Here is a 57,671-nt window from a genome sequence, read left to right on the forward strand (position 1 = left end):
GTACAGCAGGTAACCGGTGCGGCTTCCTGTACTTACATCCCGGTAACTGCCTCCGGTGAAAAGATTGGCATACCGGTTGGATTCCACAGGTGCAGCACCCTGAATGCACTTCACCCCATCGTACACGAAATCATTATAAAAGCGCGGATCGCGGTTGCGCCAGGGATATTGCGGATCATAGCCCGATTCTGCATCGGCTTTGGTAATATCCTTGATCGGCAAACCATTTGCCATTCCATAATAATCAACATAATTGGCTGTAGGTGAAAAGGTGATCGATTCGTCGACGAGAATACCGGCCGGGCCGTATTGCGCAGCCGTATTGTACGTAGAGCCATGCGCTCCGTAATAAGGGCCGCGGAAGATGGCTTCCGTGCCACCCGGCATTGCGAAATTTTGTCCTGTCGTGTAGAAATTATTGTAGTATTTCGAAAACTCGAGCAGCTTATAAGGCGCCTCTCCCACCTCGCACAATTGCAGTACCTCGCCGAATGCTTCCGCAGCTTTCTTGCAATAATCAGTATTGTAGCTCTTATTCCCTTTCGACACGTAGTTCATGAGCGGACTTCCTGCCCACAGGTAATTCTTGCCCAGGTAGCTCAACGCCATGATCTTGTTGATGCGCAGTTGATTCTTACCCAATGTGCGCTTGCCTGCATTGGTATTATCCCAGTTCAGGGGGAGCAGTTTTGCTGCCTCCGCGAAATCAGCCCCGGCTTTATCGGCACACTCCTGGTACTTCAGGCGGGGAAGGGTCAGCTTCTCATCACCCGGTAATACTTTATCGATATAGGGAAGGCCGCCGAAGTACTGGATGAACATAAAATGAAACCAACCGCGGAAAAACAGGAGTTGCCCTTTGATGAGATCCTTCTCTTCCTGGGTAGCCTCCGTCAGCTTATCCATATTGGCCAGTCCCATGTTGCACTTGCGGATGCCATACCAGCCCAGCTTCCAAAGCGACTTCGCAAAACGGTCATCGTTGGTACTGGTATTGTTACGGTCCATCCACCCGGCTTGCCAGCCGTCATACTGCGCTTGCCAGCCCCAGAAATCACCATTGTCGATCTTAAAGACGAAATGAAAATCACGTACCGTGCCCTGTATCTCGTCTTCGCCCCAGTTCCAGCAATTGGTCCAGTAAGCGTTGCTGAAATCAGGGATACAATGATAGAGTTCTTCGGTAAAGCCCTGGAAATTCGTAAAGTTTTTAAAAGCATTCTCTTCCGATACGATCGATTGCGGCTCACGGTCCAGGAAACGCTTGCACGAAGCCAGGCCCGATACAGCGCCTAAAAACGCCAGCAGCAATAACGACTTGATATGTTTTTTCATGATGGTCACGTTTAGAAAGTAATATTGGCACCGAGGTTATAGCGCTTAACGGTAGGATAGGCGCCCTGCGAAGCCCAGCCCGTACCGGCAAAATTCGACTCGCGGTCGTCGGGCATCTTGCTCCACGCCGCCAGGTTATTTCCGTTCAGGTATATACGCAGCGAGGCAAGGCCTATTCGCTTTACCAGCCCGTTGCCGAACGTGTAGGCGAGTTCCGCATTCTTCAACCGTACATACGAACCGTCAAACATGTATTGAGTGCCGCGGTAATAACCGGCGGGAGTAGAGAGCCAGCGCGGCATGGGTACGTCGGCATTGAAATTATCCTTCGACCAATAACTCCCTTCGTCGTACACCACATGATTCTGCGATCCCAGGCTGTTGAAGACTACCTGCCTCGTCACATTGTTGACGGCATAGAACTGCACAAAGAAGGTGAGCCCCTTCCAATCCAGTCCAAGTGTTGCATTGTAGGTGTTCTCCGGCCAGTTGCTGTGCCCGTAAGGGATATTGTCCCGCGTATCGATGATCCCGTCACCGTTGTAATCGACGATATGATAATTGCCCGGCAGCTTCTGGTTATCGTTCGCATTGTGAATAGTACTGCCATACAGCTCATCCCAGGTATTGTAAGTACCCTGGCTCACGTACGAATAAGTTTGGCCGATCTGCATATTATCCGACTTCTGGTAGTCGGGCAACAGCTCGGGATTGTCTCCATTGATGACCTTATTCTGCGTGTGGGTCATGTTGAGGTCGGCCCAGAGGCGAAGGTTGCGTGTGGCGAGGTAGTTCACATGCAGTTCCAATTCATACCCTCTCGACCGGGCGCTCCCCAGGTTGGCCACCGGTGGGTTGGCCCCGTAATACGATGGCACCGAAGTGCGGGTACCCATCAAAATTTTACTGCGGTTGTCCTGGAAGAAATCTGCCTTGGCTCTGATAAGGCCTTTGAACATTTCAACGTCTGCACCTATATTGTATTTCTCCGACTGCTCCCATTGAACGTTTGGATTGCCCACGGCTGTTTCACGATACCAGTTGAAGGGGCTTTGTTCGGCGCCTTCACCGGTCATGCCAAGGCGCGAGCGGCCGCCGTAGGCCCACTCCGTCAGGTAGAGGAAGCGGCCTCCCACGTTATCAAAACCGGTTTGTCCGTAAGACGCACGCAATTTCAGCAGGTCGAGAAACCCAATGCGTTTCATGAAGTTTTCCCGGGTCACGATCCAGTTCAACCCGCCCGACGAAAAGAAAGCAAAACGATATTCGGGCGCAAACTTTTCCGAACCGTTGTAGGCGCCGTTGTATTCGATCGTATACTTACCATCATAGGTATAAGTAGTACGGAACACCCAGTCCTCCCGGTAAGAAGGTATCTCGCTGCCATTTGAGGTAACATTCCTGTTCAACAGGCCCATAGCCGTAACGGCATGCTTGCGCGCAATGGTCTTGGCATAATTCAATTGAAGCTGATAGAACAGGCGGCGTTGATTGCCCGTTACAGAGCCTGCGGCCGGCGACCATTTGGCGCCTTCCTGAAAATCAAAGCCGGTGGGCGGGTCCTTGGTTTCCTTATAAGAAACAAAACCGGTTTCGGGATCGATCCACTTCCGCTGTACGCCATTAAAAAGATCGTTGACCCCACGGTCGCTTTCAATAAAAGTGTTGTCCATCGAAACGGTACCGTTAAAACGCAGCCCTTTTACCAGCATATCCAGGTTCTGTTCCAGCGCAAAATCGGTCGTAATACGGGTAGTGGTCTGGTACTGGATGCCTCCCACCGCCACACTGCGGGCCGAGTTCTCCGCACGGCCTTCATTCGGCGCAAAATAACCCCAGCTGCCATCCGAATACTTTGGCAGGAATACGTCGGGCGCCGTAGTATAAGCATCGATCCAAGGACCATATTGGTTACCGGTAAAACCCCAGGGACTCTTTCTTACACCGTATGAACCACTCAGGTTCACTTTGAAGAGTGTAGACGGCGAGAGGTTGAAGTCAAGGTTGGTACGCACGTTCGCACGCGTAAAACCAAAACCGGGCTCGTAACCACGGTTGTTGTCCGGCACCTTGAAAAGATCGCCCTCATAGAGGAAGTCGGCGCTGGTGAAGTATTTGACGAAACGGGTACCGCCGCTGATGTTAAGGTTCGCATTTTGCGACATCGCATAGTCCTTGAACAAAGTCTTGGCCCAATCCACATTGGGATAGCGCTCGGCCTCTTCAAGATTGGCCGGATTCCTGTATTTATTAATAATGTCGAGCGGGGTATGTTGATTCCAGCTTTCGGGCTTAAGGGCCACCTCGTACTCGATCGCATCATTAATGGTACGCAGCGACTCATAAGAATCCGCCTTACCCGGCAGTTTGGAAGGTGATTTCACCACCGTGTTCACCGTAGCCCGGATAGACGCTTTTCCCGTTTTGCCGCGCTTGGTGGTAATAAGAATAACGCCGTTGGCGCCGCGCGAACCAAATACGGCCGTAGCCGAGGCGTCTTTTAAAACAGTTATCGATTCTACCGAACCGATATCCACGCTGGTCATGGGACGTTCTACGCCGTCTACCAATACCAACGGGCTGCTGCTATTCCACGTGCTCCGGCCGCGAATAATGATCTGCGGATCTTCTTCGCCGGGGAGGCCGGTACTTTGTGCCGTGATGAGGCCAGGTACATTGCCCGTCAGGGCCGCCCCGATGTTCGACACACCGCCCGCCCTTTCCAGTACGGCGCCGGTAGTCTGCGACACGGCAGCCACCACACTTTCTCTTTTTTGCCGGCCATATCCTACTACGATCACATCTTCCAGGCCAATGACGCTGTCTTTTAGTATCACCGACACATTGGGCTGATTACCGACATTCACTTCCTGGGCAATCTTGCCCACATAGGTAAACACCAGGACCTGCTTGCCGGCCGGCACACGGATCGAAAACCGGCCTTCGTGGGTGGTACTGGTGGAAATATCCGTCTGTTTCACCGATACGGTCGTGCCGGGAACAGGCAGTTTCTTTTCATCCAGCACCACGCCCTGTACCACACGGGCGTCCTGCGCTCGCAGTGGCGACCAGGCGAATAGGTTCGGCAGCGTTAGGGCTACCAGTAGCAGCCATTTCCATGACTTTTGGCTAAAGATCATTTTGAACATTGTAAAAGTGGATAAATTAGGTGAGGGCAATAAGCGTCCCGGCAGCCTATACAGCCGCCTGTCTGCCACAAGCGCCGGCGGGCAGCAGGTTGCAGAGCAATAAAAAAAGCCGCTAGCTTATTGAAAAACTACTGGCTGCTGGCTATTAAAGATGTTTGAAAAAGGAGGCGTCCGGAAGTTGGCGGACCCGAGAGGAGTTGGAGGATCATAAGCAATCATTTAGAGTTTATAAAGCAATTTTAGTAAGGCATAAAGCAGTAAGCCGATCACATGGCACGGAGCACAAAATTCAACAGATTAAAACTACAATGGTGAAACCGGCATACATGGCACGAATCGCCAAAAGGAGAGTAAGAATGTTTTAACGCACTTCGAAATAGTAGGCAACCCACTCACAACGCATTCATTTTCAAAAACCCAGCCGCTATACAGGCAATATCCGCCCCTGGCGGATAAAAAGAGTTGTACAAACGAAATTGTAAGCAACCTGTACAGGATCGCCGATAAATTGTCAAATTAACAGTTATATAGGTGTTAGGAGGATTACTACCTGATCAGGAACTGAATGCGTGTTTGGAAGATCTGTGTAGATCCTTTTAGGTTAAACCGGTCCAGCTTGCCATAGCCGTAGGCCATTTCAAAACGAAGAAACTCCGCCAGATACCAGTTGATCATTGGGGTAAATCGCCAGAATTTTCCCCTTCCTTGGTGCGACCCACAAAAAAGCTACCCCATAAATCCAAACACAACACCTCTCACTATATACAACACAAAACACACCAAAACCTAACCGCCTCGGGCAATATTTATTTTTTACACAACAACAGCTGCCACATTTTGAAACCTCGTTTGCCTGATCATTCCCTGATCATTGCCTGATCGTTCCTTGATGATCGGCTGATAAAGGCCTGATCAAGTCCTGATCACCTTCTGATGCTATTCTGATCAACCTGTGAGTAGGTCCTGAGTACTTCCCGACCAACTCCCGGGTAACTCCCGGTCAAGTCTTGATAACACTTTGAACGAACCCTGATGCCGACCGATCCTTCACCCAATTCCAACTGAATGTACCATTTTAGGAACGATGTTCCGAAATACGACAAGGTGGCTGTATCAACATCGTAACCTTGCATCAAGCGCTCGTCATGACACCGATTATTCATTCACGTTTAAAAACTTAAAATTATGGCACGTCAAAAATATCACCACCGGATCATCGGAACCACCGGCAACATATCCTATCAAATAACAGCCAACGGGTACAAGAAGGACCACACCTCGCCCAACATAAACGCACGGTCATCGAATTGCCCCTGTGCGGGCTCACCCCTTAACTCACCCGCCCACAGCCAGTTTTTCATACACCTGGCTCATATACGTCGTAAAGTTCGTACCGCAGAAGCTCTTGAAGTATTTACTGAAATGCCCCGAATCATTGAACCCAAGATCATAAGCGATCTCCTTCATGCCCGCCTCGGAATAATGCCCCATGCGCTTCGCTTCCAGGATCACCCGCTTCCGGATATGATACCCCGCCGGATACCCCGTGCTGCGCTTCACGATCCCGTTCAGGTAGTTGGGCGTCACCGACAACATAGAAGCATAAGCAGTCACCAGCTTGGTTTCCCGGTACCGCTTTTCCAGCAACTCCATAAACCGACGCACCACCACCGCCTCGGGCGAGGGTGCCTGCTCCTGCTGCCCACCCCACAAGCGAGACAAATAAATGAGCAGTATCCGGAAGTATTTCAACAACAGCAACAATCGAAATTCATCGCGCGCTGCAAACTCCTTCAGCAGCTTACCAACCACATCCCGCATATCTCCCACATACGCCGCCTGCAGCGGCATCACAGGCCTGTCCGCAAAAATGGCCTTCAACCCCGCAATAGAGATCCAGTCCGACTCACTCTCACTGGCCGCAAAAAACGCATCCGTAAAACAGATCGAATAAACTTCCTGCACATCATCCAGCAAAAACCGGTGCACCTGACCGGGCCTTATAAAACAAAGACTATTGGGCTTGATCACATATTGCTTGAAATCCACTTCATACTTGCCATCCCCCTCCACGATCCATACAAGTTCAAAGTATTGGTGCGTGTGCACCCCGCACAACAATTCTGGAGCCGTCGCATCCAATCGTTCAACATGAAAATCAATATCTGTACGCTGCAGCTGTTGTATCGGAATAATAGTGGCGGATTTCATGACAGGCGTTTTGGGTTATTGTGCAAGATTGATCCAACGGCATGCCCAACTACAGTATCTTAATAACCAAATCTTTATAACAAATTCACCCAATTAACGGCGACGACATTTCGCCTTTCGGCGAACGCCGAAGATGAAATATCGTACCTTGTATTGACTTACGACTGCATATGGAATTGACGCACACCGGCAGCATTAAAGACCTCACCATCGAAGCAGAAAATGCCCTACTGCTTTCCCTCAGCAGGGACATTACCTCCTGCCGCACCCTCGCAGATGTACAAACCATCGTCAGCAACCGGCTGGCCAGCCTGCTCCGCAATACCGAGATCATGGTTTGCCTCAACGATGACAACAAACTCACCCACCGCTGTTATGTGCACACAGTGAGCCCCGAAACCATGTCGCACCCCGACTTTGCACGCGGATCGGCCATGGACTATTTCATCAACGACGGTATCTATAATATAATAGAGACATCGGTAGAACCCGTATTCTTCGATATGTGCGAATTGGTGAGCCGTACCAACAAGCCATTCTATGTCGACTTCTGGGCATCCTTGCAGATCGTAGAGTTGATCGGCATACCACTGTACCTGAACAACGAGTGCATCGGAGGTGCAGCCCTTTTCCCCAAAACCAAATGCATCTTCACCGCCCGTGAACTGAAATTGATCCAGGCAGTTTGCTCTTATGTGGGCATCGCCCTCGCCAACATACTCGCCTACCAAAAGATCAGTAGTCAGCTCGACGAGATAGACCGGTACAAAGCACGGCTCGAACAGGAGAACCAGTACCTGCACGAACAGATCAGAACGACTACCACTGCCTATGAAGCCATGATCGGGGCCGGCAATGGCCTGCGGGAAGTAATGAAACTGGTGAGCAACGTAGCTTCCTCCGACAGCACTGTGCTCATACAGGGAGAAACAGGAACGGGTAAAGAACTCATCGCACGCGCCATACACCAGCAATCACCCCGCAAAGACAAAATGCTCGTACGCGTCAACTGTGCCGCCCTGCCGCCCAGCCTCATCGAAAGTGAATTGTTCGGCCATGAACGCGGCAGCTTCACCGGCGCACTCGATCGCCGTATCGGCAAGTTCGAACTCGCACACCAGGGCACCCTTTTCCTCGATGAGATCGGAGAACTGTTGCCCGAACTACAGGTTAAACTGTTAAGAGCCCTGCAGGAAAAAGAGATCGAACGCATTGGAGGCAGAACGGTCATTAAGACCGACGTACGCGTCATCGCCGCCACCAACCGCGACCTGCGCAAGGAAGTTGCAGCGGGCCGCTTCCGGGCCGACCTCTTCTATCGCCTCAACGTATTCCCCATCAACCTGCCGCCGTTAAGAGAAAGAAAGGAAGATATACCCCAACTCGTAGGGCATTTCCTGAAGCAGTTCTCAACAAAGATGGGCCGCAAGGTAACCGGTGTTTCTACTGAAGCCGTACGCGAAATGCAAACCTACCCATGGCCCGGCAACGTACGCGAACTCGAGCACATCATCGAAAGGGCCGTGCTCATGACCACCGGCGACACCATTACCGATGTGCACCTGCAGCCGGCAGAACCAACGATGCACAGCAGCAATGACCGGCCCCTCATCCCCTTGTCCGAAAATGAGAAGGAATACATCCTGTATGTATTGAGAAAATGCAACGGCCGGGTACGTGGCGCAGGAGGCGCGGCCGAAGTGTTGAATATACCACCTACTACGCTCCACTCGAAGATGAAAAAACTGGGCATTCGCAAAACGCTATCCTGAGTACTTTGTAAATTATACAATGGAACCTTACTTATAGCCATTGAAGTCCCTGTTCCGCAGGGATAATTTCGTACTGTAATTACACCAACAGAAAAATCAACTAAACAGTACGAACATGAAAAGCAAACTCATCGTCATGCAGGCGCTGGTCGCGGGCATGATGACCATGCATGCAGCAGCGCAAACACCACCCTTACAGCACACGCCCGCCGACCTGGTAGACGCGTTGCACACCACCTTCGGCAAACACCAGGCCCGGGCAGTACACACCAAAGGGATCATATTGGAAGGAACTTTTACACCAGCGAAGGAAGCCGCTTCGGTCACTAAGGCATTTCACTTGCAGCATACCAACAGCAAGGTAACGATCCGCTTCTCCGATTTTACCGGTATACCCGACATACCAGATAATGCCGGCCCCGCCAATCCAAGAGGACTTGCCATACGATTCACCACACCAGATGGTAATTTTACAGATATCGTTGGCCATAGTTTCAACGGATTCCCGACAGCCAACTCCGATCAGTTTCGCGAACTGCTCCTGTCCATAGCAGCCAGTGGTCCCGGAGCAGCAAAGCCGACGGCGCTGGAGAGTTTTCTGGCTACCCATCCGTTGGCCAAAACCTTCCTCACCACACAGCGAACACCCGCCAGTTATGCCACCATCACCTATTTCGGCGTCAACAGTTTCAAGTTCACCAACAGTAAAGACAAGTCTTTTTTTGTTCGATACCAATTTATACCGGAAGGAGGAGAATCGATACTAACACCAGAGCAGATTGCGAAGGCCGATAGCAACTACCTGACAAAAGAGATCACCGAGCGGGTAAAAAAACACCCCTTCCGTTTCAAACTATACGCAGTGATTGCCGCGCCGGAAGATAAGATAGAAGATCCCTCCATCGCCTGGCCCAACACAAGGAAGCGCGTATTCCTGGGCACCATCGAGGTCAACCGCCTGGCAGCGAATACGACTACAGAAGACAAAGCCCTCGCATTTAATCCGCGCAATATACCCGATGGTATAGAGACCGCCGATCCCATGCTCGACTTCAGGGCAAAAGCATATCCGATATCGGTAAAAGAGAGACAATAATAACCGTGCACTTAAAGCCTGTCATGTCAGTACTACCGTACCCCTTGAACAACTACACTCCCCACCTTCAACCCATCGGCAACAGCTTTTATACGGATAGCACCTGGCGCACCTTTCTTCGCCCGCACGATGGCCAGCGCCAGCCCGCTAAAGGCTGCGCGCTCAGGCGAAGCAAACGAAACCAGGTCCGCAGCATTGCCGTTATCCGTAGCCACCAGCTCGCCCGCACCTTCCACGCTAAAGCGGATGAGGTGCGCAGCATCCGGCACAATATTACCCGCGGCATCGGTCACACGAACTGTAATGAAAGCCAGGTCGTCTCCATCAGCTTTGATCGAAGAGCGGTCGGCCACCAGTTGCAAAGCCACCGCCGCACCCGCTGTACGCACCGTTTCACTGGCCCAGGGTTTTCCGCGCTTATAGGTCACCACTTTCAATACACCAGGCGCATACACGACACTGTCCCAGCGGAAGCGGTATTCATAAGCGCCGCGTTTGCGGCGTCCCTGTGAGCGACCATTCACAAACAACTCCGCCTCATCACCCGAAGAGAACACATGCACCGGCGTCACTTGCCCTACCCTATTGGGCCAGGTCCAATGCGGCAGGATATGCGCGATGGGTAAATCCGGCCGCCACCGCGCCTGGTACAGCCAAAACCGGTCTTTCTTAAAGCCCGCCAGGTCAATGATACCCGAGTACGAACTCCTGGCCCCATAGTATGGCGTAGGCTCACCGAGATAATCCCAGCCCGACCATACGAACTCACCAGCCACATAAGGATGCTTGTCCTGCGAAGCAAATACTTTATCAGGCGACGCACCAAAAGCCGCCGTATACAGCTCATACGCACTTACAAACTGGTTGCGTGGATCACCACCCGTCGAATCGCTTACCGGCGCACTCACACCACCCGTAACCGGGAATATATACGTACCCCGGCTGCTCAGCGCCGACGAGGTCTCACTGCTGAAGATCATTTTATCGGGGAACTGTTGTTGGAAAGCAGGATACAAAGGCGTGGTGCGGATGCCTTTCAGGTGAGCATAGGCCGGCGCATCGCGGATACCCTCACCCTGGTAGTTTAAACTTATGATGTCCATCACCCGTGGGAAAGGCATCTGCGGTTTGGCATAGTTCATCGATGCCGTAGCCGGCCTTGTAGGATCTTCTTCTTTAACAATATCATACAGTATTTTGGCCACCGCAGCACCGGAATCGGCCGTATACTGCTCGCCTACTTCATTGCCAAAGCTCCAGGCAATTACGGAAGGATGATTGCGGTCGCGCCGCATAAAAGAACGCGTATCGGCTTCATACCAGTCAGAGAAGATCAAATGAAAATCCAACGGATTCTTGCCCTTCTCCCAGCAATCGAAGATCTCATCGATCACGAGAAAGCCCATCCGGTCGCAAAGGTCCAGCAATTCCGCCGCAGGCGGATTATGCGCCAGCCGGATAGCATTGCAGCCCAACTCGGCCAGCATTTCCAGTTGCCGCTCCGCAGCCCGCACGTTGAACGCACCACCCAGCGCACCCAGGTCATGGTGTTGGTTCACGCCCTGCATACGCACCGGCATCCCATTCACCAACATGCCCTTAAGCGCATCGAACACAATGGAGCGCACACCAAAAGGCGTTTCATATTCGTCGATCAGTTTACTACCGTCGTACAACCGCGATACCGCCACATACAGAGCAGGCTTTTTAGCTGGCAACGGCTTCCACAACAAAGGATTCTGCAGTACTACCGAACCGCTCACCTTCGTACGCTGTCCCGCAGCCGCCTGCACAGGCACTCGTTTAAACGCACCCACCTTATTGCCCACACGTCCTTTCAGCGCATCATACGTATATATTTCCGTTGCCAGTTCCAACGCCGCTGCACTGCTTGCCTGATTCGCTATCTCCACATCAAGCTCGATCGTCGCCGACTTCGCCGACACCTCTCGCGTCCGCACAAAACTCCCCCACTGCGCCACATGCACCGGCTGCACTTTCGTGAGCCACACACTACGGTACAAACCCGCACCCGGATACCAGCGCGATGACTGCGCCGGGTTATCGATCCGTATCGCCAGTTGATTGTTGCCGCCATAGTTCACATAAGGCGTCAGATCAAGTCGAAAAGAATTATAACCATAAGGCCATCCGCCCACCAGGTGTCCATTCAGCCACACCATGGCATACGACATGGCCCCGTCTATATCGAGGTAAATAACTTTGCCTTTATCCGCAGCGGGCACGCTCAGTGCCCTTCGATACCAGGCCACGCCCTGTATCGGCAGCCTGCCCATACCACCACCCACGATCGCATTGGCCTCTTTGTAAAAAGGTTTGTTGATCGCCCAGTCATGCGGCAGGTTCACCAGCTCCCAGGTCCGGTCATTGAAATCATGTTGTACAAAAGGAAAATCACGGCCCGGGTCACCCGCCGGTCGGTGATGACGCTTCGCGGGATCCTTGATGAAAACATTCGCCGTAGGCAGTATCCATGGCTTCAGCACCCGGTCGGATGAAACTACCCGCCCCGATTCCGTCGCCCGCGTGTCCGCCACAATATTATCATTCCGGTAACCCGTTACCGGCCTTTCATCATAGATGAGTTGATCCGTTGTATCGGCATACCGGATAAAGCGCCAGCCATCGTTGAGGCGGATGCGTTCCCGCACCGGTAACGCAGCAGACTGACCAATTGGAGTTTGCCCAAAGCAGGCACCCGCGCCAACCAGCAGCAACAAAAGAGCGGCAGGAAGCAGTCGAAGCAAGTAAGTGGAAGCAATCATACCACGCAATATAACCCATTTCAAACAGCACCCATCCTACTGCATCCTGCCGCAAATCAACAGCAGTAACCCTATGGCACGATCTCGATCCGGTCTACCCGCGTGGTAACACTACCTGTCTTGGCATGATAGATCCTGAACCAGTTGATCGCACTTAAATTGGGCACACCACCCGTATTGCCGGCCGTGGCAAAAGTTTTGGTGATGAGGTTCCACCCGTTCACCAGCGTACCGATATTCCAGTTGTACTCACTCACATCCGGGGCACCACCACTGCCCAGCTCGATCTGGTTCGATGCACTGAACTTAGTTATATCAGATACATAATACCAGAACCGGATATACCCCGTAGCCGGCACGGCCCCGGTATTGTACACAGGCAGCACCTTCTTGAATTCGTCCGTACCACTGCCCACCGATTGCAGCGAACCGGCGCCCTCTTTAAAGTCGGTAGTATTCACCGACAACGTATTGGCCGATACCCAGCCCGTCGTAGCATCGCAGCGATCGGGAGAGATCATATACTTCGTGGTATGTGTAGCCTGGTAGGGAATAACACCCTTCATCATCTTCTGTCCGTTATTGACGAGCCGCAGGTAAAAGTCCGAAGACACCTGCACCCCATCTGCATCCAGCGTCAGGAAATACTTGCCGGCCGGTATATCGGCAGCCGTTTCCGCACTCTTGCAAATATTGGTAGCCTCCTGCGCCTCATCGAACATCGCCACATAAGCGCTTTGCACACCCGCATTGCGGATGCCCGCAAACATCTGCCACATGAAATTGCCATACATCCGCTTGATCTGGTTACGCGGCGACACAGCCTGTCCATTCGTATTGGCGAAAGCCGTACCCGGATACACACAACCCTGGTAATCGATATTGCGCGCATCGCACCAGGCCAGGTCACTCGTATAAGAGGTTTGGAAGTTCGATTGCTTGCCCACCCACCAGGGCATGATCATATCCAGCGCTTCATACACGGCCACATTGGCGGCATCCGTCGTAAAGTTCCCCATCGTACCCCCGATCACATAACAGCCCTGCGCCTTGAACCAGTTGATCTTCGCCAACCAGTCGGCCGCAGCGCCCCTGTCTGATTTGCCTACACCCCAAAAACATACCACCGGTTTGCCGTTCTGTTTGGCATAGGCCGGCGACGCAGTCAGGTTCAGTGTGCCCGTGATCGTGTTCGACCAGTCCGTATCGATAGGATCGGTGGCCTTGCAATCGTACATCATGTAGAACTTGCGGCCATAGGTCTGCGCAGCGTTCTTCATCATCGTGGCAATACCGTCAAACTGCGCCTTCTTCACACTACCCACCACGATCGCACTGCCAAAGCGCTGCAAAGCCATACAATCGATACCATGCTGCTGCATCCACAGGCTATGCGTATTGGCCACCTGCTGATCATAAGAAGAGAACATTCTGGCAGGGCGCCCATTACCCAGGTTACCCGTAAAACCCGTTTGCACCACCCCATCCTGGTTAAAGGTGATGTTGGAATAGGTAGTAGTATACTCACTACACTCCGGCCACGACTCCAGGTTCATGTGTTGCCAGCTATTGTAGGGCGAGCCATCGCCGGCCGCCGCAAACCATCCCTGGTAACCCGTGGTCAGTTTGCCCACTACATCACCCGCCGCAGAGCGCAGGCTTTTAGAAACAGGCTGGGAAGCCACAGGGTTTGGAGCAGAAATTACTTCAGTAACGATTTGTTTGCGGGAGCAGGAACTTACGACGAAAAGTAAGGAGCAGCAGGATACCTTTACGATACCACGGCTGATGAAAGCGTGATTCATACGACAAGTTTTTGATGATTAAGAATGTGCGATCGTGCCAACGCAGTATGCTGCGTTCAACAAACAGAAGATACTTGGGTGGGAATAATAAAAGATTAATAAACGATTAACCGGCACCTTTGCAGCCTGACAGAGGCCAATTAAACCACGCTTAACCCACCGATTTATACAGTCGGCGCTGAACGCCTTACGTTCTGCCCACTCAACCCGCAGTTTACGCAGAACAATACGTTTATGGGGCTAAACAAGTTCAATGAAACCATCTATCGTACCATCCTGGAAGCTGGGATTGCTCCTCACTGCAGTAGGCGCCTTCACAGCCTGTAAAAAAAACAACGACGAGCCCAGCTCAAAGTACAACCTGAGTGTAAACCTACTCAGCCTTGAAACGATTACATCCGGCGGAGAACAGGAACTTGTCATCACGAGTAATACAGACTGGAAATTAAGTGGCCTGCCCGAATGGCTCACAACGCCCACTACAGAAGGCAATGGAAACGCAACCATCAAACTAACCGTGGCCATGAATGCGGGAGAGACTGCACGCACGGCTGCCCTCGCACTCAAAGCCACCGATGTGCAGGACGTGGCGATAAACATCACGCAGAAAGGATTGGTAGAGAAAGTGCAGCAGATCAATGCCGCCAACGTGCAAAGGATGCTGTTACTCAACGACGGTTACCTGTTTGTAACACGTACAGACGACAAATACAACCTGATCAAAATAGCCAAAGACGGCCAATCGGTCGTGGCACAGAAAACCCTGGAACTGGCGGGCATGGAAATCACCAACCTGTCGGATATCGATACCATCCCAGGCGGCGGCTTTGCACTGGCACTCAACATCAAAACGATCGAAACCGGACTTTCCAACTGGAGCGCTTATTTGGCCAGGCTATCACCCACTTTTGAGATCGTAAAAGGTATGAAAATAGATCACGGTATCGATTACACCGAATCAACGCAGGCAGTGGCCGGTGCAAAAGACGGTATCGTGCTGGTGTACAGCCGTTCTACCACCGGTAGCTTCCAAAACAGCATGCTTAAATATGACTTCGATCTGAATAAAGTGAACGATGTCCCCTATATCTTCAATCAGGTAAACGACCTGTACATTGCACCCGACGAATCCGTCATAGTTGCCGGAGTGAGCAATAGTGAGACTACACTGTACAAGCTTACCAACGACCTGTCGTTTGCGGCAGCTTATGAGGGTAAAAATGGAAGTGCTTCTCGCGTGCTGGCTATCAATGGAGGTTACCTGGTGGTAGGCCAGATCAACAAAGGTGGAACAGACAGTGATATTTATTGCACGATGCTCGACAATAACCTGGAAGCAGTCGGTAAAGAATGGCTGTTTGACAGAACCAAAGGTGATCGTGCTACCAGCATCATTGCCTTGAGCGGTGGCGGCTACGCACTGTCCGGCACTATTACCGGCACAAGTGGCAGCAAGGCTTTTACAGTTCGCCTGGATAATAACCTCACCCCCATACCCGGTAAAGAACTCGTGTTTGATGTCAACACTATCAGCGCTATTGCCGCATCAACGCCTATGGCCGGCAATAAATACAGTGTATTCGGCGCAGCGCCTGGCAAGGTCGTGCTGGTTGAGATGAACCCATAACCTTATTTCAACTAACCCAAGTAATTTCTAAAATACATCAGCCACCGGATCGTTCGGTGGTTGATGTGTCGGTGTTTTATCCAACTGTCACCACCAGCATTTCCCCGGCCTGTAATTGCACCGGTGTTTCCAGGGCCACAACAATATCGTCTGTGAGGTAAGTAAACCTGGCAACCAATACTTTTTTACCGACAGTTACAGACACCAACCCGGTTTTCGGCAGTCCTTTGCGTTCAAAGGACAGGCTTTTAAGTTGAAGGGTTCCATACTTAAGAGCAATGGTACATTGTTGCTTATTGCCCTTGATCGATTGACTGTAACTGCCCCAGCCTTCAGCAGCAGTAAAGGCAGCTTTAAAGTGCTCCTTATTCCAGCGGGGAGCAAACCGGATATACCCCTTCGGACCATGATACTCAAACCCGCAAGCGGTGATAAATGTACCATAGCTGGCCATCGCCCGGGCATAATGATCACTGCATTCGATCTCATTGAACGGATTCCTTTTCGAAGCATGGTGCCGGTCATGAATAGCCCGCGTAAGCACCATCGCCTCGTCCGTCATTCCTTCTGCCATCATATGGCTCGCCACCTGGTGCTCAAACCCACTCATGCACTCATGAAAATAACCCAATTGCCAGGTCACATCCTCGCCATAGGGAGCTGGTTCGTTGTGCGGATTGGTATTCATGACCATACCGCCTTCACCAGCCACGGCATAGGGCCTGCCCCCCATATGCGTTTTAATGTACGGCCCCACATCAGTCGTAAAATTATACTTCCACAAAGACCGCAGCGCCGATAATGTCTTTTCTTTCTCCCAAAGCCGGCCCAGACCAACCTGCCAGGCCCAGCTTTGACCATACACCTGGTCGATATGACAGGTATTGTAAGACCCCAGTTTTTTTCTGCCCGATACCGGATCGGGGCGATGAATAAAGTATTCACCATTGAATAACTCACTACCCATATGCCTGCACCCCTTCTCGACATAAGTTGCACACACTTTTGAAAAGGCAACATCACCCACCTCATCAGCCATGAGTTGCGCAGCCTTCGCAGCAGCAATGCAAAGCCCTACGATCCAGGCGACCTCTCCTTCCCAAACAGCATCCAGCGTATTTTCCATCGGGGTATCGGTCATGCCATCCCCGTTCTTATCCTGTGTCAGCATAAACACAGTCGCCTTTTTGATGCCGGGCCAATTGGCGGTAAGAAAACGATTATCAACGCTCATCTGGTGTTCCCGGTAAATACGAAGAATGCTACCGGCCTGACCGTCGATAGCCGGCCGGTTTTCATACTCCGCCCGGAAAAGGATGCCGCCGTCTTCCTGCAACGCAATGCCCAGGTCTGTTCGCGCCCGCGTATCCCGTTCCAGCGAAGGGAAGATCCTGCCCATCGCTTGCGCATATTGCCACACGTGGGTACAGGTACCCTCGCAGGCATTCACCCCTTCCCAACTCCAAAAACGGCCATTGGCAAACCGGTAGGTATTGGCCGTAGCCAGGGTGCCGATATTCAGGAAAGTCCGTTCCAGGAACCAGTGAGGCAGGGTAGAATCATAGAAAGTATGTTGCCACAACAGCGTTTGCTGGTGCAATGAATCAAAGTTCGGGGCAATATAAGCAGCCACGGAAGCCGCATCCCTGAACCGCTTTCCGTAGTAATAACCATCCCTCGCTTCAGCAAGTTTATTGGTTTTGCTAAGCGGGTGGTTGAAATGCCAGCTTAACACAAAGTTCGCTACCATCGTTTCACCACCACCGATAACGCCGGCAGCGGCTGTGCTGCCCACCAATTTATCCGAAGGTAGTTTCTCGGCAGTAGTTTCGTCCTGTTGGTCAAACAAAGAACGATCCACCGGCCAGGGTTCAGCATTCGTTCTAACGGTGCCTCCGTTGCCAACATATATGATACAGGTGCTGCCGGCATCGCGTTGTGCCGCAGCCTCCTCTTTAGTAGCCTTAAAATCGGCAAACACACCACAGTAATGTTCGTGCCGGATGGCAGTATTTCTTCGCATACCATCACCATCACGGGCAGTGACCTTATGCGCACCGTTTTCAAACCAGCCAACCACCGCAGCATTCACCAGTTGCTGGCCCTTATTGATAAGTGTAATGGAATAAACAGTAGCGGGCAGCGAAGAGTTTTCCGCATCCAGGGGAATGAATAGCCCCCCAGCCTGCACCACCACCTCCAGCGGAAAGTTTTTATCGATATACCGGATCGTAGCAACCGGATAACTGGCTTCAAACTGGATATCCTCCCAGTCCTCTTCTTTTAATTCCTTGATGATCGTTTTGCCCTGCAGCAGTATTTTTATGGCAAACCCTTGTTCCAGCACTCTCTTATTGGCGGCAATGGTGGGCTCTATATAATTGGCGCCGTCCCGGTTCCGGATCTTTCTTTCAGCAGTCCCATCGTTCCACAAAACGGTCTTGGGGTCAACACCTTCTCGTTCATCATTGTAAATGCCCCACAACCACAGGCGGCCATCGCCACCCAGGTAAACCGTGCCGGCGTGCAGACCACCCGCCGGCATACCAATGAAGGCCAGTTCGTTTTTCGATTTACGATAGGTCGTAACCTGTCCCCGCTGATACAGCGATTTCACCCAGCGTGGGTCCAGCTTTTTATCTGCCGGAATATTGTGCAAAGGCGGCAACAGCCCCGTAGTCCTATTCCAAAAAATCCTGGCCCACACCGGGCTGTTGGCGAAGAGCATAGCGGCAGCGGCAAGGCCCGACTGCTTAAAAAATGCTCTCCTGGTCTCATTGTTTCGATTCATGATGGCAACCTTGGATTGTATTAACTTACCTGGAAGGCAACTGGGCACGATCAATTCAGTCGGACAGTTAGCACTTCTTTCTTCTCTCCATTCACCCGCACCCACACTTTGCGCGGCTGCACAGAACGGATCGAATAGGAAACTACTTTGCCATCCTTCCAGGTACAGTCAACCCTAATACCGCCCCAGGCTTTCAGGCCCTTAAACGAGCCCTGCTTCGCCCAGGCAACCGGAATGGCCGGCAGCAGACTGATCTCTCCCGCATGGGTTTGCAACAGCATCTCAGCCATACCGGCACTGATGCCAAAGTTGCCGTCTATCTGAAAGGGAGGATGATTCGTAAACAGATTGGGCAGTGTATTGTACGTGAGCAAACCACGCACCATCAAACCGGCTTTATCCCCCTCGCCCAGCCTGGCCCACAAAGCACAACGCCAGGCCCAGGTCCACGAACGACGGCTATCGCCTACTGTTGAAGAAACAGTAAAAGGCGTATTGATGTTCTTGCCATAATTGCCGCTGCGGCTGCGCAAGGATATAGTAGCCGCTGCCGCCAGTTCAGGCGTTTGCGCCACACTGATCTGCCGCCCCGGGAATACCGCAAACAAATGCGAAGTATGCCGGTGTTGATCATCCGGATCATCACGATCCTCCTGCCATTCCTGCAACTGCCCCCACTTACCGATCTTGTTGGGCGCCAGTTTCGCTTGCATATCCGTTACCATGGCAACATAATCCTGATCGATCTTCAACACCCTTGCGGCCTCGATATAGTTCTGAAACAGGTCCCACACCATCTGCTGATCGTGCATCACACCATCTTCCCGCGGCCCATGTTCCGGCGACCATCCTTCCGGCACTACCAATAAGCCATTGGGAAGTTTCTTCAAGCGGTCTTCCCAATATTCGCAGATCTCTTTGATCATGGGGTACGCCGTCTTGCGCAAGTAGTTCGTATCCGCCGTATACGCCCAATGCTCAAACAAATGCTGCGCATACCAGGCACTCGCAGGGATATTCCATTCCCAGCCATTGCCGCCGAATATACTCTGACTGGTGCGCGCCGTCCAGCCCCGTACATTGGCGCCAAACGCCTTCCGCGTGGCAATGCGACAAGGCTCGGCCTGCGCCACCACATAGTCGATCAGGGGTAAATGGCAGTCCGACAGGTTGGTGCGCTCGGCCAGCCAGTAGTTCATTTGAATATTGATGTTGTTATGATAATCACTGGACCAGGCCGGCGAATTACTATTGTTCCATAGCCCCTGCAGGTTGGCCGGTAAACCACCCGGTCTCGAACAACTCACCAACAGGTAACGGCCATATTGGAACAACAATTCTTCAAGGTCCGGATCAACGCCACCCGCTGCATATTTCACCAACCGCTCATTCGTAGGGAGCCTGGCAATGGAGTCAGGTGTCTTACCGATATCGATCGAAGCGGCACCCATCAAGCGGGCAACATCTTCTTTATGAGTAGCTGGCAGGTGGTTCAACCCACTCAGGGTGGCCTTCGCGAAATCACGCGCAATCTGTTTCTCCGGCGCCTCCCCTCTCCAGTTCGCTAAAAAATCTTGCTTGTAATCCGTACGCGCATCCAAGTAAATGACAATCTCCTTACAATGATCAAATACCAGTTGATCACCGGAAGCACGGACCGTACCGCCGGTATGCATCACCAGCAATCGTGCTGCATAGGCCAGTTGGTTCGGCATCACCCCTTCAAAGGATAAAGTATTACGGTCGGCTTTAGGGACAGCCCCCTGCGCCGAAGTCATCGAAATAGCGCCCGACAACACCTTACCGCTGGCACTATAGGCAAACACCATCAGTTCGCCGGGATGGCTCGCAAACGCCTCCCGTCTATATTGCACTTTACCGCGCTGAAACGTCGTGGTATGCACACCGGTACCGATATCAAGACTACGCTTGTAATTGGTCACCGCACTGCTGTCATTAAACTCCACCCACAGGTCGCCGAAGTTCCGGTACGAACCAAAACCACGATCACCCGTTTCATACTTTCCATCCCAGTTATTATCACCACTCCACAAGCTTTGCTCGTTGAACTGGATATGATCTTTACCCACTCCGCCAAACAACATAGCGCCCATCCGGCCATTACCGATCGGCAATGCCTCCCGCTCCCAATGACTCGCCGGCTTTGCAAACCAGATCTGCTGCGCGGCCGCTTCAAGCGCTCCGCCTACAAAACAGGCAACGAATAATAACCATGAAAGGGAAATCCTTCTACCAACTAAACCAGGTACCAGCAAAGCAGTCCTCATATGCAAGGGGTGTTTAAATATGTTCGATCTATGAAGCCGTAATATATTCAAATATCAGAAAGCAACTGTACTACTCACTTCGTTCCTGTCACACCTGAAGCACCATCAGCTGCAAGCGCAGCAATAGTAGCCTCCGCCAGTTCACGCGCATACACCGTCAACCCGCGCAACGAAGCCTTGCCCGCATGGCGGCGATCACCAATATATTCAAGCGGAAAGAAAAGTGTTTGCACTTTCGCCATCTCTTTACCATTCGCAAAGACCTTTTTGGCACCTTCCAGCTTCTCTACCAGCTTGCCGTTCACAAACAAACTCGTGCCCTTGTGATTGCCCACAATAGCCACGTGCGTCCACACATTGGCCGGCAATGAATAGTTGAAGGAGTAATGATAACCCTCGCGCGAAAAACCCAACCGGCCCGTGCCCTGCTGGTTCAACGTCACCACCGCATCGGCCGATCCAAACAACACCGCATTCGCCGCTTGCCGATCCGCCGCCTTGATATGGAAACTTACCGTATAGCCATAACCAACACCATCGATACCCGTCTTCAAATAACTATTGCCGCCCTTCAGTTTGATCACGCCTTCCTTAACATACACCACCGAATCTCTCCCCTTCCACTTACCAAGCATATTGAGGCCCGGCCCTTCGCCAATATGTTTCGCCTGCTTGTCAAAATCCGCATACGCCAGCTGCGTCTTACTGCCACCCCACATCTTCTGCGACAATACCTGCATCGCCGGGAACACCCGGTGGTGCACATCTTTCTCAGTGATGCCATTGCCCACATGATCGTTCCATACGGCAAACGACCCGCCGCGCAAGGGTGCATAAGGTTCAGTAAATACTTCCTTGCCGATCTTATTGGGCGCCCACTCGGCATACAGCTTTTTCACATTGAGGTAATCATAATAATAACCCGCCGCCGGCACAATGTACAGCCAGCCATCCGGCGTGCTGATGCCCTGGTACCCTTGCTCAAACATATCCTTTGGTTCTGCATAACCATTGTACCACAGGTTCATCGTCACCCCTTTCGCTTTCACCGGTATGCTACCCTTCGCATGCGTCAGCGCACCCCACATCCGCACCTGTTTACCATAACTTTCTACCAGGCGTATATAATGGTCCGTAAACATCCTGAACTTCTCCGCTTCCTTCTTGGCGTATTCATCAGTACCGATATGCACTTCCTTACCAATAAAAACCGGCTTCGGCCCTTGCAGGTATTCCTCAAACACATTATCGATGACCGTATAGGTTAACGGGTTATCCAGGTCAAGGTGATCCTGCCCATAGGGCACACTGCCGATGCCCGGCACCGCCCGGCTGAACGCCAGCGAATGCGCCGGCACATCGATCTCAGGAATGATCGTCACACCATACCGCTGCGCCAGCAATTGCAGGTCGATGAACTCCTGCTTGGTATAATGACCATCCTTCGACGTCAGTTGCGGGTAAGTAGTACTCTCCAATCTGAAAGCGGCATATGTACTATCCCAATTGCCGTTGAAGAAATCCTTAAAGCCGTTATCGTTGAGGTGAATATGAAAATCATTCATCTTGTAATACGACATGAACTTTACATAGTGCTGCAGGAACTGCAGGCTGAAGAACTTCCTGCCTACATCCAGCACAAACCCACGCACAGCATATTGCGGAAAGTCGCGCGCTACCCCCTTCGCCAGGTGCTTGTGCACCTCATCCTGTTCCAGCATTTGCAGCAGGCTGCGCGTAGCCCAGATGGCCCCTTGCCCGTCTTTGGCTTTGATCGTCACTTGGTCACCAATCTCGAGCACATAGCCTTCTGCTGGCAGACTGCTATCTCCCGGCAGCATCGTAAAATAAACATCGCCCGCGGCAGCCTTACCCGAACGCACCACCGGTTTACTCCGCTGCCACAACAAGGCCAGGTCATCTGCCAGCAGCCCCGCAACTGGGTTCAACTCCTCAATAAACACAGGATCCACCACCAGCCTGGTGGTAGCCTGCCATTCAAATTGCCCGGCACCACCCTTCCACTCGCGCAACGCAGGTATCACAAAGGGAGCGCCATTAATAACAGTCGTCTGCGCCGAAACAACATGGCACTGGATACACAAACCTGCAACGATCAGCCAGGCAATAAACAATCGAAAGGCTGTAGCCTTCATAAGAAATCATTTTAAGTTGAAAGGAAACGTTTGTTGAAGTCAATATGCGTTCATTACTCTACAACGATCTCATCGCAGAACAACCAGGCATTTTGCAGCGCACCGGGATGCCCTGGCGGACAAACACCCAGGTTCTTCGCCGTCACCCGCAGGTACCGGAAGGTAGCCGGCGCAAAACGGGCACTGAAGTCCTTCGTCTGCCCCGACCGGTCACTAACGGGTACCGTATTATCGACAGTCGCAATAGTAGTATAAGTAATCCCGTCGGTCGAAGTTTCAAACTTCACCCACTGCGGAAAGAAGATCCATTGATCGTAGTGCTGCAAACAACCCAGGCTGGCAGTTTGCGCCGTAACAGGCGCACCCAGGTCAACGGTAGCCACCAGGTCATTCCCATTGAAGCCATGCCACTGCTGCCCGATCTCCTTCGTGCCACGCAGCGCATCGATCAAAGTGGCTGGCCCATTGGCTTGGTAATACCGGCTGTTGGGCGTAGCATACGCAACCTGCTTGCCCGTCGCTTTATTGAACGTGAAAGACTGCTGCGCCGGCTTGTTCGCCGCCATGCTATTGTTCACCGCGATGGCCGCCTTCAGGGTCGTTGACCGGTCTATCTCAAAAGGCGCTGTATAACGGTTACTGCCCGTACCGGGTTCCGAACCATCTGTAGTATAATAAATGGTGCCGTCTTCACGCTCCGTGCCCAACTGCACCAATACGCGTCCATTGTTCACCTGCGGCTTGATGTCCACCTTAAAGTTCCCTTTCGAATAACGCAGCCCCCGTTGCTCAAAGCCCACCATATGAGCCGCCAGTCGCTCGTTGAACCCTTTCCAGTTGCGCGCAGCACGCGGGCTCCACAGCACTTCCGCCAGCGCCGGCATCCGCGGCAATATCATGTATTCCACCTGTTCATTGCTGGGAATATACTCCGTCCATAAATTGGCTTGCGCACCAAGCACATGCCGGGCGGCATTACTGTCGAGTGCCGCAGGCACTGGTTCGTAGTGATATACTTTCTTCAGCGTATTGAAACCGCCAAAAGCTTTCGGCTCCGTTTCAGGATCACCCTGGTAATGGTCGAAGTAACAGGGTGTGCCCGGACTCATCACCACATCATGGTTCATTTGCGCCGCCCTGATGCCGCCCTCTTCACCGCGCCAGCTCATCACCGTAGCCTGCGGCGCCAATCCACCTTCCAGTATCTCATCCCAGCCGATCATATGCCGTCCTTTCGATACCAGGTACTTTTCCATTCGGCGGATAAAATAGCTTTGCAGCTCCTCCTCATCTTTCAAACCTTCCACCTGCTTTCTCCGCTGGCATTTGGCACATTCTTTCCAGCTAGATTTATCGACCTCATCACCACCAATATGAATGTATTTGGAAGGGAACAGCGCCAGCACTTCTGCCAGCACATTTTGCAGGAAAACAAAAGCACTGTCGTTACCGGCGCAATAATTAGCTTGTACATCGCGGGCAGAGAAATTACCCGCTTGCGCAAACGTATTCTTCGGCGTACACGAGTATTGCGGATAGGCCGCCATCGCCGCCTCCGAATGCCCCGGCATCTCGATCTCAGGAACAACCGTAATATGTTTGGAAGCCGCATAGGCAACGATCTCTTTGATCTGTTGCTGCGTATAGAAACCTCCGTAAGTAGCCTTGCTGCGATCGGCATTGAACTGCACATCGGCCCAGTTCCAGGTCTTGCCCCCGTCATCTACCCGCCAGGCGGCCTGCGTCGTCAGCAGCGGATATTGTTTGATCTCGATGCGCCAGCCTGCACCATCCACCAAATGCCAGTGAAATACATTCATCTTATAGGCAGCCAGCAGATCGATAAACTCCTTCACCAGCTCAGGCGAAAAGAAATGCCTGCTCACATCCAGCATCATACCCCGCCATTTGAAACGCGGATAGTCAGTAACCTCCATACAGGGGATCTGCAACACCTGGTTGGTACGGATGGCCGGTAAGGTCTGTAGCAGAGACTGCACGCCATAGAACAGGCCCCGGGCTTCGTTCGCCTGCACCACCATACCCGATGAAGTCACCGAAAGCTGATAGCCTTCTTCACCGACCCCTTTAGTCGGGGCCAATACAAAGCGGATCTGCCGCTTTTTGGCAGCGCCGCCGGTAAGCGGCAGCTTCACCCCACTTACCTGGTCTATATAATTACTGAAGTAACGCACCACATCGGCAGCCGCCTTGTTATTGGCGGGCGCCAGCAAACCCACTGCACCATCAACGACAAACACCCCGCCGCTCGGTTGAATACTGACCGGTAAAGGAATGATCTGCACAGGTTGAGCCACGAGCTCCCCCATCATCAATAACATCAGGCCCAACAACAATCCGCTAATCCTGTTCATTCGTTAAGTTTAGGCAATAAATATCCTATAAATCGGCCGCACATCCCATACCAGTTGAAAACAACCGGTTGCGCAATCTGTAAGGCCCTGCCCCTGAACTGCCATCCTCTCAACATCGAAACACCATCCCACGGGCGTCCCACCTTGCCCGCAATCGTACTATTTGGCAACAAAACCTCCTCCTCCTAGGCCCTCCCCCCGCTCGAAAAGTGTCGTTACTCCTGATATGAAAATAAGAAGCCGCCGGGCCCTACGGTCATTGATCTTTCTGTATTGCTGCAGCCTCCTGGCCTGGCAAACGGCCCGGGCAGAGGTGAAGGACACCGTATTCCTGAAGAACAAGTCAGTACTCATCGGGAAAATAAAAAGCATGTCGCTCGGCAAGCTCACCATCGATGCCGACGACGTAGGCGTGGTCAGTATCAAGGTCACCAAGATATTTACCGTAAGAGCCGCCACGCATTTCTACCGGCTCGAATCCATCCACCGTGAAGTCTTCTTCACCCGCATCGAGCCCGATACAACAGCCGGCCATATACGCATCACAACGGGCGACAGCACCATATCCATGCCGCTCGACGAAGTAGCCACCCTGTCCTCGTTCAAGGGCCCCAAATCGGCCCAATGGGAAGGCACCGTATCCGCCGGATACTCCTTTACCCGGTCCAGCACCATCGGTCGCCTCAATGGCGACGGCACCATCAAATGCATCACCCGCAAATGGGAAACGGTAGCGCAATATTCTGTCATCATTACCCAAACCGATACCGGCTGGACCCGCGATAACGAGAGCGGCGGCCTCACAGGCTACTATTTCATCGATCCCCAATGGCAGGCTGTGGGTTACCTCAACTACCAGCGCAACCTCGAGCTCGGCCTCGCCCGCCGCTTCCAGGAAGGCGCGGGTATGGCCTATTCCCTCCTATCTTCCAGCCATATACGAGTTAGGACGGGTACCGGCATCGTCTTTAACCAGGAACTCAATATAGAAGGCGTTCAATCTCCTACCCAGGTTGAAATACCCTTTGTCAACTCCTTCAACTTCTTCAGCTTCAGCAAACCCGATATGAGCCTCACCAGCACCCAGAACCTCTTTTTCAGTCTCACCCAAAAAGGTCGTATCCGGCACGACGGACAGATCAAACTAACCTGGAAGCCCATCACCGACTTCAGCATCAACCTCACCCTCTATGATAACTACGATTCCCAACCGCCCGGCGAGGATGCCGCCACCATCGACTACGGAATAGTGTTCAGTCTTGGCTACACTTTTTCCCAATAAGTTCTTACGCAAGCGATTGCGCGCTCTAAATAACTTGATATAGATCAAAACTTTGAGGACATAGTATTTTTCCCATTCCCAGTTTGGGATATCTACTAACTTAGTGGACCAGCAAACCACACTGGAAACCTGCTATCACTTACTGCTTTTCGATTGAATGTCCATGCGTAACCAACAGATCCTGTAAGGAATACTGTTGCGGCAAACCTGATACCTGAAATCACTAATCACAGCCTATGTCATTGCTCTTGCTGCAGCCTACCCTGCTGTCTTGCATGTCGCTTATCTTGTGCCTCACCACCGGCATCATCCTGTTGACGTTTTCGAGAACGGTCAGCCTTAGCCGCGCCCTGTTGGCATCTTCCTTCATCACCATGGCCATCAGTTTTTTGGTCGGATTGCTCCTGATGCTCGATTGGCCACCCGTGAATACGCGCTGGCAAAAGCTTCCCCACCTGATATGGTTACTGAGCATCCCGCTGCCCTTCTGTTACGTACGCAGTTTCACCGTTCCGAAGCTCTCCTGGAAAGACCTCATACACCTCCTCCCGTTTGCCATATTCCTGGTAGATTACCTGCCCTTCTTTTCCGCACCCATCGATGCGCTTAGCCTCACGCCCGCCATGGGTTGGGAACGTGTGCACGACATCATCCCCCACGAACGGGGCCTCTTCCTGCCTGCCTCCTTTCACATTCCCATGATCACGGTGATCATGACCTTGTATTGGATATTGCAGGTACACAGGCTCGTAATTTATTCCGAACAGCAGCCGCGCCCCTCCAAAGACCGGCTCTGGTGGCTTTCACTATACACTATCCTCCAATCACTGGTATTTCTGCCTTCGCTCATTGCCATGATCATAAACCGTCCCAACGATTGGGTACTGGTAGTGCCGCCCACAGCCGTGTCCATCCTCTCTTGTTTCATCTTATTTTTATGCCCCGGCATCCTGTACGATTTCGCCTTAAAAACGACTGTAAAGGAAGATCCGCCCCGCCACAAGCCTTTGTTCGACGACGAGTCGGCCGAGACCCTGTCGAACCGCCTCACCCAACTGATGTCCGATAAAAAGCCCTATTTAAATGGGAATTATAGCTTGCAGGAACTCGCCGCCGAACTCGACATGCAGCCACACCGGCTCTCCTCATTTATCAACAATGTAACAGGAAAGAATTTTAACGAATACCTCAATCACCAACGCATCGCCTTTTGCCTGGAGCTGATCGCAAAGGAAGAAACAGACCATCTCAACATTAACGGACTCGCCGCCCTCTGCGGCTTCAACAACAGGAACACCTTTTCCACCGCCTTCAAAAAAGTGACAGGACAAAACCCTTCTGAATTTTTACGCAACAGAAGCGATGGACCCCGCTTAACGAGTTGATAATCCGCCTTTACAGACCTGCTCCGCTGTCTACGGAGCAAGTCCCGAAACGTGACAGCTGCGGACTCTTTTCATCATTATACCACTAATACGGTATAATAAGACTACCTTTAGCCGGTTCAGCCCATCATGGTCGCCTGCTAATTGGTAGTTTGGGGCTGTAGGAAGGCCAACAATGTCATCTAAATAATCAAGAATAATGAGAAGTGCAGGAAGGCCCCCCGTATCACCGGTACAATTGAAGAATGGATTTTACATCGAAGTTTGTGACAAAGGCAGCAACAAAGGAATGAAGATATGGAGCGTCGATGAAAAGGCCATGCAAGCCGCTGCCCGACTTTATGCCGGCTATAAGAACGTGATCCTGCTGGGCGAATACAAAGACGGCAAATTCACAGTCAGTCCTGTTACCTATAAATAAGTCAGTTCATTTTCCCTCCCTGTAGTCGTACACCAGATCCTGGTTGACAGGCTTTGCCGTGAGCATATACCGCATCTTATTTAATCAAAAGAAGGCATTGACCTACCTGGTGCCTGGTAAAATCATTTCTAGTTATGACAAAGCCTATTAAAGTTCTTTTCATTAGTACTTCAAACGATAAAATGGGAGACAGTGCTGAAAAAACCGGGTTGTGGATGGAAGAACTGGCAGCACCCTACTACATATTCAAGGAAGCAGGCGCATACCTTACCATCGCTTCACCCCTGGGTGGACCGGTACCTGTCGATCCCAAAAGCGAATCGATCATTACCGTAACCCGGAGCTCGAAACGTTTCAGGAATGATATAGAGGCCATGAACCATTTGTCACGGTCCATCCCCCTGCTCGATGTGAGGAGCGATCAGTACGACCTGTTGTTCATTGCCGGCGGCCATGGCGCCATGTGGGACCTTACCGCCAATCCCTTACTGAAACAGCTGGTGGAACATTTCAATGCAAAGAATAAACCCGTTGGCGTAATATGCCACGGCGTGGCAGCCTTGTTGAACGTCATGGAAGGCAAAGACAAACTTTGGTTAAAAGGAAAAACCATCACGGCTTTTAGCAATAGCGAAGAAGAATCGGCCGGCATGGCACAGCTGCTGCCTTTCTTATTAGAGACCCGTTTGAAGGAACTCGGCGCCACGTATACCAGCGGAGCCAATTACACGAAACACGTTGTGGAAACCGGCAATGTGATCACCGGCCAAAATCCCGCCTCCGCCGAAGAAGTAGCGAAGTTGACGCTCAATCTCATCAGGCCCACCTTTACCGTGATCCGGAAATAAGCACAGCATGCAGCGATCGCTGCCTGGCCTTTAGTAAAACAACTCTATATTGATCATATAGACAGTTCCCTTTGCGCCTACCACCGTCGGAAAACTAAAATAACCGACAGGCGACTGATTGGCGAATATAACTTCCGGGTTCAACCGCAATATTTTGTTCTTAAGCGGATACCAGTTAAGCCCGAAATTCAATTCGGAAGGATTGCCATACTCTCCTTTTATATAAGAACCGATGCCGTATAGCTGCAACGTCTTATTGACAAGCATGGTGGAAGCCTGTAAGGTGCCGCCCTGGTCGCTCAATTTGGAAACCGGAATGGACCCGCTCGTGGTAAAGTCATCAACCCTCCGGATAAAATACTCCGCATCCAGCGAAAAGCCCCTGTATTTAAGACCGCCATTGAAAGAGGTCATCCGGTATCGCGCCTTTTGCACCTGGGTACCGGGCTCAAAGGCGCCCACGTTGAAAATAGCCGTACCATCAGATATCCTGATCTGTGAATTCTCGGGGGCATCCGTACCAGGCTGCGATTGCGGTGTTTCATTACTTCGGGTAAAAGAACCACCAACGATCGTCGCCACTTGTTCGTGCCGTTCGAAATCACCATACGCCCCCAGGCGGCCATAGTCGCGCGTTACCCACCACAAGGCATTGCTCCAGGTATTGAACCCATCATCGAGTTGTCCGGCATCTACGCCCAGCTGGCTCAGGTTATTACCCAGCATCGACTTGTAATAAAAGTTCTTCACGATCTCACCCTGCGCCCACACACCGGTAGTGAATGATCCGCGAAAATATTCTTCGGCCATCGAGCGTGCATCCTGGCGCAACCAGGAAGGCCATTGACCATACAGCGACCGGTTGGTAGGCAAAGCGCCAATGCCGGCGCCTATATCGAAGTGTTTATTGATCTCGTATTGCAGGTTACCGGCCACCACCACCTGGGCGCCCTGCCCCTGGTTGGCGTTGGACGTCCACACATAAGCGAAATACCTGAACTTAGGCGTAGCGATCCAGCCTTTGAAGTACAGGGTTACTTTCTGAAATTGGATATCATTGCGCTTGGGCACCTCACGAACCTGCCCCTTCGCATCGGTATAGGTATCGTCCGTAGCTACCGAATTGAGGTAGCGGATCGTAGCATAGGTGGCAAAGTTCAACGTGGCATATTTACTTTTCACCAACGTAAAACCTGCGCCGGCCTTATGCTCGGCGGAGCTGTCGGCATCTACCGGATTGGTGGCAAACTGTGCCGCCACCGGCATAGCCGCACCCAGCCCGGCGATCAACACAAGTATAGAAAAGGCTTGCTTCATCATGCAGTACTTAATGATTGGGAATAAACATCTGTGGCGAAACGCACACGTGGTTTTATTAAAATTGCGTATTGAACCCAACGAAGGTTTGGTATTTAGGTTGCCCCACTCCTTCGGCCAGTACCGTGAACTGCGGTTCGGCAAACAGGTTGAACACTACTTTGCCCACCTTCATCACCTTACCCACACCAAGACCAATGGGTACACTATAATCGCCGTTCCTTAAATTGAACGTCCAGACACCGGTGCTCCGCAAACAGTACCCATTCCCGATCTGCCAGATGAAGAATGCCTGTGGTATCAGCAGGTTCACGTCTTCCCGGTCACCATCACCGGCAAATGAAGCCTGCCATTGCAACAAGCTGCCCCATTGTATCAGTTTGCTCTTCGCCATAAAGGCCAGCACCGCCACCCCCGCCTGCCACTTGCCGGCCCCCAGGTTATGCGTACCCGTAGGTGCTACGAGAACAGGGCCAATGCCAATCTTATTACCGGATTTGGAAGCTGGCGTATAGATCGCAAACATGTTGAAATCACCCAGTCCCGTCGTGGGAGCCTTGGTAGCCTCGGATGAAACGATAAATGGCATGGTGGCCCGCAGGAGCACTTTCCCCAGTGGTTGAGAATAACGCGCCAGCAATTGATTCATGGAATTGTCCGGCAAGCCGTACAACTTCGACACGATATAGTTCTGAATATTGAAAGCTTTTACATTGGCCATCGGGTCATTGGCCCGCTTCAACTCCTCTTCACTGACACCCGTCTTCACATCCGGATGATCTTGCTGGGCATATAGGAGTGGCGATACGCCCATCGATAAAACCATAGACAATATAATGCAACGAACAAGAGGTGTTTTCATACAGTAATAGTTTGATCAATAGACAGATGCCGGCGTTAAGAGACACGCCGCATCACATCAAACCGCCACCCCATGAAAACAGGACTGCCTGATTTTGTAAAACACAACCTATTTAACAGGAACAATGACCGGGAATGCCTGACTGCTATCCTGCCATACGGGCAATGGCTGATAAAGCCTTACCACATACCGCCAGCCGGGAAATATGGCCAGACAATTGATAGCCACGCCGCGGCAATCACCAAACTGAATCGTAATGCTACCATCGGCCCCTCGATGAGCTGTGGCATTGTTGATCGTGTACAGATCATTATTTCCGGACGGTATATTTCCCAGCGAATCGACCACACTCACCGACCAGAAGCCCCGCGCAGGCGATTCGGATAAGTGTAATTGAAAAACACCGGATCCATCATCGGGAATAGGTATTCGTTGAAGGAACAAAGCCTCATCACTACCTGGCATACCCCAATCTACCGCTGTAGCGATCAGGTGCTTTTCGGGATCCACCTGTTCTTTCCTTCCCGCCGCCCGCCGCATATCGGGCAGGGAAGCAGCAAGCGCCGAAAGACGTTCCCTTAACCGCGCCTGGCTCCCCTTGTCCCAATGGATTAATTCTATATGCCCCACGGAGGCCTGCTTTACCACGATCGCATCCTGCAGGTCATGCACGATCTGGCTATCGACCTCCGGCGGCCCGTCCACAAAGAACCGCACAATAGCCAGCATATAACGGGTACCCACCACCTGCCGGTTGTAGACGTACTCTCCAGGCGCATTCACCATCGCCACGGTATGATTTTCTTCATCGATAATGTTCATGGAAAAGAATCGCTCGCCGGGATCCGGCAATATGATCGTAACAGGCCCCGCATCCAGGTCAAATACTCCTACTGAATGGTAGGCATCTATATTGGGCCGCATGCCGGGTTGATCCGTAATACCCAGTCCGCGGTAATGATAGAACTTCCCGAAGGCGCCCTGCTCCACAAACTGGCGCATATGCCAATGCGTTTCCGCCCGGGGAAAATTATCCCTCGTTACGGATGCGGAGTGATGGCATACCTGCAACACGATCAGCCCCATCACAACCGGCACAAGCCAACGGAATCTTCGCTTGATGTTTTTTTCCATGGACAGCTATTTGAGCACACCACTTATTTCACCTCCTCTACATCGTTCAGCTGCCATTCCTTTTTAAAGAACACTTGCTCTATGCCATAGAAACGAGCCAACAATTCAAACTTCCCGGCCGGATCAGTAGGCACCCAGTTGGCTTCCTTGCCCGCTGGCGGCTTCGGACCAAAATAGATATCGACCGAACCATCGCCATTCTTCTGCAACCCCGGCGACTGCGACGATCGGCCCTGCCGGTCAAGGTTACGGATAAATGCGTGAGTAGCCCGGTCGTACACCGTGATCGACCAATATTGTTTCACCGGTACATTGCCGGGTACGTTTACTTTATACGTCTTACTGCCGTCCAGTGCATGTCCATCTTTATCTTTCGTATTGAGCAAATAAAATTGAGCTTCTCCCACATGTTTGGCACTAAAGAAAGCAATTGAATAGATTAAACCCCGGTTATCGACCGGGTAGGTATCGGGTACTTTGAAATCCCGGGCAATATTGTCATGATAATCCTTTGTTACCGGAAAAAACCACCGTTTACCGGGATAATAAGTTTCGAAATGATCATACATATCGTCCAGGTAAACCTTTGCGTCCTGTAGCGCGCTCACCATCAGTTCCTGTTTGCGGGCATCGGGATTGAAAGCCTGCCCGCGGTAGATGCCAATACTCCGCAACTGCTCGACCATCACCCGGTCACGTTCCAGAAATGGCTCCGACTGCACCATGGCATCCAACGCTTCAAAGAATCGCTTATCATAAGGGATTGTCGCGTCATATAGAATATTCTGCGCATCCAGGAAAACGGTTGCCGGTGGATGGTTTGCCTGCGATAACGGATACACTTTGATCCGCCTGGCATATGCCACCGCCTGCCGCACGCCTTCCGCACTTCCATCTTTCAGCACCGATCGCAGCAACGCATACCCCTGGTAAGTATAGGAAGGCATCGGAATATAGCCTGCCGGCACTTTCTCTTTGGCATAACCAGGAGGCAATATCAGGTAACGGCCACCCCGGCCCTTGTCCACACCGCCCGGCCCCACATCTTCAATGGCCGCCTGCCAGTAATCCATCACACTGCCATTGAAGATACCGCTGTCTGCCGGAGGTATCTCCAACACTACAGGACCCACGTCTTTCGTATTGAAAAAAGGCATCAGGTAGATCACATCCGGGTTGGGCGTCAACGTTTGGTTTTGCCAGTTCAGCAGGCCCGACCAATACACCACCTGGTTATAGCCGCCCTTTACCTTGTCGACCATCTCTTTGTACATGAGGTAATAATTCACTGCCGGCATACCCCAGATGGCTGATTGGAAAGCGCGCTGATAGATCACCTCCTCTGCCACGGAGGATGGTTTACTGCTTTTCGCTTCGGTAACCCTCGTCGAATCGCCGCTTGTCGCATTACCTGCTCCGCCAGGATCCTTGCAGGCAACGAAATAGTTCAGCGACATAGCTATCAGTAATACAATTCTTTTCATAGCGCATAAGGCCGCCATTTCAGCGGGCAGCCTTGACTATGACACCAACCATCGCACCAGTTAGCCAGGGATTTATGAATCCGGGCCATTTTCGGCAAAAGGGAGCACACAAGGGTGAAAAGTAAGCACGCAGCTTTAAAAATGAAGCCATCTTACGGCTCCATAGGCCCATTCGATTATTTTTGTTGGTATGAAATGGATCACCCGCGAACGGCCCAAGATCGATCGCCTGGCCTGCCCCTGGCTGATAAGGCGCTTTATCGACAAAGAAGCCGAGATCATCTATGTACCCTTTGATCAGGTAGTAACCCAGGCCACCGCACTCGGCGCCACTCCATTCGATATACCGGGCGTCGAGTTCACGCACTATGGAGACCAATGCACCTTCGACTATTTTATTAAGAAATACAAGATCAAAGACAAAGCGGTCCATACCCTCGCCCCCATCGTGCGCGGTGCCGATACTGACCGGCACGATCTCGCCTTCCAGTCTTCCGGACTCTGGGCCATCTCGGCGGGGCTCGCCCACAATTACACCAACGACCAGGAGCTGCTCGAAAAAGGGATGCTCCTGTATGACGCGCTCTATAGTTGGGCTGCACATCTTCAAAATGTGCAGCATACGCAGCAGCCCTTCGAAAACCTGCTGTTGCGGGTATTCAATGATTACCTCACCACGAAACGCGGCGGCGGCAAAAAGATACCCGCCTGGGCCAACGAACTAAAAGCCATCATCCAGGATCAGATAGACACCAACCTTACCCTGAAGGAACTGTCCAAGGGGCTCGACATCAATCCCTCTTACCTCTCCCGGGAATTCTCCAAACACTTCAACAACCTCTCCTTTGGCGAATACATTCGCCAGGAACGCATCGGAAAGGCCAAGGAACTGATGCAGGAAGGAACGTATAAGCTGACGGAGATCGCTTACCTCACCGGCTTTTCGGATCAAAGCCATTTCACCCGCGTCTTTAAACAACATACCGGCGAGAGTCCATCGGAATACCGGAGAAAATCGAAGAAAAAGTAATCCCTGTACCAAAAGTGCAGGAACGTTCTATTTCAGGCAGCAGCGCACCTGTAGTATTGCAGCCAAAACACCCTGCCATTACCATGAACAAAGCTGCTGTCCTTGTCTGTCTGTTATTTTCCGTTTTCAGCCTCCGCATCCTTGCCCAAAACGCACCAGCGACCGTTACCTATCCACGCATAACAGGTTATGTAGGCATCGTTCACCCGATCGTTACCTATAGCAGCGATGTACCCCACTACAATTTCGATGGCGCTTATACGGTCGGCATGCCTACCGGTATCAATATCTGGAAGAGTTCGACAATCGGATTCTCCATGGAGTTCGTTCCGCATGTACGCACTACCAAAGGGGTGAGTAAGATGAGCAATTTCCTGTTCCATCCAGGCGTGCTCGCAGCACTGGGAAAAGGATTTGTATTCGCCGGCCGGGCGGCTTTTGAAACCAGCGGCCGTTTTGGCTTCACGCCCGTCCTCAACAAAACGATCATCAAAAACAAGAACAGCAGTTACTTCCTCGCCATGCCTTTCCCCGTGCGCTTCGGCAACGACCTGCCCGCCACCTTCACGATAGGCTTCCAGTTTGGGATCGCGTTTTAGGTTCAGCTACGCAAACCGTACCAGGTTTTACGATCGCATTCCGCCAGGCCTCCCGGATAGCCATTTCACCCCGGCGTTGTACCTTTGGCCAAATTCCGTCATGCAACTCTACATCAAGAATATGGTTTGTGACCGCTGTGTACTGGTAGTACAACAGCAATTGGATAAACAGGGAATCGCTTACACCAACATACAATTGGGAGAAGTAGAGCTGCCACAGGTCCCGCCCGAAGATCAGTTGCAATCATTGAGAACCAGCCTCCAGTCGCTGGGTTTCGAACTGCTCGACAATAAAAAAAGCACGACGGTCGAGAAGATCAAGAACACCATCATCCAGCTCATTCACCACAGTGATGGCGAAGAGGCTGTCAAGAAACTCTCTGTAATACTGGAAGAGAAACTGCAGCTGGATTATCATTACCTCACTACCCTCTTTTCATCGGTAGAAGGCGTAACGATCGAGAAATATGCCATCCTGCAGCGGGTAGAGAAAGCCAAAGAATTGTTAATGTATGATGAGCTCAGCCTCGGCCAGATCGCCGACCAGCTTGGCTACAGCAGCGTACAACACCTGTCGCAACAATTCAAAAAGATCACCGGCCTCACGCCTTCTCATTTCAAACAACTTCGCGAAAACAAACGCAAACCACTCGACAAAGTTTGATGCCGTCTCCCCTTCCCTCGTCGCCTCGTTGCCTCAGTTGCCTCGCTGCCTCATAATTATATAACTCCTCCCCCTAATCCTGTAACAGATCCGGCAGCCAGGCAAAGTAGCTTTGTACAAATGTTCGGATTATGTCAACAGCAATAGCCACCAAAGCACCAAAGCACACTACCAACACCCAATACATTAAAGAAACCTTCCCGGTACTCGAGATGACTTGTGCCGCCTGTGCCGTCAGCGTCGAGTCGATGCTGCAATCAGTGCCCGGCGTACAGCAGGCCGGCGTCAACTTCGCCAACCAAACCGCCTGGGTTGAATATGACCCGACGCTGGCTACTCCCCAACAATTACAAAGCACTATACGTTCCATCGGGTACGACCTCGTTATCGATAAGGAAAACCAGGACGAAGTAAAGGAGGAAGCCCAGCAGCGCCATTACCGAAATGTTAAGCAACGTACCATCTGGTCCATCGGGCTTTCACTGCCCATCGTTGTGATCGGTATGTTCTTTATGAACATGCCCTACGGCAACTGGATCATGATGATACTCTCCACACCGGTCGTATTCTACTTTGGCCGTAGCTTTTTCGTCAACGCCTGGAAGCAGGCTACCCATCGCAAAGCCAATATGGATACGCTGGTAGCGTTGAGCACCGGCATCGCCTGGCTCTTCAGCGCCTTCAATACCATCTACCCGGCATTCTGGCACCAGCGGGGAATGCATCCACACGTGTATTTCGAAGCCGCCGCCGTGGTCATTGCCTTTATCTCGTTAGGAAAGCTCCTCGAAGAAAAAGCCAAATCCAATACTTCCTCCGCCATCAAAAAACTGATCGGGCTGCAACCGAAAACGGTATTACTGGTGCAACCCGATGGCAACACCATCGAAGTACCGGTAACGCAGGTTCAAGTGAACGATATACTACTGGTAAAACCCGGCGAAAAGATCCCGGTCGACGGCGCCCTCACCGAAGGCACCTCGTTTGTTGATGAAAGTATGATCACCGGTGAGCCCTTACCCGCTGGCAAACAATCCGGCGACCTTGTATACGCAGGCACCATCAACCAAAAAGGCAGCTTCCGCTTCCGCGCCGCTAAAGTAGGCGGCGATACCCTGTTGGCACAGATCATCAAAATGGTACAGGAAGCGCAGGGCAGCAAAGCGCCCGTACAAAAACTGGTCGATAAGATCGCCGGCATCTTTGTACCCATCGTCATTGGCATATCCATCCTCACCTTCATCACCTGGATGATCCTTGGCGGCGACAATGCCTTTACCCACGCCCTGCTCACCGCCGTAACGGTATTGGTCATAGCCTGTCCCTGTGCCCTTGGCCTGGCCACCCCTACCGCCATCATGGTCGGTGTAGGCAAGGGAGCCGAAAACAATATCCTCATCAAGGATGCCGAAAGCCTTGAACTGGCGCACCAGGTCAACGCCCTCATCCTCGATAAAACCGGCACCATCACCGAAGGCAAGCCTTCCGTTACCACCATCATCTGGAATGATGAAGTGGCACAACGCACCAAACACGAATCGATACTCTACACACTCGAACAACATTCCGAGCACCCCCTTTCGCAGGCAGTAATGCATTACCTGCAGGCGCCTGTTGAATCTATTACCTACAGCCAGGTGGAAAGCATCACCGGCATGGGCATAAAAGGCAGCTTGAAAGGCACCACCTGGTTAGTCGGAAACCCGCAACTGATGCAACAAGCCGGCATCACCATTGCACCCTCCCTGGCAGCTACAGCAACAAGCCTGCAGGAAGCCGCTCAAACCGTTGTCTATTTTGCCGGCAATCAACAACTGATCGCCATCATCGCGATAGCAGACAAGATCAAGGCCACGTCGCAGCAGGCCATTAACACACTGCAGCAAAAAGGAATAGAAGTGTACATGCTCACCGGCGACAATGAACATACGGCTGCCGCAGTAGCCCGCGAAACCGGCATCAAACATTATAAAGCCTCAGTAATGCCGGCCGGCAAGGCAGCCTTTGTAAAAGAACTGCAGCAAGCGGGTAAAATAGTAGCCATGGTGGGCGATGGTATCAACGACTCGCAGGCACTGGCGCAGGCCGATGTAAGCATCGCCATGGGCAAAGGAACCGATATCGCGATGGATGTGGCGAAGATGACGCTCATCACTTCCGATCTCAACAGTATACCCAAAGCATTGGCCCTTTCCACGAAAACGGTACGCACTATCCGCCAAAACCTGTTCTGGGCCTTTATCTATAACCTAATCGGCATACCCATCGCAGCCGGTTTGCTCTACCCCATCAACGGCTTCCTGCTCGATCCCATGATCGCTGGCGCCGCTATGGCCCTGAGCTCCGTAAGTGTCGTCACCAATAGCCTAAGACTGAAAGCAGCTAAACTGTAACCAAACCCTATCCGATAGCATCAACTAATGAACAACGCCTATACCTGGAGAGCAGCCGCCGTTATCCGCGAAACCCACGACACCGTCACCGTGGTCTTCGATACCGGCGGCGCTTTCTTTACTTATCACCCCGGACAATACATCAGCCTCACCCTGCTCATCGACGGCGAACCGGTAACGAGGGCCTACTCCCTCAGCTCTTCGCCCAACTCGGCACAGCCCCCGGCCATCACCGTGAAAAAAATTACCGGCGGCATCATGAGTACGCACATCGTAGAGCAGGCACACAGTATCCGGCATTGGCGGGTGGAGGGACCTTTCGGATCCTTTACACCGCCACCCGGTAAGCATTTTGTATTGATGGCCGGCGGGAGCGGCATCACACCGCTTTATTCGATCGCCAACCACCTGCTGCGACAATCCCCTGCCATCAACATCACCCTGCTGTATAGCTGCCGGTCACAAGCCGATATCATATTCGCCAGGCAGCTGGAACAATGGCAACACCTGTATCCGGGTCGCACCCAAACCTTTATCGCCCTCTCTGCCGGTCAGGATACGGACCACCCACACTTACCAGGCAGAATGAACAAATTGCTGGTAAAGAAACTGCTGCGCAAAGCAGAAGCCCTGCCAACGCCGGCTACGCATTACTTTCTCTGCGGACCAGATGGCCTTATGGAGCAATACGAAGCAGCCCTGGCCGCTATCGAAGTACCCGCCACTAATATCTTCCGCGAAAGGTTCAATCCTGAAACCATCGCTACGGCACAACTGCCGCAGCAGGTACATGAAGTAATGCTGCACTATTACGAGCGCTCAAACCTGCTCGAAGTGCAGCCGGGCAACACAATATTGACAACCGCTCTCGGCGAAGGAGTCCCCATTCCCTATTCCTGCAAAACAGGCACCTGTGGTAAATGCGCCGGTAAACTAGTGGCCGGCCACATCACCATGCCCGCCAACTATGCCCTCGGGGCCGAACAGCTACAGGAAGGCATGATCCTGCTGTGCCAAAGCTATCCGCTCAACGACGATGTGACCATCGAGATCGGTTAACTGAAAATTATGTACAAAACGACCTTAATCCTGTAAAAGGGAGGCCAGGCAGCCAGGGTAACTTTACATCAGCAAACAAAGCAATTAATAACATTAATAGATAGAACATGAAAACAGTACAATTCAAAACGAATATCAAATGCACCGGCTGTTTGGGTAAAGTAACACCCGGACTCAATGAAACAGCCGGAGAAGACAATTGGGAAGTAGATCTTCAATCACTTGATAAAGTATTGACCATATCGGCAGATGATATCAATGAAACGAAGATCCGGGAAGCAGTCGAGAAAGCAGGCTACAAAGCAGAAAAGCTCCATTAAGGCACTCAGTAAGGTTTAGTTAACAGTATCAATGATAAATGGCCGCATAGCGGCCATTTATGGCTCATTAAAATATAAAACACCCTGAAAATTATATAACCCGGGCTTAACTCCTTAGGACTACATTTGTAACTGGAATGAAAAAATTCATCGTTGCTATATTATCCATCCTCTACATCAGCTCGGCTGCGGGCGCTACCGTGCACCTGCACTATTGCATGGGTAAGCTCGTAGACATGGGCCTCTGGCACGGAAAGGCACCCAAATGCAGCAACTGTGAATCGAAGAAAAAGATGGCCGCCACCTGCAGCAAAAAATGCTGCAAGGATAAACACCAGCAGGTAAAAGTTCCCAAAGACCAGAAAACGGCGGCAACTGTTGCCTTCGAAGGGATGCACCTCAGCGCCATTGCGCTGCCGGCAAAATACCCTGTACTGCCCGAGGCCATCGTACTGGCCGAAAAATTCGCCTACCCACCTTCGAATGCTCCCCCGCAAGAAGGAACCGGCAAGCTATACCTGCTCCACAGCATCTTCCTTATTTGATACAGCCTCCTCTCCGGCATTGCCTTCAGCAATATAGCTGAAGCGCCTCTGTGGGTTTCACCCACACCATCTCCTTTTACAGTACAATAAAACATGTTGTTTTATGCAATTCAACCTGCGCACAGTAGCCATGGCTACCGGCTTTGCTATACTTATTGCTACCATCGCCATTTCATGCCGTCAGCATAAAATGGATGATAGGAAGATGACGGAAAAGAACATCAACTATCCCGCAGCCTATATCGTAAATGGCGAAAGCAATACTTTATCGGTCATCAAACTTCAAACCAATACCCTCACCGATACCATCGAACTAATGGGCCCCGGAGCCGATATGCCCATGTGGCCACACCACATCTACCAACAACAACAGCGCCTGGCTGTAGGTGTGCCGGGCATGGACCTCAGTGAAGGTCATGCAGGCGGTATGGCCGGTATGAAAGGAAAGGTATTGGTACTCGATGCCTTAAAAGGCACCGTGGTAAAAGACCTGGAACTTCCGGCCATGAACCACAATGCTACCTTTTCACCCAACGGCCTCGAACTGTGGACATCGCAAATGGAAACCAGTGGTAAAGTACTGGTGTACGATGCCTCCAGCTGGCAACTCAAAAACACGATCAACGTGGGCAAACAACCGGCCGAGGTCACCTTTTCGGCCGACGGACTTACTGCCTACGTCACCAACCAAATGGCAGCCAGCGTATCCGTCGTAGATGTAAAGAACCATGCTGTGATAAAAAACATTGCGGTAGGTAAGAAACCGAACGGCATTGTTATCAGGCAATAAACTTCACCCGTATTCAACAACCCAATAAAAATTAAACAAATGAAACACCTCTTCATCAGTGCAATGGCCCTAAGCACCCTGTTCATCGCAGCTTGCGGCAACAACGAAACAGCCTCAGCCGATCACACCCAACACGACCAGGCCGCAAAAAAAGACAGCGTAGCCGCCGAACCGGCACCGGCCAACCTCGCCACCATATCTCACCGCTTTACCCAGGTGGATGCACAGCTGAGTACTGCCCTTGAAACGATATGGCAGCATTACTACCATATCCAGTTTGCCCTCTCGAAAGATGATGCCAACGAAGCAGGCAATGGCGGCCTCGCGCTGGCAGAAGCCATGGCCAAAGTAAACAAAGCCACCATGCCGGCCGACCAAAAAGCCCTGTATGAGAAGAACGAGGAAGACCTGCGTATGCACGCACAGCATATGGCAGAGAACACCGGCAACATCAAACACCAGCGCGAGCATTTCCAGAAAATGAGTGCCGATGTATATGATCTGCTGAAAGGTTTTGGGGCCGGCAACCCTGTTTATAAAACCTATTGCCCGATGGCCTTCAACAACAAAGGCGCTTTCTGGATCAGCACTGCAACCGAAGTAAAGAATCCCTATTTCGGGAAAGACATGCTCACCTGCGGCGAGGTGCAGGAACTCATCAAATAAATAACCGCCTCCGGATGCCGGCATTGTTGACAAGCAATGCCGGCCAACCGGAAAGCTTTCCGGCAATCTACAAACCTACCCCATGGTACACCGCATTATAGAATGGAGTTTAAAGAACCGGTTTATCGTACTGGCATTATCGGCCGCCCTGTTTATAGCAGGTCTCTTTGCAGTGAAGAAAAACCCGATCGATGCCATACCCGACTTATCGGAAAACCAGGTGATCGTATTCACCGAATGGATGGGCCGCAGTCCGCAGCTCATCGAAGACCAGGTCACCTACCCGCTCGTTACCAGCCTGCAAGGCATGCCGCGCATTAAATACGTCAGAGGCAGCTCCATGTTTGGCATGAGCTTTATCTATGTCATCTTTAACGACGATGTAGATATCTACTGGGCCAGGGAAAGGGTATTGGAAAGACTGAGCACCGTATCACGCAACCTTCCTGCGGGCGTAGCACCCCAACTGGGCCCGGATGGTACCGGCGTAGGCCATATACTCTGGTACACGCTCGATGCTCCGGCCGTCGATCTGGGAGAGCAGCGCGCCTTGCAGGACTGGTACATCAAATTCGCCCTCCAGAATGTAGAAGGCGTCAGCGAAATAGCTTCGTTCGGCGGTTTCCAAAAGCAATACCAGGTCACCATCGATCCCAACAAGCTCCTGTATTACCGCCTCACGGTGGCCGATGTGATCAACGCCATACGCACCAACAACAATGAAACAGGCGGGCGCAAATTTGAGCTCAGCGATATCGGCTACATCATCAAAACAGCCGGCTACCTGAAAAGCATGGAGGAGATTCAAAACATCTCCATCAAAGATCAAAACAGCATACCCATCCGCATAGCCGATGTAGCTACGGTGCAAATGACCGGCGAAACCCGGCTGGGTATATTCGACCAGGATGGAGCCGGCGAACGCGTGGGAGGCATCGTTGTGATGCGTTACGGCGAAAATGCAGCCGCCGTGATCGACCGGGTCAAGGCCAAAATGAAAGAAGTAGCCAAAGGCCTGCCCGACAAAGTGAAGTTCGATATCGTCTATGACCGCGGTAAACTCATCACCGAATCCATCGACTCCATCAAGCGAACACTTATTGAAGAAATGATCGTGGTATCGCTCGTCGTGCTCCTATTCCTGTTTCACTGGCGCAGTGCTGTCAGCATCCTGATACAAATACCCATCACACTCGCTGCCAGTTTCCTGTTGCTGAATGCCTTTGGTATATCCTCCAATATCATGTCGCTGACCGGCATAGCGCTCGCCATCGGCGTTATTGTCGACAACGGGATCATCATGAGTGAGAACGCTTATAAGCAGCTTTCGGAACGCTATGGCAACTGGTTACAACAAAACAAACAATCCGTTTAACAATGAACTGGTTCAAAAAGAAACAAAAGCAGGCGCCCTGGATCACGGAAGAAGAAAGATTACGGGTGATAGAGCAATCCAGCAAGCAGGTATCGCGCGGCGTATTCTTTGCCACCGTGATCATCATTACCTCCTTCCTGCCCGTATTCCTGCTTACCGGACAGGAAGGGAAACTCTTTCATCCGCTCGCCTGGACCAAGACCTTCATCATGATCGTCGATGCGCTGCTGGTCATTACCCTGGCGCCCGTGTTGATCTCCTTCTTCATGAAAGGCAAATTCAGGCCCGATCATGCCAACCCGGTCAACCGCCTGCTCGAAAAACTGTATACCCCGGTGATCAGGGTCGTACTCAAATGGCGCAAGACAACACTGGCCATCAATATCATCGCCCTCATCATCACTATACCCTTGCTACGTTCCCTGGGCTCGGAGTTCATGCCGCCGCTTGACGAACAAAGCATCCTCTTTATGCCCGTTACCCTGCCCGATGTGTCGAACGCAGAGGCCAAACGCATTTTGCAGGTGCAGGACAAGATCATTAAATCGGTGCCGGAAGTGGACAAGGTATTGGGCAAAGCAGGACGCGCCAGCACCGCCACCGACAACTCGCCCATCAGCATGATCGAAACCATCATCATGCTAAAGCCACGTTCACAATGGCGCAAAGACATTACGAAGAAAGACATCATCAATGAACTCGATGCCAAATTGCAGATACCCGGTGTTGTGAATGGCTGGACGCAACCCATCATCAACCGCATCAACATGCTCGCCACAGGTATACGTACCGATGTCGGTGTAAAGGTCTATGGGCAACAACTCGATACCATTGCCGCCGTTTCAGCGCGCGTAAAGAAAGCATTGGAAGGAACGCCCGGCATCAGCGACCTGTTCGTTGAACCCATCAACGGTGGCAAGTACCTCTCCATCATTCCCCGCAGGCCCGATCTCAACCGCTATGGCCTCAGCATCGACAACGTCAACCAAACGATCGAATCGGCGCTTGGCGGCAGCCCCATCGGCAATACCGTCGAAGGACGGCAGCGCTTCTCCATCAGCGTTCGGCTGGCGCAGGATTACCGCAACAGTGTAGAACGCATCAAGCGGATACCACTCACGGCGCCCGGCTTTGGCGAGGTACCCCTCTCGGCTGTTGCCGATATCGGCTTCGAAGACGGCCCTCCCATGATCACCTCCGAAAACGCGCTGCTGCGCGGTGCCGTATTGTTCAATGTACGCGACCGCGACCTCGGCAGCACCGTGCGGGAAGCAGTCGACAAACTCAATAATACCAAAGGCCTGCTGCCGCAAGGATATTATGTGGAATGGAGCGGCCAGTATGAAAACCTTATCCGCGGCCAACAAACATTGCTCTGGATAGCCCCCATCGTACTGGTAATCATTTTTTTCTCGCTCTACTTCGCCTTTCACTCCCTGCGCGAAGCGTTTCTGAGCCTTATCACCGTGCCCTTCGCCCTTATCGGCGGCGCTTACATGATCTACCTCTATGGCGTAAATCTCTCGGTAGCCGTAGCCGTAGGCTTCATCGCCCTCTTCGGCATCGCCGTGGAAACAGGTATCGTTATGGTCATCTACCTCAACGACGCCATGCAGCAGCTCGTGAAAAAGAAAGGCAACTCGCGGGAAACGATCAGCCGGGAAGACCTGAAGGAATATGTGATGCAGGGAGCAGCGAAGCGGTTGCGCCCCAAACTGATGACGGTATGCGTGTCTTTGTTTGGCCTGGTACCCGTACTCTGGGCCACCGGCGTAGGCACCGACGTGATGAAGCCCATCGTATTACCGATGATCGGAGGCGTACTCACCTCCTCTATCCATATACTGCTGGTAACACCGCTCATCTTCCTCATGAGCAAAGAATATGAACTGCGTAAGTACGGAAAACTGGAGATACATGAAACACATCATTAACATTATCCGCATCATCCTGGTGGTTGTGATGCCAGTAACGGTACTGGCACAGCAACCGCCCGTATGGACACTCGACACCATATTGCAGCGCATCGACCGAAACAATGTGTTGCTGCAGTCTTATGAACTCAAAGCAAGCAGTTACCAATACAGCGCCGATGCCGCCACCGCCTGGATGGCCCCCATGGTGGGTGTAGGGACCTTTATGACACCTTACCCCGGGCAAATGATCATGGACGCCCGCGACAAAGGCAGCCTTATGCTGCAGATCGAACAGGATATACCCAATACGGCGAAACTCAACGCCAAAAAGCGATACATCGCCTCACAGGCCAATGCAGAAAGGGCTACGCGCGATATCACGCTCAACGACTTCAGGGCGCAGGCGAAACGACTGTATTACACCTGGCTGATATCCCGGCAACGTATCCGCGTACTGGAAGAGAATGAACGCATCATGGTCATGATGAAAAAGATCGAAGAACTGCGTTATCCCTACAATCAATCGCAATTGAGTAATGTTTACAAAGCCGATGCAAAGATCGAAGAGAACCGAAACATGATCCGCATGCAGGAAGGCACCATTGCCAAAGCACGCGCCTGGCTCAACAGCCTCATGAATGCCCCCGGCAATCAGCTATTCGAACCGGATACTACCATCGTACCGGCCTTTGTACCGGCCGCCGTTCACGACACGGCTACGTTGGCTGCGCTGCGCCGCGATGTGTTCAAAATGAACGAGAACATCCGGAGCATGCAGCTCAACATCGAAAGCATGAAAAAAGAAAAGCTCCCCGATTTCCGCGTACGCTTCGACCACATGTATCCCCTCGACGGCATGATGCCCAATGCCTTCAGCATCATGGGCATGATCAGTATACCAATTGTACCCTGGGCCTCGAAAATGTATAAGTCCAAGATCAAAGCCATGCAGTACAATATACAGGGCATGGAAAAGGAAAGGTCGGCCATGCTGCAGGAAACACAAGGCATGCTCTACGGCATGCAATACGAGATCAGGTCCATGCAGCAACGCCTCACGGCGATGGAACAAAAGGTCATCCCATCACTGCAAAAGACAATGGACGCCCTCTTCCTCAGTTACCAGGAAAATAAAACCGCCCTGCCTCCCGTCATCGACGCTTGGGAAGCGCTTACCATGATGCAGCTGAATGTGCAGGACGAAAAACAGAAACTCTACGAAATGATAGTGGATTATGAAAAAGAATTATATCGTTAATACCACCCTCCTGTTGTCGCTGACTGCCCTGATGGGCGCCTGCCGGAACAAGCCGGCCCAACCGGTACACAATGCCCACCAGGAAGCAGCGACCGACAGCAACATCATCCAACTGACGGCCCCGGTGAATGCCAGGGTGATCGGCACCATACCGGTTGTACAGCCCCGCAAGGGCACCCGCACCTATCCGCTGCAATTACAGGGCATCGTGGCGTATGACACACGCAACAAAACAAGTCTGGCTTCCCGCATTGCCGGCAGGATAGAAAGGCTATACGTCAAGTACAATTACCAGCCCGTTATTAAGGGGCAGCGCATCATGGAGGTGTATGCGCCCGAACTGGCCGCTGCACAACGTGAACTGTTGCTGATAGCAGACGATGGCAACCCGGGCCTCCTGGCCCAGGCAAAGCAACGTCTGGTGCTCCTGGGTATACGCATGGTGGAGATCGAACAGGTCCTTCGCAGCAGGCAGATCCTTTACCATATCCCCGTTTTCAGCAACAGTGATGGATATATTCTGGAGCAGTCGGCCCCTGTGGCTGCCGCAGGCCCCGCCGCGATGCCTGCCGCCAGCGCTGCCGGCGATGGTATGGGCGGCATGAATGCGCAGTCAGCGGCTACGCCGGCACCGGCCTTGTCATCCCCGGCCGCCACGCCCATCCTGTTGCGGGAGGGGCAGTATATCACAGCCGGTCAACCGCTTTTCAGCATCTACCAGGCCAACAGCCTCCTGGCAGAGTTTGCCATGACCCCTCAACAGGCATCCAGGATCAGGAAAGGGACCAGGTTGCAATTTCACCCAACAACAGATGCATCGGATTCCAGCACGGCGACTATCGGGCTCATAGAACCGGTATTCCGCAACGGGCAAAACTTCAGTATAGCCAGGGTATACCTTGGCAAAGGATCGTACCGGCCCGGGCAGTTGCTTACCGCTAACCTGCCGGTTGTTTATGAAGGAGGCTGGTGGCTGCCTGCAGCCGCTGTGACCCAATTGGGCAATAAGTCGGTCGTATTCAGGAAAGAAGGACCATCCTTCAGGCCGGTAGTCATTACCCCAACAGCCAGCGTGGGCGGCATGATACAAACCAGTACCGACATTACCGGCTGGGAATTGGCTGCTCAGGCGGCCTATCTGGTAGACAGCGAAAGCTTTATTAAATCCAATCAAGACGTACAACCATAAGCATATGGAAAGAAAACAATTCCTGAAATCATTGGCCCTGGTATCAATGGTTCCTGCTGTGCTCCTCGAAGCCTGCGCACCGGGAAAAAAAGAACCGGAAGCTCAGGCTGCGCCACAAAAGACCTATACCTGCCCCATGCACCCGCAGGTAGTGCAAAACAAACCCGGCACCTGCCCGATCTGTGGCATGGACCTGGTACCGATCGATAAAAGCAGCAAGGAGGCCGGTCTTGAATTGAGCGACAGCCAGGCTGCGCTGGCCAATATCACTACCATGACGGTGGGCGCCGGCGCCCTTTCCACCTACAGGGAGCTGAATGGCAGATTGGTCACCGATCCGCAACAAACTTCGTTTATATCGAGCCGTGTGGCCGGCCGCATAGAAGCATTGTACGTGAAAGAGACCGGCATTGTTATTCGCAAGGGCCAGCCGCTTTATAAAATATACTCCGAACAATTGACTACCCTCCAACAGGAGTTCCTGTTGGCAGCTGCGCAGGCAAAGCAATTCCCGGACGACCCCACCTTTGCCCGTATAGAAAAAGCGGCCCGCCAAAAACTATTGCTCTACGACCAAACGGCGGCGGCCATCGGCCAGCTGGCGCAAACCCAAAAAACATCACCCTACATTACTTACCCGGCGCCTTCGGGCGGCACCGTTGCGGAGATCGCTATCGCCGAAGGGCAGTATGTAACAGAAGGGGCCAACCTGCTGCGTCTTGAAGGATACAATGCGTTATGGGTGGAGGCCGATCTCTACCCCGCTGAAGCGGCAGCCGTCAAAACCGGCCAGCAATTGCAGGTTACGATACCAGGATGGGAAAACGATTCCCGTACTATGCAGGTGCAGTTCATTAATCCCGCGTATGAAAATGGGACACAACTAACGAGGCTACGCGGCACCATTGTCAATCCCACCGCACAATGGCAACCGGGCTTGCAGGCAATTGTGCAACTGCCGGTCAGCAAGCGCACCGATGCACTCAGGCTACCAGTGGATGCCGTGATCAGGGATGGCAAAGGAAGTCATGTGTGGAAAGAAACGAGCAAAAGAAAATACCAGCCCGTGATGGTTAATACAGGTATAGAAGATGACAGTTTTGTAGAGATCACGGAAGGGATACAACCGGGCGATAAGATTGTCGTCACCGGGGCTTATCTTCTCTATAGCGAATATATTCTTAAGAAAGGTGTCGACCCAATGGCCGCGCACAATCATTAACTTCCAAATATGATCCGGCATGAAATGGCCTGTTCGCCCCAAACAAAAACGCTTGGCAATCTTCCTGCTCCTGTTCATAGCGATCCAGCTCCTGCCTTCGCCGCCACGCAACCATACTGAAGCACGACAGTCCTTCAGTATGCTTTCGCCCCGGTTCATGACCGACACCGTGGCGGCGCTATTGCAGTCGGCCTGCAATGATTGCCATAGCAACAATAGCCGGTATCCCTGGTACACTGCTGTACAGCCCGTCGCCTGGTATACCGCACGGCATATCACGAAAGGAAAAGAAGCATTGAATTTTGACGAGCTGCTACGCTACAGTACGAAGAAGCAGATCAGCAAACTGGAGTCCATCGCCGAGCAATTGAATGATGGCCGCATGCCATTGAAGTCCTACACCCTGATACACCGCGATGCCCGGCTTAGCGGCGAACAAACTGCACTGATCATGCGTTGGGCAGACAGCCTGCGAACGATCCTGGATACCCTGGAATAACTGCCTATTATTCTTACTGTTCGCGGATCAACCGGTGCTCGCGTACCGGCGTTACCACCAGCGGGTATTTCTCGACGGTCACATTGCTGGGATCCAATCCGAAGTTGACCTCTTCTTTAACGCTCAGCAACTTCAGGTTGAAAAAGCTTTTCATCATAAAGCGCTTGGTAAAACGCATGTCATTATCGATCGACAGGAACGATTCGAGCAGCAGGAACCTGAAATCACCCGTTTTGTTTTCCTGGTAGTACAACTCATGCCATTTCGAAATATCGACCTCGCCGCCAGCGACCAGTTCTCCTACTACCTGGCGAAAGAAATAATCCACCCGGGGTTCTACCCGGAAACCGATATTGAAGGTCAGGAAATATACATCATCCCGCACAATGGTATCCACCCGATACCGCATCGCATACGGCTCATCCAATACATTAACATGCACAAACCAATAGATATCCGCCCGCTTGGGTGACTTGGAGAGGATGGAATCCATCGCCGTTTTCTCAATTTTACGGGTAGAGCCGCCCCCCGTGAGGTACACCAGGTTCGTAGCGTACTTGGGAATATGCTCATCGGTGCTCAAACGCTTGAGTCGGTCTACATAGTCTTCGATCGGCACCAACTTCGTCAGGGATCTTTTGATAGCTCGTCCCCGGCGCCAGATATACATGACGCCAAACAGGATAGCGCCGATGATCAGCGTGATCCAGCCACCCTCTTTGATCTTTTGGAAGTTGGCAGTGAGGAACGCACACTCGATCACGAGAAACAAACCCGTGATCAATACCACGGCGATCGTCGGCACCCGCTTTACATACAAATAGAAATTGATCAGCACTGTACTCATGATCATGGTGAGGGTAACACTCAATCCGAAAGCTGCTTCCATGGCCGTCGACTCCCGGAAATGCAGTACCATGCCTATACAACCTGCCAGCAGGAACCAGTTGATGAAAGGAATATAGATCTGTCCTTTGAAATCGCCCGGGAAGATCACCCGGTGACGCGGCCAGATATCCAAACGGATCGCCTCATTGATCAATGTAAAACATCCGCTGATCAGCGCCTGGCTGGCAATGATCGTCGCCAAAGTGGCAATGATCAGTGAAGGCAGGTAAATAGCGTCCGGTACAATATGATAAAATGGACTCACCATCCCGACCGTTTCACCGGTATGCTGCAACAGCCAGGCCGTTTGACCGGCGTAGGCCAGGATCAGCATCACCTTCACATATATCCAGCTAACCCGGATATTGTTACGACCGCAATGGCCCATATCGCTGTAGAGGGCTTCGGCCCCGGTAGTACAAAGGAAGATACTGCCCAGCAGCCAGAAACCGCCCGGCACCTCTTTTATCATAACCCACGCATAATAAGGATTCAGCGCTTTCAATACACCGGGCGAGCCGCGCATCGCCATCAATCCAAGAATACCGATAAAAGAAAACCACACAAGCATGACGGGTCCGAATATCTTACCGATGCGATCGGTACCGAATTGCTGCAGGAAAAACAGGAAGATGAGGATGCCTATTATAATGGGCACCGTATTGATATGCGGATTGATCTTTTGCAAACCTTCGATGGCAGAGGCAACAGAAATCGGTGGCGTAATAATGCCATCGGCCATGAGGAAGGCGCCCCCTGCCATGGCAGGAATCAATAACCACTTGCCCCAGAACCGCCGGATCAGCGCGTACAGGGAGAAAATACCACCTTCCCCATTGTTATCCGCCTGAAGCGTAATGATCACATACTTTAAGGTCGTTTGAAAAAAGAGGGTCCAGAAGATGGCCGACAAGGCCCCCAGGGCCACGTCTTCGGTGATCACCCGGTCGTGGAACACCGCATTGAGGGTATACAAAGGAGAAGTACCGATGTCGCCAAAAACAATGCCGGTGGCGATCAACACCCCGGCGCCCGTAACCCGTTTGTGAAAATCACCCGTTGCAGAAGCACTCATGCGCAGTATTAAAATTTAGAGCGCCAAAATACTATAAAAAAAGAAAGTGGGCTCATTTCGTTCATCCCTGCATGAGCAATGGCGCCAAACAAGCCATACGCTGAACAGCATAAGCCCGTTTGACACCATTAACATTATTCATCCTTGATGTTGAAAGAAAAATTCTTTCGTGATCGTTTAAGGTGTTCTGGTTCTGCCGGCGATCAAAGAGATCAGGAACAGAACGATAAAAATAAAGAACAGAACCTTGGCAATACCAGCCGCGCCGGCCGCAATGCCACCGAATCCGAATACCGCAGCGATCAGCGCCACGACTAAAAAGATAACTGTCCAGCGTAACATAACTTAAAGATTTAATTGTTTACAATGGATCAAACTCACGAGCCTTATACAGCGTGTCCATAAACAATGGTAGTGGTTCCCGTGAGGGTCCCTTGGGTGTCACTACCCTACCTGTAACCCCGCTCGTTCGATCGTTTTCCCTTGCGTTTTCAGTACGACCAATGACCGACGGCCCCGCAAGACGGGTAATCAATCCCTGGCCGATGGTCAATTCCTCACTTTGTATTTCCATACTTTAACAGGTGTAAAAACAATGCCCACGGGCCATTACGGCTCTCAATAATCCATCATGCGTAAATAATTCCCCGTAATGCCATTTTTTGCACAAGATCAGGTACTTAACCGGCCCCATTTCTTTCATCATATATACAACAGGAGTCGTTATTCTGCCATTGACCAGCCCTGCAGCTTCGGCTACTTTTGGCGCCCACGGCAGCCCACAACAAAAACATGCACCATTGCCGATCGACAAAACGCATTTCGACAGATGGATCAGTTTATTCAGTGAGATAACAGATGAACTGTTCGAAGGGGAAAAAGCAACAGCTGCCAAGGAGAAGGCAGTAAAAATGAGCCTGCTTTTCCAGGCCCGGTTACAATTGTACCAGGCTCAGAAAGAGAATAGGCCGTAAAGCCCATCGCATCATCGTCCACATGGCGGCCATCAGTGCGTACGGCGGATAGTGCCCGCGACCAGCGATACCACAAACAGGATCATGAAAATAAAGAACAGGACCCTGGCTGCACCTTCGGTCCCTGCCGCAATACCGGCAAATCCAAATAACCCGGCAACGATCGCCACCGCTATGAAAGCTATCGACCAACGTATCATAACAACAATATTTATTGTTAACAATACAAACTCAGGTGTCATGAACAATGCTTCCTGTAACAAAGGTAGAGAATAATACAGCTATGATCCATACAGCAAAGACCATCAATTGTACAATGGAGCCCAACACATTCTTTCTACATTTATAACACGGCATATGAATCCATCCGGCTTTTCATTTCATGCAGACAAATGGCTCACAGGAGCGATAGCCCTCCTGCTGTTCCTGATCATTGTCATTACCTGGCTGATCAGGAGGACAACAGGCCGGGTCAACAAGGTAAGCAACAGACAATCAGACGAAATGCAACGCGCCAACATCATGAACCAGGTCAATGAGCTCACCCGCGAGCAACTCGATCAGGTGCTCCGGTATCGGGAAGAAAAGAAACACCATGCCCTTACCAGCGGCGAAACATCGAAGACCATCCTACCATTATTGGCGCTCGTTATTGGTTTGTTAAGCAGCCTCAGCGGTATGGCGCAGGATACAGCACCTGCGGGTAACTCCCTGCTGAGCCAGCCCGGCATCCTCATTACGGTAATCCTCCTCCTGATCCCCCTACTCGCAGCGCTGCTGATACTGTACACCCGCGTAAAGCGGTTATTGCAACAATACACCGACCAGCAACGAACTAAGGAAGCCAACCAATTGGCCAGCCTGTTGTCGAATACAGCAACTCCCCTTATTGAACAACAATTGCTGCAACGCAAACAGTCGCTGGAGTATACCCTTCACCATCATGAACTATCCGGCACCCTGCCGCCGGCAGATGCTAAAGGATTGCTGCACATCAACACCCACCCCGGTTTGCCGGTGGTACCGCTGAAGCGAAAAGCGCCTCCTCGTCCACAGATCGATAAAGCATTGAGCAAGCTCATACTCGCTTACCTCATCAGCGCTGCCGCCTGGCTCCTGTTCGGCACCACCGTTGGTGAATACATCGGGATCAAGTTCGTGGCGCCCGACGCTGACCATATAGCATGGCTCAGCTTTGGCCGGTTGCGGCCGGTGCACACCAACGCCGTGTTCTGGGGCTGGGCTTCGCTCGGCATGCTGGGCCTGGGATATTACATCGTACCCCGCGTTAGCAATGCACCATTGGCCAGCATAAAAAAAGGCTGGTATGCGCTGGCCTTCCTCAATGCGGCCGTTGTGCTCGGCACCATCAGCCTCATGGCCGGTATCAACAATGGCGGCGGCGAATACCGCGAGTACATCTGGCCCATCATGTTATTGTTTGCCATCGGATTGCTGTTGTCACTCTCCAACTTTATCCAAACCATCGCCCGGCGCACCACTAAAGAGATCTACATCTCCAACTGGTACATCGTATCGGCCATCCTGTTTGCCATTACCATTACCGTAGTGGCCTATATCCCTGCCTGGCAAAACGGGCTGGGCGAAACCATCATACAAGGATATTATATGCACCAGGGCGTAGGCATGTGGTTCATGTTGTTCACCCTGGGCATGGTGTATTATTTTCTGCCGCAGCAACTCAACAAACCCATCTATTCCTATAGTCTTGGCATACTGGCCTTCTGGTCACAGATATTCTTTTATACACTGATCGGTACACACCATTTCGTGTTCAGCGCCATCCCCTGGTGGCTACAGACCATCGCCATCGTTGGCAGTGTAGGCATGATCATCCCGGTAGTGGCCGGCACTACCAATTTCTTCATGACCTTTCGCGGCGCCTGGGATCAGTTGCGCGACAGCTATACCCTGCCCTTCTTCCTCACCGGGGTCGTATTTTATTTTACCGGTTCCCTGCAGGGCACGGCCGAAGCCTTTCGCTTCACCAACCAGTTATGGCATTTCACCGATTTCACCGTCGCCCATTCGCACCTCACCATGTACGGCATCATCAGCTTTTTCTTGTGGGCCTGCATCTACGCCGTAGTGCCACGCCTCACCGGCCGCGAAGCGCCGCAGTTATCCATCGGCATCCATTTCTGGCTGGCGCTCCTCGGCCTCTTGTTTTACACTATACCCCTGATGATCGGCAGTACCCTGCGCGGTTTGATGTGGATGAATGGAAAACCTTTTATAGAAACTGTTCAGTTCATGTTGCCCTATTGGCTATGGCGCGCCATCGGCGGCAGCATGATGTGGCTATCGCATATATTCTTTGCCTGGAACCTCTACAGGATGGTGGTGCCGAAGAAACAGGTAGATATCACCGAAACAGCCATTCAGCGGCTGGCCATGGAACCGGCCACCGTACACTGAACCAAGAACCAAACAATAGTATGAGCCTATTCGACGATCATAAGAAACTATACACCACGGCCCTGCTGCTCTTTATCGGCCTGACGGTGTTTGTGGCAATACTGCCCGCTGTATACAACCAGCGCAATAACCGCCCGCTGGCCAATGCAGGGCCGCTCAGCGAAGCTGCGCAACAAGGGAAACAGGTCTTTATCGCCAACGGCTGCGTAGCCTGCCACACACAGCAGGTACGCAACATCGATATGGACCGCACCTGGGGCGAGCGGCCGGGTATACCGGCCGACTATGCCGGCATAGTACGGACTGACTTTTGGCGCAATACCGCCACCCTCATGGGCACCGAACGCACCGGGCCCGACCTCAGCAATGTCGGCAACCGCAATCCCGGCCGCGACTGGAACCTCGTTCACCTGTACAATCCCCGCATCGTGGTGAAGGAATCCATCATGCCCGCCTATCCCTGGCTGTTTGAACAAAAAGATTCGGCAGCAAAGAACGACATCGTGGTGAATGTACCGGCCGCTTATCGCTACGGCCGGCCGGGAACGATCGTAGCCGGCCGCGAAGCCCTCCAACTCATCGCCTACCTGCAATCGCTCCGGCAAACACCCCTGCCCGAAGGCGGCACGGAGCCCAGCTTCCTGTACAAGCGGGAAGATAAAAAGCCCGCGGGCACACCATCGGCCGATGCCGGTAAAGCCCTGTTCGCGACCGCCTGCCAAACCTGTCACCAGGCCAACGGAGAAGGATTGCCGGGAGCATTCCCGCCACTCAAAGGAAGCAGTGTGGTCAATGGCGACAACCTCGAACTGTATGTCGACATTATCATGAACGGCTACGATGCGCGCCCCGAATACGGTGTAATGCCACCAGTAGGCACCAATATGAAGTTTACGGAACAGGAGGTCATGGCCCTCATCAATTACGAACGCAATAGCTGGGGCAACAAGGGTAAACCCGTAAACGCCCCGGAGATAAAACAGATCATGGAACTGATAAAATTAAAAACCAGCAAGCAATGAAAAGTTATGAAACCGTGAGTGAAGCCATCAATGACCTGGCGCAAAGAGGTTATACTACCGACTTCAACATCGTTACCGAAAGAGAATGCCTCGTATGCAACAAGAACCTGATCGCCCTTTCACCCGAAGAGTTCGAGATAGACGAAGTACACCGCTTTGAAGGCATGACTGATCCCGGCGACGAAATGATCGTCTTTGCAGTATCAGCCAAAACGCTCGCCGCCAAAGGCATCCTCGTCAATGCCTATGGCATCTATGAAGACGACCAGACTTCAAAGCTGATCCAATACCTGAGCAATCATTTGAAAGCATGACCCGCAACATAACAGCAGCATGAAAAAAAGCCTGTATGCAACACTGGCGCTTCTTGCCATCAACGGCACCAGCCTGGCCTGCGAAGTATGCAGCCGCCAAAGCAGTTGGTGGACCAGGTTTGCCCATGGCACCGCACCTCAATCGCAATGGGACTACGTGATCGTTGCTGCCACCGTCGCCATCGTCGTGATCACTGTATGGAGCATGATCGCCGCGCTGGTGAAACCCGGCGAAAACGCTGCCAACCATATCAAGCAAACCATCTTAAACGAACCTTTGCATGAATGAGAAAAGCACCATCTACCTATTCATCGACGATGAGCCTAACCCGGTAGCAACGGTAAAGTCGCCGGTATGCTTTGAACTCGATACCCGTAAACTGCCCGACGGTACCCATACGCTGAAGATAGTAAGCAAAGACCCAACGGGCAAAGAAGGTATCCGCATCATTCCCTTCACGGTTCGCAACGGGCCGGCCATCGCTGTGGAGGGGATCAGGGATCATGCGATCGTAGACGGCGTGCTGCCGCTCATGATCAATGCCTATGGCAAAGGCGATCAGCAATCCTTTCTCATAGAAGGCAGTGAAACGCCCCGCAGCATCCCATTCTGGGTATGGATACTCATCATTGCCTTCGGCGGATGGGCGCTCTATTACACAGTCCGGTATATCAGCCTGCAGGCATGACCAATTGACCAAATGCTACCAATATTTTGATCAATTATTCATATATGAACAATTATTTCACCCAAAATAAGGCATAATAATCTACATATCAATTAATTAACCAACTGGCACAAAGATTGGCTGTATAAAGGGGAGCACCAAAACCAAAGAGAGATGAACGCAACCAAGATCACGGTACGGCAACCAGCCACCCACGCTACGGCATTCCGCCACGAGTCGAACGATACCGGCTTCGACAACCTGCGCATTCACACCCTCAGCTTCCTGACAGACAGGCACGGTCCACCTCCTTTCAGCAAAGAAAAACTGAGCAGTTATGAAATGCTATGGATCAAGCAGGGAGAAGCCCTCGTTACAGTCGACCTGAGAGACCATGTAATACCCACCAACTGCATGGTATGCCTGGGTCCCGAACAAACACGCAACCTCCATTTTCCTGCCGGTACAGAGGGCTATTACATCCGCTTCTCACCGCAACTGCTCCATCCCATCGAAACTTCTCCCTTCCCCTCCATGCACACCATCGGATGGAATAGTCCATTGATTTTGCATACTGGAGGAATTATGAGTCAGGCCGAAGAAGTATTATTCACCCTTGCGCGGGAACTATGGACACCCGAA

The 57,671-nt window shown here is 51.9% G+C and carries 46 protein-coding genes (2 of these 46 cut by a window edge); 29 read left to right on the plus strand and 17 right to left on the minus strand.

Features of this window, described 5'->3' with window-relative positions:
* The 4 genes from P2H89_RS24465 to P2H89_RS24480 all read right to left on the minus strand — a co-directional run.
* Positions 1–1,335: the 5' portion of a RagB/SusD family nutrient uptake outer membrane protein gene (locus P2H89_RS24465; protein WP_275831928.1), read on the minus strand. 546 nt of this gene lie to the left of the window's left edge; 1,335 of the gene's 1,881 nt are visible here — the first part of the coding sequence; it begins with the start codon at positions 1,333–1,335; the stop codon falls past the left edge of the window.
* A gap of 11 nt (positions 1,336–1,346) precedes the next feature.
* Positions 1,347–4,484 (minus strand): SusC/RagA family TonB-linked outer membrane protein, encoded by a 3,138-nt coding sequence (locus tag P2H89_RS24470; RefSeq protein WP_275831930.1) that lies wholly within the window; start codon positions 4,482–4,484, stop codon positions 1,347–1,349.
* Positions 4,485–5,030: 546 nt separating this feature from the next.
* On the minus strand, positions 5,031–5,159 hold the full coding sequence (locus P2H89_RS24475) for a hypothetical protein (protein WP_275831932.1): 129 nt from the start codon (positions 5,157–5,159) through the stop codon (positions 5,031–5,033).
* 660 nt (positions 5,160–5,819) lie between these two features.
* A complete protein-coding gene (locus P2H89_RS24480) occupies positions 5,820–6,695 on the minus strand; it encodes a helix-turn-helix domain-containing protein (RefSeq protein ID WP_275831934.1) in 876 nt (291 codons plus the stop codon).
* A 170-nt stretch (positions 6,696–6,865) separates the two neighbouring features.
* Between P2H89_RS24480 and P2H89_RS24485 the strand changes: the two genes are divergently transcribed.
* Both P2H89_RS24485 and P2H89_RS24490 read left to right on the plus strand, forming a co-directional pair.
* Positions 6,866–8,467, plus strand: a complete 1,602-nt coding sequence (locus tag P2H89_RS24485; RefSeq protein ID WP_275831937.1) for a sigma 54-interacting transcriptional regulator — start codon at positions 6,866–6,868, stop codon at positions 8,465–8,467.
* A 115-nt stretch (positions 8,468–8,582) separates the two neighbouring features.
* Positions 8,583–9,563 (plus strand): catalase family peroxidase, encoded by a 981-nt coding sequence (locus tag P2H89_RS24490; RefSeq protein ID WP_275831939.1) that lies wholly within the window; start codon positions 8,583–8,585, stop codon positions 9,561–9,563.
* A gap of 32 nt (positions 9,564–9,595) precedes the next feature.
* Here the strand turns inward: P2H89_RS24490 and galB are convergent, their stop codons facing one another.
* Positions 9,596–12,349 (minus strand): beta-galactosidase GalB, encoded by a 2,754-nt coding sequence (galB, locus tag P2H89_RS24495; protein WP_275831941.1) that lies wholly within the window; start codon positions 12,347–12,349, stop codon positions 9,596–9,598.
* Between the two features lie 71 nt (positions 12,350–12,420).
* Positions 12,421–14,154 (minus strand): glycoside hydrolase family 71/99-like protein, encoded by a 1,734-nt coding sequence (locus P2H89_RS24500; RefSeq protein WP_275831943.1) that lies wholly within the window; start codon positions 14,152–14,154, stop codon positions 12,421–12,423.
* A gap of 253 nt (positions 14,155–14,407) precedes the next feature.
* On the opposite strand from P2H89_RS24500, the gene P2H89_RS24505 reads away from it, so the two are divergent.
* Positions 14,408–15,781 carry a BACON domain-containing protein gene (locus P2H89_RS24505; RefSeq protein ID WP_275831945.1) on the plus strand — a complete coding sequence of 458 codons (1,374 nt, stop codon included), beginning with the start codon at positions 14,408–14,410 and terminating at the stop codon, positions 15,779–15,781.
* 76 nt (positions 15,782–15,857) lie between these two features.
* Here P2H89_RS24505 and P2H89_RS24510 read toward each other — a convergent pair whose 3' ends face one another.
* The 4 genes from P2H89_RS24510 to P2H89_RS24525 form a co-directional block, all read right to left on the minus strand.
* Positions 15,858–18,572: a GH116 family glycosyl hydrolase gene (locus P2H89_RS24510; RefSeq protein WP_275831947.1), complete on the minus strand. Its 2,715-nt coding sequence runs from the start codon at positions 18,570–18,572 to the stop codon at positions 15,858–15,860.
* Positions 18,573–18,622: 50 nt separating this feature from the next.
* The gene (locus tag P2H89_RS24515; RefSeq protein WP_275831949.1) at positions 18,623–20,860 is read right to left on the minus strand and encodes a glycoside hydrolase N-terminal domain-containing protein; all 2,238 of its coding nucleotides are present in this window, start codon (positions 20,858–20,860) and stop codon (positions 18,623–18,625) included.
* 74 nt (positions 20,861–20,934) lie between these two features.
* A complete protein-coding gene (locus P2H89_RS24520; RefSeq protein WP_275831951.1) occupies positions 20,935–23,016 on the minus strand; it encodes a family 20 glycosylhydrolase in 2,082 nt (693 codons plus the stop codon).
* Positions 23,017–23,069: 53 nt separating this feature from the next.
* Positions 23,070–25,391, minus strand: a complete 2,322-nt coding sequence (locus P2H89_RS24525; protein ID WP_275831953.1) for a family 20 glycosylhydrolase — start codon at positions 25,389–25,391, stop codon at positions 23,070–23,072.
* 226 nt (positions 25,392–25,617) lie between these two features.
* On the opposite strand from P2H89_RS24525, the gene P2H89_RS24530 reads away from it, so the two are divergent.
* The 4 genes from P2H89_RS24530 to P2H89_RS24545 all read left to right on the plus strand — a co-directional run bounded on the left by P2H89_RS24530 (position 25,618) and on the right by P2H89_RS24545 (position 29,327).
* Positions 25,618–26,673 (plus strand): DUF481 domain-containing protein, encoded by a 1,056-nt coding sequence (locus P2H89_RS24530; protein WP_275831955.1) that lies wholly within the window; start codon positions 25,618–25,620, stop codon positions 26,671–26,673.
* A 236-nt stretch (positions 26,674–26,909) separates the two neighbouring features.
* Positions 26,910–28,058 (plus strand): helix-turn-helix transcriptional regulator, encoded by a 1,149-nt coding sequence (locus tag P2H89_RS24535; protein WP_275831957.1) that lies wholly within the window; start codon positions 26,910–26,912, stop codon positions 28,056–28,058.
* A gap of 199 nt (positions 28,059–28,257) precedes the next feature.
* Positions 28,258–28,479, plus strand: a complete 222-nt coding sequence (locus P2H89_RS24540; RefSeq protein ID WP_275831959.1) for a hypothetical protein — start codon at positions 28,258–28,260, stop codon at positions 28,477–28,479.
* Positions 28,480–28,613: 134 nt separating this feature from the next.
* Positions 28,614–29,327 (plus strand): type 1 glutamine amidotransferase domain-containing protein, encoded by a 714-nt coding sequence (locus P2H89_RS24545; RefSeq protein WP_275831961.1) that lies wholly within the window; start codon positions 28,614–28,616, stop codon positions 29,325–29,327.
* A 30-nt stretch (positions 29,328–29,357) separates the two neighbouring features.
* Here P2H89_RS24545 and P2H89_RS24550 read toward each other — a convergent pair whose 3' ends face one another.
* The 4 genes from P2H89_RS24550 to P2H89_RS24565 form a co-directional block, all read right to left on the minus strand.
* The gene (locus P2H89_RS24550; protein WP_275831963.1) at positions 29,358–30,647 is read right to left on the minus strand and encodes a hypothetical protein; all 1,290 of its coding nucleotides are present in this window, start codon (positions 30,645–30,647) and stop codon (positions 29,358–29,360) included.
* A 55-nt stretch (positions 30,648–30,702) separates the two neighbouring features.
* The gene (locus tag P2H89_RS24555; protein ID WP_275831966.1) at positions 30,703–31,506 is read right to left on the minus strand and encodes a hypothetical protein; all 804 of its coding nucleotides are present in this window, start codon (positions 31,504–31,506) and stop codon (positions 30,703–30,705) included.
* Positions 31,507–31,614: 108 nt separating this feature from the next.
* Entirely contained in the window at positions 31,615–32,640 is a 1,026-nt protein-coding gene (locus tag P2H89_RS24560) for a DUF1254 domain-containing protein (RefSeq protein WP_275831967.1), read from the minus strand.
* A gap of 23 nt (positions 32,641–32,663) precedes the next feature.
* Entirely contained in the window at positions 32,664–34,124 is a 1,461-nt protein-coding gene (locus P2H89_RS24565) for a DUF1254 domain-containing protein (RefSeq protein WP_275831969.1), read from the minus strand.
* Between the two features lie 190 nt (positions 34,125–34,314).
* Between P2H89_RS24565 and P2H89_RS24570 the strand changes: the two genes are divergently transcribed.
* The 15 genes from P2H89_RS24570 (at position 34,315) to P2H89_RS24640 (ending at position 49,649) form a co-directional block, all read left to right on the plus strand.
* Entirely contained in the window at positions 34,315–35,154 is an 840-nt protein-coding gene (locus P2H89_RS24570; RefSeq protein WP_275831971.1) for a chromate resistance protein ChrB domain-containing protein, read from the plus strand.
* An 83-nt stretch (positions 35,155–35,237) separates the two neighbouring features.
* On the plus strand, positions 35,238–35,753 hold the full coding sequence (locus P2H89_RS24575; RefSeq protein ID WP_275831973.1) for a hypothetical protein: 516 nt from the start codon (positions 35,238–35,240) through the stop codon (positions 35,751–35,753).
* Between the two features lie 100 nt (positions 35,754–35,853).
* Positions 35,854–36,417 (plus strand): AraC family transcriptional regulator, encoded by a 564-nt coding sequence (locus tag P2H89_RS24580; protein ID WP_275831975.1) that lies wholly within the window; start codon positions 35,854–35,856, stop codon positions 36,415–36,417.
* A 131-nt stretch (positions 36,418–36,548) separates the two neighbouring features.
* Positions 36,549–38,810, plus strand: a complete 2,262-nt coding sequence (locus P2H89_RS24585; RefSeq protein ID WP_275831978.1) for a heavy metal translocating P-type ATPase — start codon at positions 36,549–36,551, stop codon at positions 38,808–38,810.
* A gap of 27 nt (positions 38,811–38,837) precedes the next feature.
* Positions 38,838–39,869, plus strand: coding sequence for an iron-sulfur cluster-binding domain-containing protein (locus tag P2H89_RS24590; protein WP_275831979.1), 1,032 nt, complete (start codon positions 38,838–38,840; stop codon positions 39,867–39,869).
* A 107-nt stretch (positions 39,870–39,976) separates the two neighbouring features.
* Positions 39,977–40,189, plus strand: coding sequence for a heavy-metal-associated domain-containing protein (locus P2H89_RS24595; RefSeq protein WP_275831981.1), 213 nt, complete (start codon positions 39,977–39,979; stop codon positions 40,187–40,189).
* 137 nt (positions 40,190–40,326) lie between these two features.
* On the plus strand, positions 40,327–40,734 hold the full coding sequence (locus tag P2H89_RS24600) for a hypothetical protein (protein ID WP_275831982.1): 408 nt from the start codon (positions 40,327–40,329) through the stop codon (positions 40,732–40,734).
* 103 nt (positions 40,735–40,837) lie between these two features.
* On the plus strand, positions 40,838–41,524 hold the full coding sequence (locus tag P2H89_RS24605; RefSeq protein WP_275831984.1) for a hypothetical protein: 687 nt from the start codon (positions 40,838–40,840) through the stop codon (positions 41,522–41,524).
* 39 nt (positions 41,525–41,563) lie between these two features.
* Positions 41,564–42,190: a DUF3347 domain-containing protein gene (locus P2H89_RS24610; protein WP_275831986.1), complete on the plus strand. Its 627-nt coding sequence runs from the start codon at positions 41,564–41,566 to the stop codon at positions 42,188–42,190.
* Between the two features lie 82 nt (positions 42,191–42,272).
* A complete protein-coding gene (locus P2H89_RS24615; protein WP_275831988.1) occupies positions 42,273–43,565 on the plus strand; it encodes an efflux RND transporter permease subunit in 1,293 nt (430 codons plus the stop codon).
* A gap of 2 nt (positions 43,566–43,567) precedes the next feature.
* On the plus strand, positions 43,568–45,499 hold the full coding sequence (locus P2H89_RS24620; RefSeq protein ID WP_275831990.1) for an efflux RND transporter permease subunit: 1,932 nt from the start codon (positions 43,568–43,570) through the stop codon (positions 45,497–45,499).
* Positions 45,483–46,739 (plus strand): TolC family protein, encoded by a 1,257-nt coding sequence (locus P2H89_RS24625; protein ID WP_275831992.1) that lies wholly within the window; start codon positions 45,483–45,485, stop codon positions 46,737–46,739. Before P2H89_RS24620 ends, P2H89_RS24625 begins: the two co-directional genes overlap by 17 nt.
* A complete protein-coding gene (locus tag P2H89_RS24630) occupies positions 46,717–47,928 on the plus strand; it encodes an efflux RND transporter periplasmic adaptor subunit (RefSeq protein ID WP_275831994.1) in 1,212 nt (403 codons plus the stop codon). The genes P2H89_RS24625 and P2H89_RS24630 overlap by 23 nt, the downstream gene beginning before the upstream one ends.
* A 4-nt stretch (positions 47,929–47,932) precedes the next feature.
* Positions 47,933–49,150: an efflux RND transporter periplasmic adaptor subunit gene (locus P2H89_RS24635; protein WP_275831996.1), complete on the plus strand. Its 1,218-nt coding sequence runs from the start codon at positions 47,933–47,935 to the stop codon at positions 49,148–49,150.
* A 19-nt stretch (positions 49,151–49,169) separates the two neighbouring features.
* Complete coding sequence (locus P2H89_RS24640; protein ID WP_275831998.1) at positions 49,170–49,649, plus strand: heme-binding domain-containing protein; 480 nt, start codon at positions 49,170–49,172, stop codon at positions 49,647–49,649.
* 13 nt (positions 49,650–49,662) lie between these two features.
* Here the strand turns inward: P2H89_RS24640 and P2H89_RS24645 are convergent, their stop codons facing one another.
* Both P2H89_RS24645 and P2H89_RS24650 read right to left on the minus strand, forming a co-directional pair.
* Positions 49,663–51,612: a KUP/HAK/KT family potassium transporter gene (locus P2H89_RS24645; protein WP_275832000.1), complete on the minus strand. Its 1,950-nt coding sequence runs from the start codon at positions 51,610–51,612 to the stop codon at positions 49,663–49,665.
* Between the two features lie 177 nt (positions 51,613–51,789).
* Positions 51,790–51,954, minus strand: a complete 165-nt coding sequence (locus tag P2H89_RS24650) for a DUF1328 domain-containing protein (RefSeq protein WP_275832002.1) — start codon at positions 51,952–51,954, stop codon at positions 51,790–51,792.
* 320 nt (positions 51,955–52,274) lie between these two features.
* Between P2H89_RS24650 and P2H89_RS24655 the strand changes: the two genes are divergently transcribed.
* Entirely contained in the window at positions 52,275–52,586 is a 312-nt protein-coding gene (locus P2H89_RS24655) for a hypothetical protein (protein WP_275832004.1), read from the plus strand.
* 32 nt (positions 52,587–52,618) lie between these two features.
* Here P2H89_RS24655 and P2H89_RS24660 read toward each other — a convergent pair whose 3' ends face one another.
* Positions 52,619–52,786, minus strand: a complete 168-nt coding sequence (locus P2H89_RS24660) for a DUF1328 domain-containing protein (RefSeq protein WP_275832005.1) — start codon at positions 52,784–52,786, stop codon at positions 52,619–52,621.
* A 157-nt stretch (positions 52,787–52,943) separates the two neighbouring features.
* Between P2H89_RS24660 and P2H89_RS24665 the strand changes: the two genes are divergently transcribed.
* The 6 genes from P2H89_RS24665 to P2H89_RS24690 form a co-directional block, all read left to right on the plus strand.
* Complete coding sequence (locus P2H89_RS24665) at positions 52,944–55,025, plus strand: cbb3-type cytochrome c oxidase subunit I (RefSeq protein ID WP_275832007.1); 2,082 nt, start codon at positions 52,944–52,946, stop codon at positions 55,023–55,025.
* A 20-nt stretch (positions 55,026–55,045) separates the two neighbouring features.
* Positions 55,046–56,047, plus strand: a complete 1,002-nt coding sequence (locus P2H89_RS24670; protein ID WP_275832009.1) for a cbb3-type cytochrome c oxidase subunit II — start codon at positions 55,046–55,048, stop codon at positions 56,045–56,047.
* Entirely contained in the window at positions 56,044–56,361 is a 318-nt protein-coding gene (locus tag P2H89_RS24675) for a phosphoribosylpyrophosphate synthetase (protein WP_275832011.1), read from the plus strand. Before P2H89_RS24670 ends, P2H89_RS24675 begins: the two co-directional genes overlap by 4 nt.
* A 19-nt stretch (positions 56,362–56,380) precedes the next feature.
* Positions 56,381–56,650, plus strand: a complete 270-nt coding sequence (locus P2H89_RS24680) for a hypothetical protein (protein ID WP_275832013.1) — start codon at positions 56,381–56,383, stop codon at positions 56,648–56,650.
* Positions 56,643–57,050 carry a cytochrome C gene (locus tag P2H89_RS24685; RefSeq protein ID WP_275832015.1) on the plus strand — a complete coding sequence of 136 codons (408 nt, stop codon included), beginning with the start codon at positions 56,643–56,645 and terminating at the stop codon, positions 57,048–57,050. The genes P2H89_RS24680 and P2H89_RS24685 overlap by 8 nt, the downstream gene beginning before the upstream one ends.
* Before the next feature lie 153 nt (positions 57,051–57,203).
* Positions 57,204–57,671: the 5' portion of a helix-turn-helix domain-containing protein gene (locus tag P2H89_RS24690; protein WP_275832017.1), read on the plus strand. The gene runs 420 nt beyond the window's last position; the window shows 468 of its 888 coding nt (coding positions 1–468); the start codon lies at positions 57,204–57,206; the stop codon falls past the right edge of the window.

This window comes from Paraflavitalea sp. CAU 1676, assembly GCF_029223285.1.
In the GTDB taxonomy this organism is placed as follows: Bacteria; Bacteroidota; Bacteroidia; order Chitinophagales; family Chitinophagaceae; genus Paraflavitalea.

Coding starts and splice junctions, on each gene's coding strand:
- P2H89_RS24605 (WP_275831984.1), top strand. CDS start 40,838: ATGCAATTCAACCTGCGCACAGTAGCCATGGCTACCGGCTTTGCTATA.
- P2H89_RS24530 (WP_275831955.1), top strand. CDS start 25,618: ATGAAAATAAGAAGCCGCCGGGCCCTACGGTCATTGATCTTTCTGTAT.
- P2H89_RS24500 (WP_275831943.1), bottom strand. CDS start 14,154: ATGAATCACGCTTTCATCAGCCGTGGTATCGTAAAGGTATCCTGCTGC.
- P2H89_RS24680 (WP_275832013.1), top strand. CDS start 56,381: ATGAAAAAAAGCCTGTATGCAACACTGGCGCTTCTTGCCATCAACGGC.
- P2H89_RS24650 (WP_275832002.1), bottom strand. CDS start 51,954: ATGTTACGCTGGACAGTTATCTTTTTAGTCGTGGCGCTGATCGCTGCG.
- P2H89_RS24675 (WP_275832011.1), top strand. CDS start 56,044: ATGAAAAGTTATGAAACCGTGAGTGAAGCCATCAATGACCTGGCGCAA.
- P2H89_RS24525 (WP_275831953.1), bottom strand. CDS start 25,391: ATGAACAGGATTAGCGGATTGTTGTTGGGCCTGATGTTATTGATGATG.
- P2H89_RS24640 (WP_275831998.1), top strand. CDS start 49,170: ATGAAATGGCCTGTTCGCCCCAAACAAAAACGCTTGGCAATCTTCCTG.
- P2H89_RS24620 (WP_275831990.1), top strand. CDS start 43,568: ATGAACTGGTTCAAAAAGAAACAAAAGCAGGCGCCCTGGATCACGGAA.
- P2H89_RS24585 (WP_275831978.1), top strand. CDS start 36,549: ATGTCAACAGCAATAGCCACCAAAGCACCAAAGCACACTACCAACACC.
- P2H89_RS24520 (WP_275831951.1), bottom strand. CDS start 23,016: ATGAAGGCTACAGCCTTTCGATTGTTTATTGCCTGGCTGATCGTTGCA.
- P2H89_RS24515 (WP_275831949.1), bottom strand. CDS start 20,860: ATGAGGACTGCTTTGCTGGTACCTGGTTTAGTTGGTAGAAGGATTTCC.
- galB (WP_275831941.1), bottom strand. CDS start 12,349: ATGATTGCTTCCACTTACTTGCTTCGACTGCTTCCTGCCGCTCTTTTG.
- P2H89_RS24505 (WP_275831945.1), top strand. CDS start 14,408: ATGAAACCATCTATCGTACCATCCTGGAAGCTGGGATTGCTCCTCACT.
- P2H89_RS24490 (WP_275831939.1), top strand. CDS start 8,583: ATGAAAAGCAAACTCATCGTCATGCAGGCGCTGGTCGCGGGCATGATG.
- P2H89_RS24545 (WP_275831961.1), top strand. CDS start 28,614: ATGACAAAGCCTATTAAAGTTCTTTTCATTAGTACTTCAAACGATAAA.
- P2H89_RS24645 (WP_275832000.1), bottom strand. CDS start 51,612: ATGAGTGCTTCTGCAACGGGTGATTTTCACAAACGGGTTACGGGCGCC.
- P2H89_RS24570 (WP_275831971.1), top strand. CDS start 34,315: ATGAAATGGATCACCCGCGAACGGCCCAAGATCGATCGCCTGGCCTGC.
- P2H89_RS24480 (WP_275831934.1), bottom strand. CDS start 6,695: ATGAAATCCGCCACTATTATTCCGATACAACAGCTGCAGCGTACAGAT.
- P2H89_RS24485 (WP_275831937.1), top strand. CDS start 6,866: ATGGAATTGACGCACACCGGCAGCATTAAAGACCTCACCATCGAAGCA.
- P2H89_RS24560 (WP_275831967.1), bottom strand. CDS start 32,640: ATGGAAAAAAACATCAAGCGAAGATTCCGTTGGCTTGTGCCGGTTGTG.
- P2H89_RS24475 (WP_275831932.1), bottom strand. CDS start 5,159: ATGATCAACTGGTATCTGGCGGAGTTTCTTCGTTTTGAAATGGCCTAC.
- P2H89_RS24670 (WP_275832009.1), top strand. CDS start 55,046: ATGAGCCTATTCGACGATCATAAGAAACTATACACCACGGCCCTGCTG.
- P2H89_RS24555 (WP_275831966.1), bottom strand. CDS start 31,506: ATGAAAACACCTCTTGTTCGTTGCATTATATTGTCTATGGTTTTATCG.
- P2H89_RS24550 (WP_275831963.1), bottom strand. CDS start 30,647: ATGATGAAGCAAGCCTTTTCTATACTTGTGTTGATCGCCGGGCTGGGT.
- P2H89_RS24535 (WP_275831957.1), top strand. CDS start 26,910: ATGTCATTGCTCTTGCTGCAGCCTACCCTGCTGTCTTGCATGTCGCTT.
- P2H89_RS24575 (WP_275831973.1), top strand. CDS start 35,238: ATGAACAAAGCTGCTGTCCTTGTCTGTCTGTTATTTTCCGTTTTCAGC.
- P2H89_RS24630 (WP_275831994.1), top strand. CDS start 46,717: ATGAAAAAGAATTATATCGTTAATACCACCCTCCTGTTGTCGCTGACT.
- P2H89_RS24590 (WP_275831979.1), top strand. CDS start 38,838: ATGAACAACGCCTATACCTGGAGAGCAGCCGCCGTTATCCGCGAAACC.
- P2H89_RS24685 (WP_275832015.1), top strand. CDS start 56,643: ATGAATGAGAAAAGCACCATCTACCTATTCATCGACGATGAGCCTAAC.
- P2H89_RS24635 (WP_275831996.1), top strand. CDS start 47,933: ATGGAAAGAAAACAATTCCTGAAATCATTGGCCCTGGTATCAATGGTT.
- P2H89_RS24615 (WP_275831988.1), top strand. CDS start 42,273: ATGGTACACCGCATTATAGAATGGAGTTTAAAGAACCGGTTTATCGTA.
- P2H89_RS24580 (WP_275831975.1), top strand. CDS start 35,854: ATGCAACTCTACATCAAGAATATGGTTTGTGACCGCTGTGTACTGGTA.
- P2H89_RS24565 (WP_275831969.1), bottom strand. CDS start 34,124: ATGAAAAGAATTGTATTACTGATAGCTATGTCGCTGAACTATTTCGTT.
- P2H89_RS24595 (WP_275831981.1), top strand. CDS start 39,977: ATGAAAACAGTACAATTCAAAACGAATATCAAATGCACCGGCTGTTTG.
- P2H89_RS24510 (WP_275831947.1), bottom strand. CDS start 18,572: ATGAATCGAAACAATGAGACCAGGAGAGCATTTTTTAAGCAGTCGGGC.
- P2H89_RS24470 (WP_275831930.1), bottom strand. CDS start 4,484: ATGTTCAAAATGATCTTTAGCCAAAAGTCATGGAAATGGCTGCTACTG.
- P2H89_RS24665 (WP_275832007.1), top strand. CDS start 52,944: ATGAATCCATCCGGCTTTTCATTTCATGCAGACAAATGGCTCACAGGA.
- P2H89_RS24540 (WP_275831959.1), top strand. CDS start 28,258: ATGAGAAGTGCAGGAAGGCCCCCCGTATCACCGGTACAATTGAAGAAT.
- P2H89_RS24610 (WP_275831986.1), top strand. CDS start 41,564: ATGAAACACCTCTTCATCAGTGCAATGGCCCTAAGCACCCTGTTCATC.
- P2H89_RS24625 (WP_275831992.1), top strand. CDS start 45,483: ATGAAACACATCATTAACATTATCCGCATCATCCTGGTGGTTGTGATG.
- P2H89_RS24600 (WP_275831982.1), top strand. CDS start 40,327: ATGAAAAAATTCATCGTTGCTATATTATCCATCCTCTACATCAGCTCG.
- P2H89_RS24660 (WP_275832005.1), bottom strand. CDS start 52,786: ATGATACGTTGGTCGATAGCTTTCATAGCGGTGGCGATCGTTGCCGGG.